Here is a 57,227-nt window from a genome sequence, read left to right on the forward strand (position 1 = left end):
GCGCCGAGGCCGGGGCGGGCAAGTCGGAGTTCCTGGCGGCGGGTGTCGAGCTGGCGTCCACCGAGGGCATGTGTGTGCTGCGCTGCGCGGGCAGCCGGGACGGCACCCCCTACGAACTCTCCGGCCTGCTGCAGATCCTCTGGCCCCTGTTGGGGGATGCGCGCGTCCCGCTGGGCAGCAAGGACCTGTCCGCCCTGGAGATGCTGCTCGTCGACGGCGCCCCGGCCCACACGGACCGGGCCAGGCTGCCCTTCACCGTGCTGCGCGTGCTGGAGTCGGTCAGCGCCGAGCGACCCCTGCTGATCGCCGTCGACGACTGGGACACGCTGGACGCGCCCAGCGCGGAGGTGCTCGCGTTCGTCGCCCGCAGGACGGCAGGGCACCCGCTGGGCCTGCTGCTGACCACGCGGCCGCACCCCCGCCGTACGGCCCTGGCGGGGCTCCCCGAACTGCCGCTGCGCCCGCTGACACCGGCCGAGTCCGCCACGTTGCTGGCGATGCGGCGCCCAGGCCATGACGCGCACACCCTGCACGACTTGATGGCGACCGCGGCGGGCAACCCCCTCGCGCTGCTGGAGCTGCCCACCTGGACCGGGGACCGCGTCCCCTACCTGCCTGCGTCCTCCGACCGGCTGGCGGCTGCCCTTGCCCCCGGAGCCTCCCGGCTGCCCGCCGCGACCCGGAACCTGCTGCTCGTGGCGGCGCTGCATCCCACGGCGGATCTGCCGCTGCTGCTCGCGGCGGCCTCCCGGCTCGGGGAGCGCGCGACGAACTTCGCCGCCATGGAGCCCGCGGAACGCCAGGGCCTCGTCGTCTTCGACGGCGTACGCATGGTCTTCGGTCACCCCGCCATGGCCGGCGCCGTGGTCCGCGAGACCGGCCCCCGGCGCTGCCGCGCCGCACACGCGGCGCTCGCCGCGGAGCTGACCGAGGGCTCCGTCCGGCAGCTGTGGCACCTCTCCCAGGCGGCGGAGGAGGCCGACGCGGAGCTCGCCGGCCGCGTGGAGGACGCCCACCGCCTGGCCCTGCGGCAGGACGACCCGGCGCTGGCCCTGCGCCTGCTGCGGCGCGCGGCCGACCTCTACAGCGGGTCCGGGGACCGGGGACGGTGCCTGCTGCGGGCGGCCCAGCTCGCCGGGGACGCGGGCTGGGTCCGCACGGCGCGGGCTCTGTGCCGCAGGGCGCTGGCGCATCCCCTGGGACCGCTCGGCGCCCTGTACGCGCGGACGGTGACGGGGGGCGACAACCCGGCCGCCCGGCTGCTGACGGAGCCCGGCGGCTGGCCTCTGCCGGCCGACGCCGCCGAGGTCGACAGCGCCCTGGAACTGGCGGAGCTGACGGCACCGGCCGTCACCGCCGACACGGCGCGCGCAGACGCGCTCCTCACCTATCTCGACGCCCTGCCGTCGGACGCCTCGCACGACCCGCGGCTGTTGCACGCCGTGGCCACGGCGGCGCCGGTCCGCCGGGCCGCCACCGTCATCACCCGGCTGGCCGCGGCCGGCCGACGCGACAACGTTGCTCTGCGCGATCTCGAACGCCTCGGTGAGGCGGCCCTGCGCGGCGGCGCCCCGCTGCGGGCGCTGGAACTGCACCGGCAGGCGGAACGCCGCTGCCGCTTCCACGACCTTCCCGACCGGCTGCCCCTCATCCTGCTCCGACAGGGGCTGGCCCATCTGGTCACCGGCGACTGGGGGCAGGCCGAGACCACGTTCCGGCGCTGCGGCGAGCAGGCCGGGGAACGTGGGCTCACGAGCGAGTCAACGGCAGCGGATCTGCTCGAACGGCTCACGCGTGGCCTGCGGACCGGCACGGTGCCGGCGCCGGCCGACGCACATGACGTCGAGACCGCACGGCGGTCGGTGAGCGCGATGGACGAGATCCTTGCCGTGGGCACGGGCTGGGCCCAGGTGGAGAGCGGCGACGTCGCCGCGGGCTACGCCACCCTCGCGCGGCTGCTGGCCGATCCCGGGCGCTGCACTGCGGTCCTGTTCGCCCTGGTCCCCTTCGCGGAAGCGGCCGCGGCCGTGCAGGCGTCGGAGTCGGCGCGCGCCCGGCTGCGGCTGCTGGAGCGGGAGCTGGGCCCCGAGCGGGCCCCGCTCGTCGCGGTCGCCCTCGCCGTGGCCGAGGCCGTCCTGGCGGACGACCGGGACGCGGGTGCCCTCTACGAGCGGGCCCTGGCCATGGATGTGTCCCAGAGCCCGTTCCTGGAGGCGTCGTTGCGCCTCGCGCACGGGCGGCGGCTGCGCCGGTGGCACGAGTCCACCGACTCGCGCGTCACGCTGCGCCAGGCCGCGGCCACCTTCACCATGGTGGGCGCCGACGCCCGCGTCACACGGATCACCGAGGAGCTGCGGGCCTCCGGCGAACGGGCCGACACCGTCACCTCGGGCGCACCCCGGGCCGCCGGCGCTGCCGACGTGCTCAGCTCGCAGGAGCTGCGGATCGCCCGGCTGGCCGCGCGCGGCCTGTCCAACCGGCAGATCGGCGCGGAGCTGGGACTCTCCCCCCGCACGATCGGCGCCTATCTGTACCGGATCTTTCCCCGGCTGGGTGTGACGGCACGGGCGCAGCTGGCCTGTGTGCTGAGAACGGACGGCCAGGCTCTCGTCTGACGTACGTGTGACGGGCGCCCCCATCTGTCACACGTACGTCACCGCAGGTCCTTGCGCGCGGCGAGCTGTGCCCTGGAGGTGACGTCGAGCTTGGGGAAGATCTGGTAGAGGTGCGAGGCCACCGTGCGGGCCGACAGATGGAGCTGCTCGCCGATGGCCCGGTTCGTCAGGCCCCGGGCGGCGAGACGGGCGATGGTGAACTGCTGGGGGGAGAGCAGACGGGCCGCGGTGTTCCCGGCGGGCTCGGCCTCCTCGGCGTCCGGCCGGCCGGCCGCCCGCAGCTCCGAGGCCGCCAGTTCCGCGCGGGAGGCGGCCCCGAGGGCCAGGAAGAGCGCCTCGGCCGTGGCGAGCGGAGCACGGGACTCGACGACGCGGCGGCGGCGCCGGAGCCGGACCCCGTAGTTCAGGTGGGTCATCGCGTGCAGCAGCGGCCAGCGTACGGCGTCGTCACCGATGGCCTCGTGGTAGCGGGCCTCGGCCTCGTCGTCGGGGGCGAGCACCGCGTCGGCGTAGGCCAGGATGCGCCGGAGCATCGGCGCCCGGCCCGGGTGGGTGCGGCGCGCGACCTCCTCGACGACGGCCCGGGCGTCGTCCGTCTCACCCGCGGGCAGGGCGGCCTCGACGAGGAAGGCGAGACCCCAGAACTGCTGGAACGAGTACGGGGTCAGCAGTTCGGTGAACGATGAACGCAGCTGTGTGTACGCCTCCGCGTACCGCCCCGTGCCGGAGGCCGTCAGCACACGTGTGAGGGTGGCGAGGTTCAGGTGCTGGCCCTGGCCGAGGTGGCGGGATGCCTCCTCGATCGCCGCGGCGCGCTCCAGGGCCTTGTCGTGCCGGCCCTGGAGCGCCTCGATGACACCGAGGGCACCGACCGCCCGGGCCGCGTAGTCGGCGTGGCCGAGCTCGGCGGCGATCATCCTCGCCTCCGTCGCCCTCGCCTGCGCGGTCTGCCACTCGGTGCCCAGCCAGATCTCGCCCAGGGCTCTGGCCTCCAGGATCTGCGGCAGCCGGCCGGTGCGCCGACCCGCGCGCGCGAGCGCCTCGGCGCCGTCGAGGAAGTGCGCGGCCTGTTCGAGGTCGCCGGTGAGGTGGGCGGCCTGGCCGAGGAAGAGCCGCTCGTCCGGGGCGGGCGACTCGCGCAGCCGCAACAGTTCATGGCTGATCGACAGGGCGTCGGTCAGCGCCAGGGTGACGAGGTCGCGCGCGCTCCACGGCGGGCTCCGCAGCTCGTGCACGGTACGGACGACCAGCGCCCGTTCGGCGTCGTCGGTCTGCTGCCACCAGCACCGGCCCGCGGCGGTGTGCAGCAGTTTCTGCGCGAGTACGGGATGGGTGGCGGCGACGGACCGGGCCGCCGAGCAGAGCTGGGCGATGCGCTCGTGGCCGGTCGGGGAGCCGCCGGGCAGGAGGTCGTGCAGCCACAGGAGCATGGCGCGGCCGAGCTCGCCGAGTTCGGCGGGGTCGATGCCGCGGGCGTGCCGGCGGGCCTGGGCGTCCAGGCCGTGGTGGCAGGCCAGTTCGGCGGCGCGCAGCAGCCTGGCGGCCCGGCGCCGCGGGTCAGGGGAGAGGTGCGCGGCCCCTTCGAGCGCCGCGAGGGCGACCAGCAGCGTGGTGCCCGGCCAGGGGCCTTCGGCCAGCGTCTCCAGGCGCTGCGCGAGGTCCTCGTCGCTGCCCGCGGCGCACTGGGCCGCGTGCCAGGCCGCGTGCGTGGGGTCCGCGGCGCGGTCGCCGAGTGCCGCGTGCGCGGCCATGCGGCGGGCGGCCGGCTCCCGGTGCAGGACCGCCACGCGGATCAGCTGCTGGGGGAAGTGGGCACAGTGCTCGTGCGCGACGACGAGCCCGCGGGCGACGACCTCGTCAAGGCCGGCCCGCGCGTCCTGCTCACTGCCCAGCAGGCGCGTACCGGCGTCCAGGATCTCCTGGAGGACCGAGGAGACACTCAGGGCGGCGGTGAGCAGCACACCGGCGCCGTGGGCCGACAGTGCCTCCAGGTCCTCCTCGTACGCCTCGGCGAGCCGGGGGGAGGCGGGGAGCAGGCCGAGGCCGGCCGCCTCGCCGAAGCCGCGGCCGCTGCCGTTCGGTGACAGTTCCGTGAGCGCGAGCGGGTTGCCCCGGGCCACGGCGAGGACGAGCTCCTCCTCCGTGGGCGCCGCCGGGCGGCCGTCGCGCCGCAGGAGTGCGCGGGCCTCGGCGGTGGGGAGCGGTGAAAGGACGCTGGTGAACGCGGACGGCGGCAGCCAGTCGGCGGCGGCCCGTTCGGCGACGATCATGCGTACCTGGGTGTCGCCGCACAGGTGGGCCATCGCGCGCAGGACGACGCGGCTCTCACCGTCGAGACGGTCGAGGTCGTCGACGCGGAGGAGGACGGGGTCCGCGGGCATCCGCAGCAGGTGCAGCGCGGCCCGGGCGAGGCCGGCGGGCGCCGCTGCCGTGCGGTCCCCGCCGAAGGCCGATGCCAGCAACTCCCGTTCTTGGTGCGGCAGGTCGCCGAGGCGGGACAGGCGGGGGCGGAGCAGCCCGTGCAGGGCAGCGTGCGGCAGGTCCCTCTCGGCCGGGGCCCAGGACGTCGACAGGACGGGGATGTCCGCTTGGGCCGCGGTGAGTGCGGCGTACCGCAGGACGGCGCTCTTCCCGGCCCCCGGGCCGCCGCCGACGTGCAGGACCCGGCTTCCGCCGGGCGGGTCGGCGAGGAGGGCGGCCACCAGCTCGCGTTCGTGCGCGCGGCCGATCAGCGCACGGTCGTCGGACCGCATGTGCGCACTCATGTCGTTCTCCCCCGCTAGGCCCGGCACGTCTTCACGGGCCACATGTGCGCCCAGGCCGGTCGACCGTCCGGACCGGGCCCGGAAACAGGTACTTTAACATTCAGGTTTCTCCGCCACGCTCTGTCGCTGTCGCCGGGCTCCGTTGGGGGCCCGGGACCCGCCCGCCGGCGTGCCCAACCTGCGCGTACAGGGCGCTGATGCTGACGGCGGAGCCGTGTTCGAGCCGACGGAACACCCAGTCGATCGGCGAACACCGCCCGGCGCCCGGCATCTCCACGACCAGGGGCACGGCCCCGTGCGCGGCCGGAGCGTGGCACCAGACCCCTCCGCCATGCCGGATCAGGACCTCCCCGACGTAACACCCAAAGGAAACGAGCGACTCGGCCACCTCGCCGCCGGTGACCCCGTCGCTGCGGAACCCGTCGACGATGTCCTCCACGAGGCCGATGCTGCCCGGGCTGTAGTCCAGCTCCGCGTCGCTGATGTCGGATGCGGCCGCGACGACATCGGCCGCGAGCCAGGGCGCACTGGCCGGCTCCAGCAGATATTTCATGTGCAGCTGCATGATCGTCCTCGGACCGCTCGTGCCATCGACGCTGTCGAGGCTAGCCGCAGAACCCCGGCCGCACAGGCTCTCGAACATAAGCATTTGGTCACTGCCCGCGCGGCACACGCGCCTGCCGGCCGGATCCCACGCTTCGGGGGCCCTGCTCCCGCGGTCGACCGTGCAGTCGATCGACTCATGCCTGCGGCCCGCGGGCCTGCGACAGTCTCCACACGTGCGAACCCCAGAAAGGGACATACCCATGGCGCGCCCTCGGGCATTCAACACGGACGTGGCAGTGGAGCGGGCCACCCGCCTGTTCGCCAAGCAGGGGTACGGCGCCACACCGATGCCCCAGCTGACGGCTCGGCTGAACATCGGCAGCGGCAGCCTGTACGCGGCGTTCGGCTCCAAGGAGGGCCTCTACGCCCGCGCTCTCGGCCACTACTGTGAAGAACTGGTACACACCCTCGGAGAACGGATGGCTGCCACCACCGATGTGCGGGCCGCGCTGCGGAAACTGCTGCTCGCCCTGGCCGCGGCCGATGTCGCGGACCCGGAACGGGGCTGCCTGCTGGTCAACGCGGCGACCGAGCGCGCCGCCCACACGGCCACGGTCGAGCGGGTGAAGGCGACCATGGCGGCGGTGGAGTCGGTGCTCGTCGACGCGTTGGAGCGGGCCCGGGCCAGCGGTGAACTGCGGCCCGGACACGAACCGGTGGAGCTGGCCCGCTTCCTCACCACGTTCATCCAGGGGCTGCACGTCATGGGCAACGCGCGGGCGGACCGCGTCTTTCTGGAGGCCGCCGTGTCCGGCGCGCTCCGCGTGCTGGACTGACGGTTCCGGCCATGCCGGGGCGAGGTGTGCGCACTCCGGCGAACTCCGCGACCACCCCCTGTCGTTCACCAGGAGCGGCACAATCTCGCACACGCGACGACCTGAGGAGTTCTGATGCATGCGCTCGCCGACTCGATCGAATCGATGGAACAACTCTCCGTGGTCTGGCGCGCCATGGTGCTCGACCGTGACCCGGACGCCGACGTCCGCGACCTGCCCGGCATCGCCGTCCGGTGGGCCGACTGCCGTTTCCCCTTCTGGAACTGCCTCACGCTGACCGAGGTGGGAGCGGACACCGCGCTGGTGAGCCGCCGTCTCGACGAGGCCGCGGAGATCATGCGGTCGAAGAGGCAGCCCGGTTTCCTGTGGGTCTTCGACGACCTCCTCCAGGAGGACGCGGCCGCCGCGCTGGACGCGGCGGCCGGGCGCGCCGGGCTCGTGTTCGCCTTTCCCGGCACGGGGATGGCGGGAGACTTCCTGCCTCTACCCGAGCCATCCCACGCCGAGTTGACGTTCGTCCGGGTGACGACCGACGCACACCTGCTGGCGTACGCGGACATCAACTCCCGTGCCTACGGATTCCAGGTGGAGGACGGGCGCGACGGCATCGCCGGCTCCACGATGTGGCGCGACCAGGTGCATGCCTATCTCGGCGTGCGGGACGGCGTGCCGGTGACCTGCGCCGCCACCGTAGAGGCCGAGGGGCGCCTGTTCGTCGCGCTCGTCGCCACCGATCCGGCCTGGGAGCGCCGCGGTTACGGCGAGGCGGTCACCCGCAAGGCGCTGTACGAAGGGGCGCGGGCCACCGGAGCGCGCCGGGCGACCTTGCACGCGACGGTCGCCGGGGCGCCGGTCTACCCGCGGATCGGTTTCGAGCCGAACTCGCCGATGCGCTTCTACGCCCTGCAGGACTGAGCGGGCCCTGCCCCGTCGCCCCGGTTGCGCCGGGCTCAGCCCATGTCGTGGACCTCCTGGATCGCGGAGACGAAGGCGTCCGGACGCTCCTGGGGCAGGTTGTGGCCCGCCCCGGGGACCACGTGGTGGGCGAAGGGCCCGGTGTAGTGCGGCTTGTAGGTACTGCCGTCGGTCCAGGGCGTCACGCCGTCGGCCTTGCCGTCCAGCGTGACGGTGGGGGCGGGGATCGTCGGCTGTTCGAGCAGGCGGCGCTCCAGCTTCTCGTAGCGGGGCGCGCCCGGGGCGGCGGCGAGGCGGTGGCGGTAGCTGTGCAGCGTGACCGCGACGTAGTCGGGGTTGGTCCACAACGACGCGGTCTGCGCGAACTCCGCCTCCGTGAACTGCCATTCGGGCGAGTTGCGCTGCCAGACGACGCGGCCCAGGTCCTCCCTGTCGCGCTCCAGCCCCTTGGCCCCGCGCTCGGTGAGGAAGTAGAAGAAGTACCAGAAGCCCAGTTCGAGGGCGGGTGCCAGTGGCTCCTGGGCGCGGGCGATGTTCTGGATGAGGTAGCCGTTGACGGAGACCAGGCCGGTGCAGCGGTGGGGCCACAGGGCCGCGGCCACGTTGGCGGCGCGCCCGCCCCAGTCGTACCCGGCGTACAGGGCCCGCCGGATGCCGAGCGCATCCATGAACTCGATCAGGTCGGCGCCGATGGCAGCCTGCTGTCCGGAGCGGAAGGTGTCCCGATGGCGGAACCTGGTCTCACCGTGGCCGCGCAGATAGGGGATGTAGCACCGGAAACCGCGGTCGGCGAGGGGCGGTGCCACCTCCGCGTAGGAACCGACCGGGCTGAACGGCCAGCCGTGCAGCAGGATGACCGGTACGCCATCCGCCGGGCCGACAGCGTGGTAGGCGATGTCCAGGGCGTCGGTGCGCACGTGCCGCAGTGGGCCGAGCCCTTGGTATGCCCCGGACGCGGCGGAGGCCGTCCTCTGCGCGGCGGCGACGGCCTGGCCCGCTCCGGGGAGCCCGACCGTGCCGGCCGCCGTCGCCACCGCCTGGGACACCCTGCGTCTGCTGATCACGTCGTTCCTCTCGTCACCCGGCGGAACATACGTGTCGCACACCCGCCGCACTCAAAGTCACCATATTGACTGGTGATAAGACTCCTCCCCCCTTGCATACATGTCAAGGAGGAAAAGTGTGGATCGGACACGCCAAGGTGTGCGACCTGAGACCGCTACGGCTACGGTGTCCGTTCCAGCGCCCGGTGGCCGCGGATTCCGGGCGGGGCCTCCGGGCCGCTCTGCCGCAGGTCACAGAGGCGCAGGAACGCGTTGGCGTACGGGGAGGGCGGTCAGTTGTCGCCCTGGAGAATCGACAGGAACTGGAGCGCCTGGAGGTAGATCCACACCAGGGTGGTGGTGAGGCCAAAGGCCACGAACCAGGCCTCGTTCCGCGGGGCGCCGTACGTGATGCCGTCCTCGACCTGCTTGAAGTCAAGGGCCAGGAAGGCCGCGCCGAGCGCGATGCCGACGATGCCGAACACGATGCCGAGGGCACCGCTCCGGAAGCCCAGGCCGTTGCCCGCGCCGAACGCGGAGAACAGCAGGTCCGCCACGAGCAGCAGCAGGAATCCGGTCGCCGCGGCGAGGACGAAACCCTGGAAGCGCCGGTCGACACATATCCAGCGGCGCTGGTAGGCGATCAGCACACCCGCGGACACCGCCATGGTACCCAGCACCGCCTGGACGACGACGCCGGGCGCGATCCACACCGAGGTGGCGCTGGAGACCGTGCCGAGGAAAACACCTTCGAAGGCCGCGTAGCCGAGAATCAGCGCCGGAAAGGGTGTGCGCTTGAAGCTCTGCACCATGGACAGGGCGAACGCGACGAGGGCGGCGGCGAAGGCGATGCCGTAGGACCGACCGATCCCGGTGCTGTCGACGGGGAGCAGGATCCAGGAGAGGGCGGCGGTGAGCACGACCGTGCCGAGCGTGGCGGCGGTGCGCACGACAACGTCATCGATGGTCATCGCCGTCCCGGCGGTGCTCCGGGTGCCCTGCGCGGTGGACGGGCCGGCGGTTGCGCCATAGGGGTTGGTCAGGGCCGGGACGGCCGGGTCCGCCCCGGCCGCCGCGCCGACGGGCACGGGTTCGAGCCGCTGGATCGTGCGGTCGACGCAGCCGTCGCCACTGCCGCGGCCCCACCGGGAGAAGACCGGATTACTACTGCGCATGACGTTCCCTCCGGGGCCGCGGTGGTGCGCGGCCGCAGCCTCCCTGGCAATCGGCGCGACGCGCAGGCGCCCACGGCATGGATAGACCCATACATGAGGTGTTTGGTGTGCCCAAACGCCCACTCACGTGCCACTTCACGGGGGTATATTCACAAGATTCGATTACACTGACGTCTATGAGGGCCGACGCCGCACGCAATCTCGAAGCCGTCCTGACCACGGGTGCACGCATGCTCGCCGCCGATCCGGGCGCGAGCATCGCGAGCATCGCCGCGGAGGCCGGTGTGGACCGCAGGACCGTCTACCGGCGGTTCGACACTCGTGAGGAACTACTCGCGGCGATCTACGTGTCCCGGCTGGAAGCCATCGAGCGGGCGATCGCCGACGCGCGCCTGCGCGAGGCCCCCGTGGCGGTGGCCCTGCACCGCTACGTGGAGAACATCATCGCGGTGAACCGCACCTGGCCGGTCGATCTCACCCGCATGCTCGCCGACGACGCGATCCGCGAGCGGCGGGACGCCTCGGTCCGGGAGGTCGACGCGTTCGTGCAACGCGCCGTCGAGGAGGGGACGTTCAGGGCCGGGGTGCCGGACGGCTGGGCGCAGGCGCTGCTGCCCGAGCTGATGCATCTCGTGGTCCGGCGCCTGCCCGAGCTGACCGACGGGCAGGCGGCGGACCTCGTCGTCGACACCTTGCTGAAGGGCCTCGGACCTGCCTGACCGGCCGGGTGCGGCACAGGTCTTGCGCAACGCCCTCGAATCACTGGTGGCCAAGGGAAAGAGCCGACGCCGAGTCCGTCAACACCCGTCCCTCATCCGTCAGCCGCGGCACCCCTTCGGCCGCCCTCTTTCGTGTCCTCGTCGGCCCGACGGAGAGACGGCACCTGCGCACCATGTCGGTGTCGGCGCAGTCTCACACCACACGCGGAGGCCGCCATGGCCCTCTCCTCCGGCACCCACTCCTTCATCCTCAGCGGCGTCCGACGTCCGGCGGCCTGGCTGACCGCACGGCGCACGTGTGCGGTCGGCCCGGTGTTCAGTCGCGCAGTGACCTGAAGGCGGTGCGCAGCTCCTGGGCCAGCAACTGGGGCTGCTCCCAGGCGGCGAAGTGGCCTCCCTTGTCGACCTCGTTCCAGTGGATGAGGTTGCCGTAGGCCCGCTCGCCCCAGCTCCGCGGCGCGGGATAGATCTCGCGGGGGAACACGGTGACCGCCACCGGGACATCGGGGATGTCGACCGCGTTGAACGGCCCGCCTCCGGTCTGCGTGCCCTCCCAGTAGAGGCGGGAGGAGGACGCCCCGGTGTTGGTAAGCCAGTACAGCGAGATGGCGTCGAGGATCTCGTCGTAGGTGAGGACCTTCTCGGGTTCGCCGCCGGAGTCGGTCCACTCCGCGATCTTGTCGTAGTAGTACGCCGCCATCGCCAGGGGCGAGTCGGCGAGGGCGTAACCGATGGTCTGCGGGCTCTCGTTCATCATCGCCGCGTAACCGAAACCGTCACGGTAGAAGTGCAGCAGCCGGTGGTAGGCGAGCTTCTCGCGGGCGGAGAGGGTCGAGGGCGCAGCGTCGAAGTTGCGCAGGTGGCGCAGGACGTCCGGGGGCACGGTGCCCGGCATGTTGACGTGGATGCCGAGCAGACCCTCCATCCGCTGCGTGGCCTGGATCTGCGCGATGATCGAACCGTGGTCGCCGCCCTGGGAGACGTACCGCTGATAGCCGAGGCGGTGCATGAGCCGGTGGAGCGCGGTCGCCATGCGGGCGGGGTTCCACCCGGTCGTCCTCGGCTTTCCGGACCAGCCGTGGCCGGGCAACGTCGGCAACACGAGGTGGAAGGCGTCCTCGGCGCGCCCGCCGTGTGCCGTCGGGTTGGTCAACGGGTCGATGATTTTCAGGAGTTCGATGATCGAGCCCGGCCAGCCGTGTGTCATGAGCATCGGCAGGGCGTCGGGGTGCGGTGAGCGGATGTGGGCGAACTGGATGTCCACGCCGTCGATCTCGGTGATGAACTGCGGCAGCGCGTTGAGTCTTGCCTCGACCTTGCGCCAGTCGTACCCGCTCTCCCAGTACTCGACCAACGGACGGACCTTCGCCAACTGGGCGCCCTGGGATCGGTCGCGGACGAGCTCACGGTCCGGCCAGCGGATCGCCCGCAGGCGCTGGCGCAGGTCACGGAGGTCCTGCTGCGGAACCCCGATGCGGAACGGGCGGACTCCGGGGGGCAGGTCTGCGGTGCCGGGGGCAGACACCGTGGCAGGGGTGGCCGGACCCGCTGTCGCGGCCTGCGCCCCGCCGGCCAGCCCCAGTTGCGTGGCGGCGACGGCGCCCGCGGCGAGCCCCATGAAGCGGCGGCGGCCCGTGGTGCTGCCCGCGTCTGCGGTCGTATCCATGTGGGGGCTCCTTGGATCGGGGGTGCTGAGCCGGCCCATGCAGATACCGGTTCAGGCGGTGACCTATTCACACATGGTGATCATACGTATCTCAAAGTGCCAGTCAAGTTGCTTACGCTTCATACGTGTGAGCAGCCGTTCGGCCGGATGGAAGGCAACATGCGCGGAACGACGAATGGGCCCTACAGGCATGGCAGCCTGAGGGCCCATCGGACGGGGCGGGCGTCAGCCCTGGGTGCTGTTCTGGCGGGCCCGGTAGGTGGCGGCCTTGACCCGGTTGCCGCAGGTCCGCATCGCGCACCATTCCCGGCGATGGCCGCGGGAGCGGTCGAGGTAGGTCTGGGTGCACTCGGGGCGGGCACACTCACGCAGCAGGTCCCCGTCCGGACCGCCGAGGATCTCGACCGCCTCCCGGGCGAGGGCCGCGAGCCCCTGCGAGACCGAACCGGTGCGGGTCGTACCGTCGGGACCGAGCCGCAGTGTGACGGGCATGCCCGACGCGTGGAGGTTCAGCTCGGCGACCGCGTCGGCGGGCAGCGGCTTGCCGTCCATCCGTGCGACGGCCAGATCGTAGATGGATTCACGCAGGTCGATGGCGATGGCGAGGTCCACCTCGCTCGCGCCCGGCGCCAGATCGAGCATCCCGGACTCCACGAACCAGTCGTCGAGCAGCTCGGGGGTGGCGAGCTTCTCCGTCGGCAGGTCGTTGCGTCGTGCGCGCAGCGTGCCCACGAAGTCGAGAGGGAGCGTCCCACAGGGAAAGGCATGATTCACGTAACCATTCTGAACAGTTAGCGGCCGGAATGCAACCCCATGAAACGGTGACTTCCTCCGGCATCACGCGTCCCCTTCGCCGCCAGGGCCGTCGGCCGGGCGTTCCCCGTCGCCGAACAGCCCCGCCAGGAAGGTGTCCAAATCCAGGGCGTCCACCTCGGCCTCCGCCGGGACCAGCCGGTACGTGGCCTGGATCCAGTCGGCCAGGGGCGGGACCGGCAGTTCGAAGACGGCGCTGCGACGCTCGGAGTCGAGTATCAGCCACACCATCCCCTCGTCGTACTGCGTCGGCCAGAGCTGCACATCGCCGTCACCGACGTCCTCGGACAGGCCGCGGTGGAGCAGTTCCCGGCCGATGCGCCAGGTGACGGACGACCAGCCGTGGGTGAACGTGGCGGACACGATCAGGGGCATGCCCGGGTCGAAGCGGAACTCCGCGCACACCGGCACACGTAGGTCCTCGTCCAGGACCCGCTCTATGACCAGAGGCAGCACGGGCAGGGCCTCGGCCTGGATGGGGCGGTCCCGCCGGCCGGATTGTTCGCCGTTCATGATGACGGGTTCTCCCCTTCATGGTGGGTGGTTGGGGTCGTCGACTCCCCCATGGTGACCGTGTCCGGCTGCCGGGCCATCAGTCACTTGACGGTGAATGACTCACACTCCCTTGACTTGGACTCTGTCTAATATAGGGTGTTTTCCAGATATCCCGCAGGGACGCACACTCGTACTGCGGACACTCATAAGGAGCGCGCCTTGCCCGAGAACAACCAGAAGCCGCTGACCACGGTCGCCGGCGCACCGGTGCCCGACAACCAGAACTCCGTAACCGCCGGAGCGCGCGGGCCGATGCTCCTGCAGGATGTGTGGTTTCTCGAGAAGCTCGCCCACTTCGACCGTGAGGTCATCCCGGAGCGCCGGATGCACGCCAAGGGCTCCGGCGCGTTCGGCACCTTCACGGTGACCCACGACATCTCGCGGTACACCAGCGCGAAGATCTTCTCCGAGATCGGCAAGCAGACCGAGATGTTCGCCCGCTTCTCCACCGTGGCGGGCGAGCGCGGTGCCGCCGACGCGGAGCGGGACATCCGCGGCTTCGCCCTCAAGTTCTACACGGACGAGGGCAACTGGGACCTGGTCGGGAACAACACGCCGGTGTTCTTCTTCCGCGACCCGCTGAAGTTCCCGGACCTCAACCACGCGGTGAAGCGCGACCCGCGCACCAACCTGCGCGACCCCGAGAACAACTGGGACTTCTGGACCAACCTCCCCGAGGCGCTGCACCAGGTCACGATCGTGATGTCCGAGCGCGGCATCCCGGCCTCCTACCGGCACATGCACGGCTTCGGCTCGCACACCTACAGCCTCATCAACGCCGAGGGCGAGCGGTTCTGGGTCAAGTTCCACCACCGCACCCAGCAGGGTATCAAGAACCTCACCGACGCCGAGGCCGAGGCGCTCGTCGGCAAGGACCGCGAGTCCCACCAGCGTGACCTCTTCGACGCGATCGAGACCGGTGACTTCCCGAAGTGGAAGCTGTTCATCCAGGTCATGCCGGAGGCCGACGCGAACCACTACCGCTTCCACCCCTTCGACCTCACCAAGGTGTGGTCGAAGAAGGACTACCCGCTGATCGAGGTCGGCGAGTGGGAGCTGAACCGCAACCCCGCCAACTACTTCGCCGACGTGGAGCAGGCCGCGTTCACCCCTGCCAACGTGGTCCCGGGCATCAGCTACTCCCCCGACCGAATGCTGCAGGGCCGACTCTTCTCCTACGGTGACGCCCAGCGCTACCGCCTCGGTGTGAACCACCACCAGATACCGGTCAACGCCCCGAAGAACCCGGTGAACTCCTACCACCGCGACGGCGCCATGCGCGTGGACGGCAACCAGGGCGCGACCCCGGGCATCGAGCCGAACTCGTACGGCCGCTGGCAGGAGCAGCCGGCCTACCGCGAGCCGAGCCAGGCCGTGGGCGCCGTCGCCGACCGGTTCGACTTCCGCGAGGACGACGACAACTACTTCGAGCAGCCCGGCAATCTGTTCCGGCTGATGAGCCCCGAGCAGCAGCAAGTGCTCTTCGAGAACACCGCCCGCGCGATCGACGGCGCGTCCCCGCAGACCATCGAACGTCACATCGGCAACTGCACGCAGGCCGACCCGGCCTACGGTGAGGGCGTCCGCAAGGCGATCGAGGCGCTGGCCGCCGGCCGGCTCTGACCGCAGGAAGCCCCGCGGACGGGTGCGCCCCGCACACTCCACGGGTGTGCGGGGCGCACCCCGCGAGCCATATGTACGGATGCCGAGGAGAGAGAGTATGACCCCGCTGACCGCCGAGCAGACGGAGCGCGTCGTCGCCGTCGCCATGGAGCTGGCCCGCGCCGGGGAGACCGCGCAGCTGACGGAGTTCGTGGCGCACGGGCTGCCTGTGGACACGGCCGACGCGCAGTCCAACACGTTGCTGATGCTTGCCGCCTACCACGGTCACGCGGAGACGGTACGGGCCCTGCTGCGGCTCGGCGCCGACCCGGATCTGCCCAACGCCCGCGGTCAGGTCGCCCTGGCCGGCGCGCTGTTCAAGGGTGCGGACGACGTCAGCACCGTCCTGGTCGAGGCGGGCGCGGACCTCGACACGGGGACGCCGACGGCCCGCGCGGCGGCTGCCCTGTTCGGCCGCGGCCACCTGCTGCACGGCCGTTAGGCCCGGCTCCGGCGCACCTGCGCTCAATAGGTCGTCACCAGCGGCTCGTCGGCGTCGACCACGCAAGGGGGCTGTTTCGTCACATGTATGTCTCAGCAGGCATCGTCGCCCTCCCGGACGAGTGTGAGCAGCCGGACCGTCTCCACGTAGAGCCACACCAGCGTCAGTACGAGGCCGAAAGCCGCCGTCCAGGCCTGCTCGGCGGGGACGCGGGCGGCGACGGCGCCCTCGACCTGCCGCAGGTGCAGGGAGAGGAACGCGGCCGCCAAGCCGACACCGAGGACGCCGAGGACGATGCCGAGCATGCCGCTGCGGAAGCCGACCCCCGCGCCCTCGGTGAGGAGGGTGAGCGGCACGTCCACCACCTCGAGCAGGACCAGTCCGGCCACGGCCGCCCCCGCGAAGGCCCGGACGCGGTGCGTCGCGCGCAACAGGCCGCGCCGTGACGCCGACAGGACGACGGCGAAGACCGCGAGGGTGCCCAGGACCGTCTGGCTCAGCACACCGGGCGAGAAGTGCGTGGAGACGGTGGTGGCGAGGGTGCCGAGGAGGAAGCCCTGGAAGGCCGCGAAGGCGAGGATCAGTGCTGGTGAAGGCCGGCGCCGGAGGTACTGGGCCGTCCCCAGGGCGAGGGCGGTCAGGCCGGCCCCGCCGGCCAGGGCGTACGAGGCCCCGAGGTCACCGGGGTCGACCGGTGGGGCCGCCAGGGCCCAGACGGCGGCGAGCGCGGCGGCGCCGAACGCGGCGGCCGTCCGGCCGAGGACGGCGTTCACCGTCAGGACGGAGCCGGATCTCTCGTATGCGGGGGCGGCTTCGGCGCCGCCGCGCCTCGGGGGCAGGCGCCGCGACAGCACCGGGTTGCTGCTGGTGAAGGAACGCTCCTCCATGAGCCACGCCCGGTGAGCCTCCGCTGCCTCGTTCGCGGCGGCCTGGCTCTCCTGGGCCGGCCCCTCGTGGTCCTGCTTCCGCCCGATCTGCTTCTTGTAGGTCTGCACGCGTTCGCCCGCTTCGGTGTGGTTGTTCCTGGTGGGAGTCTCAGCTTCACACGAGGCCAGTAACCCGTCAAGGCAGTTACTAAAGGTAGGTAACCATCTTGACGGGTTACGCACGCAAGAGCATGCTGAAGCAGCCACCCCGGAACGGAACACACCCACCAGACAGGCAGGCGTCACCATGTCTTCCCCACTCACCACGGAGTCCGACCGGGCGACCGAGCCCCTTCTCCGTCCCGGTGCGGCGCAGAGCGGTCTGCCGCCGCAGCCGACCGCCGGAGCATGGCCCGACACCGCCCACGTGTGGTCGTGGTCCCAGTCCGTGGCCCTGTTCGGGTACGGCCCCGCGAGCAGCGCTTTCCTCTGAGATCACGCATCGGCCTACGCAGACGTGGTTCGCGCACCGCCCCCGCCCTACGGGCCGTCCCGTCAGGAAGCGGCCGCGTCCTCTTCGAGCTCCGGACGACGGTCGTGCTCGCCGTGTGCCGTCTCCAGGAGAGGGCGCCAGGAGGGGACGGCCGAGCGACGGGCGCAGCAGGGCGCGGCGCTCGCTCGGTCATGCCGCCCCACACGCCGTGCTCGATCCGCTGGTCCAGGACATGGGAGAGGCACTCAGCCCTCACCGCGCACACGGCGCCGATCCCCCTTTCATACGGGAGACTCTCACCACCCGGTACGCCGCGGCGTAAGGTGCCGCCGGAACCGGGTCGTATCCCGTGAGAAACGCGGCCCTTTCTCTGCGCGCACTCGGAGCGTGGCTTGCGCGGCCGCGCCCCGCGAGGAAGTGCCCCAGTCCAGGGCGCCAGTCTTCGCCGCGGCCGCCGCATTTCGGTAGGCGGTCCCACCGCGCCCCCGACCATTGGGACGGAAAGTTCGAAGACCGCGCTCGTGACCCCCGACCGCGGACAGCGCGCGGGCCCGACAGCGATCCTCGTTCGGTCAGGTGCAGCTCAGGAGGCTGCCGGTAGCGGCCATCCCGGTCGGTCACTGTCCCGAGGGCGGCCACCACCGCCGCCTGGCCAGGAAGAGCAGCCCGTGCAGGGAGCCGTGGCGTCAGGGCACTGGTCCTCCACTTGGCGAGGCGTCAGTTCTGCCGCGCGGACTCGGTCCCGCGCCACGCATCGCTGCGTACGAGCGCGGTGAGTTGGGTGAGGCTCAGTACCGGCGTGCGACGTGTTCCGGGGAGTTGGTAGGCGCGGGCGTTGACTTCGGTGGCCAGTACGCGGAGCCCGTCGGAGCTCAGGGAGTCGGCCCGCCATTCGATCGCGCCCTTGCCGCCGTTCGTCGCCGGGCCGGTGCCGGTCGTGACAAGTGTGCCGTCGGCGAGTCTGCGCGCCTTGCCGAAGATCTTGCCGATGGTCGGGTCGGCCGGTTTCCAGCGCTGCACCGTGACGGCTATGAGGCACTTGCCGTGTCCGTCGTCGACGGTGAGGTGGCCGTAACCGGGCTGCCCACTCTGGTCGGCCACCCGCACTTCCCGGGGCAGCGTGTCGACGATGACACGTGTGATGTGGTCGGCCGGTACGGACTGGTCGATGCTCGGTGCGGGCCTGTGTACCGGCGCGGGCAGCATGGCCAGGATCGGCTTCCATGTGGGCGATCCGGCGATGTCGGCGAGTTCTTGCTGTGTCAGCGGCAGAGACGGACTTCGGTGAGGCAAGTTCGGCTCTGACGGGGTCGGCAGGGCCGCCGGGGCGTTCGACACCGAGATCACGAGCTGACGGCCGTTCTGGTACGTGAGAACGGCGGTGAGTCGTCGGGCGGCAGCGGGGCGGGATTCATCGACCGGAGAATTTTCGGAAACCAGTGTCCCCCCGCGATAACTCACCGTCGTGCATGCGCTGTGCGGGTGCAGCGCACTGTCCGGGCAGCTCAGGGCCGCCGGGTCGACGGGAGTCGGGAGGCGGCTCGCCGATACGACTACGCGCCCCTCGGCCCCGTTTCTCTTGAGAGCCAGAGAGGCAGCATTCGAGGGAATTCTCTGGCGGTCCTGCGTTTCTGATACGTGGAATTTCCCTCCCTTCGGAAGAAGCGTTTTCAAGGTTTGCGCGAGGGGGGTCCGGGCTCCTTGGGTGGCTGGCTCTTTCGGAGCTCCGCAACCTGACGCGAATACGGCGCCGGCCACCAGTACGGGCATTGCCAGTACCACGCGATCACGGATCGTCTTCACCGTTCCTGACTCAGCGGGGAGAGTTGTGGGCGGGCCGCCGTCCGTGCCGGATCGTCGGCCCGCCGTGGACAGCTCTGGGTCAGCAGGGGCGACCGGAGGAGATGGAGTCGTTGTAGGGGTAACTGAGCGTGTTCCACGTGTAGTTGTTCTGGAACACGCCCTGGATCCCGCCGTAGTTGTTATCCGTGAAGAGGCACCATGTCCGCCCCGAGTAGTTACTGATGTAGGAGACGCTGTCCTGGAAGTTTCCGTCGCTGCCGTTGCTCAGGTTCGAGAAGGCGTCGTACTCGTAGTCGCAGCGGTTCGTGGAATTGTAGGAGTCCTGGCACAGCTTGATGGCGCTTGCCGCGGGGGCGGCCGACGCGGGGGCCGTTGTCACGGATGCGATCAGGGCACCCGCCGTCATCGCGATACCGGCACTCGCCATGGCCTTTTTCGACAGCTTCATGATAACTCCTCCACCCGAAAGGGTTTCGTTGGATTTCAGGGGACCGGTCAAACCGGATATGCAGTACGACCTCGACGTGGTCGAGGTGGGTCCACAACTGTGCGGTCTGCGCGAACTCGGCGTCGGTGAACTGCCATTCGGGCGAGTTGCGCTGTCAGACGACCCAGGCCAGGTCGTCCCTGTTGCGGCTGTTCTACGTGCCTTGCCGCAGGGCGACGGCACGGCGTTCCGGAGCTCTGGCTACGGAGCCTCGCTGAGCACACGGTAGCTACGGAATCCTGAGGCGATCTCGGTGCCGCTCTGCCTGAGGCCGTCCAGCCGGAGCACGGCGTCGGTGTAGGGGGAGTCGGGCACGCCCGGCGTGCAGTCGGCTTTGTAGTACACGTCCACGTACTGGGTGAGAGAGAAGTTCTGCACCGAGTACATGGCCTGCGACAGGTTGTGGCACTCGTAGTTCGCGAGGTCGGCACGCACTTCCGTACCGCTGAAGTCGTGGGTCGAGTAGAAGGCGATTCCTCCGACCTCGACGGCCGAAGCGGGTGCGGACAGACCGGCGCCCGCGAGCACCGCCCCTCCGCATATAACGGCTGACGTTCCTACGAGACGGCGTTTCCACACTCTGCTCATGTGCACTCCTGGTATGTGTCGCTCGGGCTCGCTGCCTGCAGCGGAGTCGAGGTGTGCGCTACACATTTGCGGGTTCAACGAACACGCGTAAGTACTGATTCGGACATCGACGTCGCCACGAAGATGATCGCTGCCAGCGCTTCATGGTCACCAGACCACCGCCGGCCACCGCCCTGCGCACGCATGACCGCCGTCGGCGCCACCACTCGTCTGAACAACGCCCACCATCATGTCCTAGTACGTCGTCACCAGCGGCTCGTCCTCGTCGACGACATAAGTGGAGAGCATCATCGTCGTCACCTTGCCGACGTTGACGGCGTTGTGGATGACCCCGGAAGGGATGAAGAAGGGATCTCCCGTACGCAGCCGGATCGAAGGCCTGTCGTCGAACTTCATGAGGACGTCACCACGGATGATGTAGCCGACCTCCACTCCGGGGTGACTGTGCCGACCCGACTCCTTGTGCCGAGGGATCTGCACCAGCGTCTGCACCGTCTCCCAGCCCTCGGCCGGGGATGGGTGCTCCTGCAGCAAGGTCCTGGTCACACCGTCGGTCGAACCGGGGTCGGCCGGGTGCGGGCCGTGGGCCAGGTCGGCGGCCCGAGCGGTCGAGGAGAGAGCGGCGGCACCGAGGGCGCCGGCGGCCGCGACACCGCTGGTACGGAGAAGGGAGCGTCGATCGATCGTCACAGGTTCTCCCTGTAGGTGGCAGTAGCCAAACTGGACAGGATGGCTGTTCCTTCGGCCCTGCCAACATATCGACCGTCAGCGAGACACACAAGGTGCACACTCAGCCACATGTGTGTGCGTTGACCGACCGCAATGTGTGGCAACAGGTTTGACAGGGACAGACAGGCAGGCAGAACATGTCCATCCGGAACGACGTTGACGAGTCCCTCAAGTTGCTCCATCCTCTGTGCGGCGAACTCGCCCGGCGGCAGGGGCGTTGCAGGTCGTGGTACGGATCCGGTCCCATTCGCAAGCCGTGTACATGTTCGGTCTGCATACGGGCGGCAGCGCCTTTTTCCCTGCGCCATTCCTCGAAACGATTGGGTGACCATGCTTCTGCGAACCATCACCACACTGGCTGTCGGCGCGGCAGGGGCGTTGGCCTTCTGCATCACACCTGCGACCGCGGCCCCCTCCGCTTCTTGCGACGGTGCGCTCGTGCTCTGGGACAACGTCAACTACAGCGGCAAGAACGGCTGCCTGGGCTATTGGCAGGACACCGAGAACCTGTCGGGCTTCGATCTCCAAGACAAGGTGTCGTCCATACAGAACTTCACCGGCACCCCGTTCTGCCTGTACGTGGACAACGGTTTCGGCGGTGACAGATTCGAGATCGCCCCTCACACGTCGATCGCCGACATGAGGAACCCCGACCCCTACTGGAACGACAGGATCAGTTCGGTCAAACACAACGGCTGCTGACCACGAGCCCGGCGCAGAGGCGCGAGCTGAACTTCGGCCGGGCCGCCGAGCGGCTCAGGATTGCCGGCCCCTCACTCTCCCAGCAGATCAAGGCCCTCGAACGGGATCTGGGCGCCCGACTGTTCGACCGGGACCGCCGCTCGGTCTCCCTCACCCCGGCCGGCGCGGCCCTGCTCCCGGACACTCGTGCCCTGCCGGGCCGGGCCGATGACCTCAAGCGCCGGGCCGGCCGACTGTCGGGCTCGGAATCGGTACGGCTCGGCTACGTCAGTTGGCTCCCGCCGGACCTGACGTCGCGGACGGCAGCAGTGGCTCAGGTGCACGTCGATGCGTGGATCGCGCCCTCGCACACACAGGCTGCCCGGGTTGCTGACGGCAGTCTGGACCTGGCCGTCTGCTGGGTGCGGACCACGGACCTCGACCGGCTCGGGGTGCGGGCCCGGCTGCTCGGGGCCGACCGGCTGCACGCCGTCGCAAAGGGACGGCGACAGCGACGACGTACCGGTCGTGGCGGCCCGGGACACCGATGTCCTGATCGATGACGACTTCACCTCCTGGGCCTCCTGGAACGTGTACGCCGAGGAGCTGTCGCAAGCCACCGGGGCCCGCACCGTACGCATCTCCGACGGCGCCATCACCGGCCCCGCCTTCTTCGACCACGTCCGCCGGTGCCACCGTCCGGTCCTCAACTCCCCCAAGGGCCGGCAGACTCCGCTCCCCCAGGATCTGGTCCGCCGCGAGATCGTCACACCGAAGCCGTACTGGACCTGGTCGCTTGTCTGGCGGGAGAACGAAGAGCGGGCCGGGGTCCTCGCCACCGTCGACGCGCTGTGCGACGGCGTCGGAGACCTCGGGATCCATGCCCCGGACGCCTGGCTGCCGGCCGACGATCCCCACGCCCTGCGCGGCTGACCTGTGCTGCGAGCCTGAGCCTCGCAGACAGGAGGAAACGGGTCACGCCAAATCCCCTTACGGCCTTTGACGTTGCTGTCGCGTCGATCTGCCGTCCAATTAACCGACCGGTCGTCTAGTGATCGGTCATCTTCTTCGGAACGGGTCATCATGAGCACTCGGAGTCAGAAGGTCGCAGTCATCACCGGAGCGTCGCAGGGCATCGGCGCCGCCCTCGTCGACGCCTACCGCAAGCTCGGGTACGCCGTCGTCGCCACCTCGCGCACCATTGCCCCGGCCGACGACGCCGATGTCCTCACCGTGCAGGGCGACCTCGCCGATCCGGGCACCGCGGAGCGAGTGGTCGCCGCCGCCGTCGAACGGTTCGGCCGGATCGACACCCTGGTCAACAACGCGGGCATCTTCGTCGCCAAGCCGTTCACCGACTACACGGCTGAGGACTACGCGACGGTGACGGGTATCAATGTCGCCGGCTTTTTCCACATCACCCAGAAAGCCGTCCCGCACCTCCTCGCCCAGGGTGGCGGACACATCATCAACATCACGACCAGTCTCGTAGACAACGCGGACGCCAACGTCCCCTCGGTCCTGGCCTCGTTGACGAAGGGCGGCCTGCAGTCCGCCACCAAGTCCCTCGCCATCGAGTACGCGACCCGGGGTGTCCGTGTCAACGCCGTCTCGCCCGGCACCATCAAGACCCCGATGCACGGCGAGGAGGCCCATGAGTTCCTCGCCGCACTGCACCCGGTGGGGCGGATGGGCGAAGTGAGCGACATCGTGGATGCGGTGCTCTACCTGGAGACAGCTCCGTTCGTCACCGGCGAGATCCTGCACGTCGACGGTGGTATGAGCGCCAGACACTGACAAGCACACAGAGCACGGCCCGAGGAGCACGCCATGAACACCACACCGGACGACAAGGCCGTCCTGAGCTCGGTCCTCGACAAGTGGAAGGCCGCCGTCGACGCCCATCAGCCCGAGCACGTCGCCTCCCTCTTCACCGAGGACGCCGTCTTCCAGGGGCTGCAGCCCTACAGCGTCGGACGGCAGGGCGTCGCCGCGTACTACGGCTCCCAGCCCCCCGGGCTGAAGGCGGAGTACCGCATCCTGGAGACCAGGCGCCTTGCCGACGGCGTCCTCCTCGGTTACCTGGACGTCGAGTTCTCCTTCACCGACCGGCCCACGCTGGACGCCAGACTCTCGGTCCTCGCATCTCGCGTGGGCGACGCCTGGTACCTCAGTCACTACCAGGTCTCCCGCCTCACCTGAGGCCCGGCGCCTCGTCGTCGTACAGCATGCCTGTGGGCCCGCGATGATGATCAACCGTTACCGCGATTCGAAGGACCGGCTGTTCGCCCAGGCCGTGAACCAGGCCTTCGGGCCGCGAACCGTGGTGGTGACGAGCGCCGTGATCTGTCGGGCGCGATGGCACGATCCTCCGCCGAGCGGGGCGGGGTCGCTGGAGGGTCTCGAGGCGCAGGCACGCGCTCACCTCGGGCCGGCCCTGGCCGCTGGGACCTTGCAGTTGCGGACCCTCGCCGGCACCACCGCACTCGCCGAGGCCGGCAGCGATGGCCTCGCGGGTCCGCTGACAGCCATGCTCCCGCCTCTTACCCGAGAAGCAGGTCACGGAGGCGGACCTGTCGCCGGCGCGGAGGGCACCAGCGAATAGTTCAGAAGGCGGAGCGGATGAGCCCGCCGTCGACACGAATGGTGGCGCCGCTGATGTACGGGGCGTAGTCGCTGCACAGGTAGGCCACGGCCCCGGCGATCTCCTCCGGCTCGCCGAAGCGTTCCTGGTCGTTGGGGATGAGAGCCTCGACGGCATTGGGCCGGATCTCCTCCCAGGTGTCGCCCCAGCCGCGGGCGGGACCGATGTGGCTAACGAGCTCCCTGGTGGCCTCGACAAGGACGGCCCCGGGCGAGACCACGTTGGAGGTGACGCCGGTGCCCTTCAGGTCACGGGCCAGCGACACGGCGAGATTGTGCCGGGCCGCCAGGGTGGCGTTGTACTGCGGGTGGGTGTTCATCGGCTGGGAGGCGAGGCCGCCGCCGATGGTGATCACCCGGCCCCAGCCGCGTTCGCGCATCGCAGGGACCAGGTGCCGGATCATCCGCACCCCCGACACCACGTTGACGTTGTAGGTGTCACGCCATTCGTCGGGGGTCGCCTCCGCCCATGACAGATGCCGGTAGAAGCCGGCGTTGTTGACGAGGATGTCGACAGGACCGTCCGCGGTGGCCGCCCGGGCGACCTCGGCCGCGGCCCCGTCGTCGGCCAGGTCACCCAGGACCGTGGTGGCGCTCCCGCCCGCCGCCCGGACCTCACGGGCGACCTTCTCCGTACGCTCCTTGTCCCGACCGTGGACCACGATCGCGGCACCCTCGGCCGCCAGCAGCTTCACCGTGGCCTCGCCGAGTCCCCCGCTCGATCCCGTGACAAGCGCGCGCTTTCCGGTCAGATGCAGGTCCATGTCTACGTCCTTCGCTTGAGCTTCCAGCCCGGGCCGTTGCGGCCGAAAGAGTGTGCCATCTCCAACAAGTATACGTCTGTAGACTTCTTGCACTGAACAGTGAGCCCGCGACTGCACCGGAGAGTCACAGATGGGGGCGTGTGACCTTGGGTTCACAGCCCCAGATCCAGGGCCGGGCGCGAGTAGTAGTTCCACGCACCCGCCCTACGTCACCGTCTTGACTGGTGACGCCATGGTGTGTCAAAGTCGACGGCACCGGACACGCCAATCGCCCTGACGTGGACGTACACCTATCCCGCGGAGAACGACGTACGGAAGGTCTCACATGATCGACAGGCGCACTTCCGGCAAGGCGATGGGCCTGGCCACAGGCGCCTCCGCACTCGGCCCTACGACATCCATAGCTGCGTCGACGTCGGCTCGACCTCGCGGAGGGCGAACGCCGCTACCGACCCCCGCGCCGTGTCAGCGCGGCAGCTTCCGCACGCCCCCACCCAGCGCCTCACACCCCACGGAGATCGCCATGAGCACCCTCGCTCACCCGGACGCCGGCCCGCTCTCCCCCGGCACCCACACCTTCAGGATCGGCGGTGTCGCCCAGCGCTACCACGTGTACGGCGACGGCCCCGTCTGCGTGGCGCACTCCGGCGGTCCTGGCATCTTCTGGGAGTACATGCGCATGCCGCTTCTGGAACGACACCTGACCATGGTCTACGTGGAGCCTGTCGGCACGGGGGACTCAGGGCGGCTGCCGTCCCATCCGCACGGCTACACCCGGGACCGCTACAGCCGCTTCCTGGAAGTGCTGATCAACCGTCTGGAGGTGCCGACGGTGCATCTACTGGGCCACTCCCACGGCGCCCTCGTCGCGGCCTACCACGCCCTGTACCGCGCCGACCGGCTGTCGGGCGTCATCCTGTACGGGGGTGCGCCGGTGACCGGACCGGAGCACGGCGAGGAAGCGAGCGTCAGGGTACGGGCGTTCGCCGCCGCGCACGCCGGTCACCCCGGGCTGCCCGCCGTGCTCGACGCGTTCGGCGCGATGGGCGACATCACCGACGACGCCTCGACCCTGGCCGTCGCCCGGGGTGTTCTGCCGTCGTACTTTGCGGACTACTGGGGTGATGAGGAGCGTTACTCACCGGTCCGTGACGCGCTGCGGGCCACGTACGTCTCAGGATTCGACGAGAACCTCTCCCCCGACCTCATCGACGACCGTGCCGCCCTCAAGGAACTGGCGGTGCCGGCGCTGGTGATGGTGGGCCGGCACGACGTGATCTGCGGACCGCGCTGGTCCCGGGAGCTCGATGAACTGATCCCCGATTCCCGGCTGGTGGTGCTGGAGCACAGCGGTCATCTGGGCCACATCGAAGAGCCCGAGACCTTCAGTGCCGAGGTTCTCGGGTTCGTACGGGATACCACCACCGGAGCGGGCGGCACCGGAGCGTAGGGGAAGGGAACGGGAGGGCAGGCGGGCGGACCGAGGAGGCGGCCCGCCTGCCTCGGTGAGCGGAAGTCGACGGCCCGGCCGGCGCGCGGCGTGCTCTTCCGGGGTGTCGGTGCTCGGGATCGGCGTGCGCTGCCGTACGGATCGGAGGACAAGGCCAGCCCTTCCGGGCAGGCAGGGCCGACCGGTTGCACGGCCCACCAGGCGAACAGGCACAGGCCCGCGGCCGCGCCCATGGTGGCGAACTGGCGGCGCGGGGTACATATGGCCGTCGACCCGGTCGGCGCCGGTTGGCATGACCCGGTCCACTTCCTGTGCCGACAGGGTAGGGCCGAGCACCTGGCGGACCCGCAGCTGCCAGTTCGCGGCGCGCTCGGACGGGCAGCTGTGCACGACCCGCGCGACCAGCCGGGCGCCCTCCGCAGTCGGCCTGTCGGCCGACGGGCCACCGGTCGTCAACCCTGAGCCGAGTCAGCCGTCCCCGAGTCGTTCCAGCACCCGCCGCATCGCCTCCCGCACGGCCCTGCGCGCGTGGTCGGTGTGGTCGAGGCCTTCGAAGCCGTGGTGTCCGTCGGGCACATCCAGCACGTCGAGCGGGGCGCCGCCCGTCTCGGCCGCCGCGACGAACTCGGCCACGGTCGCCGCGATCGCGGAGGTTTCCAGACCCGCCCGGACCAGGATGAACGGCAGTTCGCCGCCGCGCGCCACGATCTCCGCGGGCCGGAATCGGGGGTCGTCCACGCCCCAGCCCGGGAGCGGCGACATGATCGGGTAACAGGCGGCCAGGCAGCGCAGCCACGGTTGCGGCTCGCTCAGCCACGGGGCCGTCATCGGCCCGCTGCCGGAGAAGAACCACAGCGCGATCCGTTCCGCGTCGACGCGGGGGTCGGCGCGCACCTGGGCCACCGCGGCGGCCAGGTCCCCGGCGGCCGTCGGATAGGCGCCGACGTCGTGCAGCCTGTGGTCGAGCGTCACCCCGATCACGCCCTGCTCCGCCGCGTAGCGCCCGTACGAGACGAACGTCGTCCAGTCCCGGGGAGTGGGCTCGACCGCGGCCGGCACCGGGCCGCCGTGCACGAACACGATCGCGGGCCGCGGCCCCGTCGCCATGCCCTCAGGTACGTACAGATCGATCGTGCCGCGGCGTTCGCGCGGAATCCGCGGCACGTCGAAGAGGAAGGGGCGCAGATAGCCGGGCGTCTCCGGTTCCTCCTGCGGTGTCATGAGGCCGGTCCCTTCTCCCGCGGCGGCCGCGAGCAGCACATCGGCGAGGTCCCCGGAGCACGACAGCATCGGCCAATGTCCGGTGGGCAGTTCGAAGAAGGTGACATCGGGCCTGGCCAGGGCCTTGAGCACGGGATCGCCGAACTGCGTCAGCATGCGGACGGTGGCGATGGTCGCGCCGCTCTCCGTGCAGAGCACACCGGTGCTCGGAAGGGAATCCGATGCGCCGGACAGCCGCAACGGCTGGGTCAGCGTGCCGAGCGGCTGGGCCGCGGCGGAGGCGGTCAGCAGGTCGAGGTCGTCGTCGGACAGGCCCGCCGTGCTTCCCCAGTGCTGCCACTCCTCCCGTGTGGGCGGCGGCAGTTCACCTGTCGTGTCCTCGGTGGCGGCGAGCCGCTCGCGGACCTCGTGGTGGGAGAGGGCCGTCAGCGCCGGCGTCCCGTCCTGTGCGGGAGCCGTGTCGACGTAGACGGTCCGCATGACCCGGTCCGCGCGCCGGTCTGCCGCGCCCACCGCCGGGTACATGCCGTAGTCGTGCCCCACCAGGACGATGTCCCGCGCACCGCCTGCCCCACCGATCGCGTCGACGGTCTCGACCACACGGGCGATATGTGTCTCCAGATCGGCGGCCGGGCCGAGGTCCACGAGGTGTGTCTTCGCTCCTCGGGCGATGAGATGCTCAGCCGTGGCCCGCCACACCCGCGGGCCGGTGAACGGCCCGGGAACCAGCACGAATTCCGTCATTACCCACACTCCTCGGGACTCCGTCGTCGGCGGCTGGTCCAGCCGCCCGCCGCGGTGGCGCTAGATTAGGAACTCCCCCTGAGGGAGATTCAATTGCCGCTGCCACCCGAGCCCCGTTCCGAGCCCGATTCCGACCCCGGGTCCGGCTCCGCGTCGACGACCGACGATCTATGGACCATCGGCGAGCTCGCCGAGCGGGCGGGCACCACCGTGAAGACCGTCCGCTTCTACTCCGACAACGGTCTGCTGCCACAGCACGGGCGCAGCGCCGGCGGGCACCGCCGCTACGCCCCCCAAGCCCTTGAGCGGCTCGCGTTCATCCGCTCCCTGCGCAACCTGGGCCTATCCGTCCCGGAGGTAGGCCGCATCGTCGACGAACGGGCCGGTTCGCACGGGGTACTGGAGGACGCCGTGGCGGGACAGCTGCGCACGCTCGGCTCGCGGATGAGCGCGCTGCGCTGGCAGGAGTCCGCATTGCGGCTGGTCCAGGAGTCCGCCCCGACCGAGCGCGCGGAGCGGCTGCGGCTCGTGGGCGCGCTGGGCACGCCGCCGAACACGGCGCCGCTGGCCGGCTTCTGGCGGGCCTGGCTGCCCCCGCGGATGCCACGGAAGGCGCGGGCCGCCTTCCTCGACGCCGCTGTCCCGCAGCCCCCCGACGCCCCGTCACCGGCGCAGGTGCTCGCCTTCGCCCAGCTGTGCGCCCTGGTCACGCGCCCCTGCCCGCCCGGCCCGGCGGCACGCCCCACCCAGCCCGCCGCGCACCGGGCCGCGGGCGCGCGGGAGTCCGCACTGCTCTACGCCGGGCTCGCAGAGGCCTACGACCTGGCCGCCCCGAGGATGCGCGCGGGCGCGGACCCCGAGGCGGGCGACGCACTGGACTGTTTCGTGACGACGTACGCGAGGGTGCACGGCAGCCGCGACACGCCGTCGTTCCGCCGCGAACTGGCCCGGCAACTGTCGGCCGACCCACGGCTCGACGGCTACTGGGAGCTGGTGGCGGTCCTGCACACCCCGCAGGGCGGCCGCCCGGAACCGACCCCTGGCACCGCGCACGACTGGCTGCTCGCGGCACTGAACCCGCGACTCGCGGCCTGAGCTCGAGTTCTCACCCTCAGCTTGTCGTTTAACCTCGGCTCTCGATGAGACGGGCGAGTGATTCTGTGGGCCAGCAGAGCCACTGCAGAACTGGGTTGATGACCACGAAGTAGTGGGCGCTGACCCGACCTCGCTCCTTGTCCAGGATCTGCGGGGCCTCATCGCGGTAGACGTAGCGGAGATAGCGGCGGCGGAACGGTGCTCCTGCTATCAGCAGCACTGGTGAGGCGACAAGGACGGCCAGCGGGACCAGGACTTTCACGACTGTGAGCTTGGCTCTCTCCTCATAGCGCATGCGCTCAGTGTGCTGGCCCTCTGTGTCACTCGTCAGCCTGTTCTGCGAGGTTTGGTGCCCACCTTGTGGTGGGCGGGACGGCTGTATGCCTCGCCGGTGGCGAGGACGCGTCCCACGTCATGACGGATAGCCGGATAGCGGTTCTTCGAGCCGGGCGGTCGGCCTGGGCCGGGACGGGAGGGTTTCGGTGCGCCGACGGGTGAGCCGGTCTTCGCGTGCAGGTTTCTGAACCCTCTGCGGACGCGGCCGGGTGTCATTTTGTTCGGCTCGGTCGGCTTTTCCCAGGGCCTGCGAAGGTCGGTGGCCAGCGGGCGGGCGATCCGGAGCTGGGCATAGGCGGCGATGACGAGCCAGGTCCACCGGTCGGCCGCTTCCGAGCTGCGGAGCCGGGGCTTGGTCCACCCGAGGGTCTGCTTGAACAGGCGGAATGTGTGCTCGATGTCGAAGCGGCGGAGGAAGGACTGCCAGCAGCGGTCGACGTCCGCTTCGGTGGCGCCGATTCGCGACCACCACAGCCAGACCGGCCTGTTGACTCCGCCGCTGGGCAGCTTCTCCACGGCCAGGCGGATGACGGTGCCCTCGATGATGGGCAGCGGCCCGTTGTGGTCGAGCCATGCGGCCCGGTGGGTAAGCCGCGGGTGCAGCCGGTCCCATGCCTGCGCGGTCGCCTTCCCGTAGAGCCGGGTTTCCGTGGCCGTCACGGCCTGCTCGGTGTTCCAGGTCGTGGGGTCGCCGAAGACGAACTCGCCGCCGTGCTTGGGCGGCCGGCCGCCCTTGGGGTTGGCCAGGTGGAACTCTTCGCGGGAGGGTGTCGGACGCCGCATCACCCGGTCTGAACGGAGTCGGCCGAGGATCTCGACGGGCAGGTCACTCAGCAGGTGGGCGATGCGCGGGGCGTCGTATCCGGCGTCCAGCACGACCAGGACCTCCGGGTCACCCGGTCGCCACTGGCCGGCGGTGACTAGCCGCTCGACGACCTCGCGGATCTGCACCGTGGTCACGGCGGCGACGTCGGCGCCGGGCTCCAGGCGGACAGCGTCCAGCACCGCCGTCCAGGACGTGCGGCCGGTCTCCAGCGCAGCCACCACCGAGTACGGCCAGCCCGGCACCATCTGATGCTTGCCCTCGCCCCGGCCGAAGGTGTGGCAAAAGGCACGGTTGGCAGAGGTGTTGGCGTCCGGTCGCAGCCACGGCGAGACATCGACGGCTAGTACGAGCCGACCGTCCGCCGCCCTCGGCAGCGGCACCTCGGTCACGGCACGACGCAGCCGTGCGACGTCGATCCGGCCCTGGTTGAGTCCGCCGTACAGAGCCCCGTGACCTCGGCGGTGTTCGGGCGCGAGCGCGAGATCAACCAGCGTCCGCACCGGCCCGTCCGTGCACAGCAGCGCGTCGCACAACTCGAACAACGCGTCGCCCCGCGCGGTCAGACACGCATACAACTCCGACCGGAAGCGTGACACTTCCGCGAGCGCATCCCGCAGGACGCCCTGATGCACCAAACTCACGACCACGGCCTTCGCGCTGATCCACTCTGTGACGGAGCACAGGATCAGACGAAGGCCGCTTACACGTCCGCCGAACTGCGAGAACGCTGATCAAGTTCGAGCCGCGTTCGACGCTGGACGTTAAACGACAAGCTCAGAGCCTGTCTTTGAACCCCCGTCTGCGCCCCGACGCCCGGCACGCACGCTCACCGCACGGCGTCCCAGGACAGGTGGCTCCGCCACATGACCTGGGACGCCGCACGCCGATCGCACGCACCGACCGCCGCTGCGCCCGCGCTACGCGCGGACGACGGGGGTTCAAAGACAGGCTCTCAGTCCGTGCGGATCCCGCCATGGCATCGTGAGGTTGTGCAGCCATCGAGGGACGAGTGAGCCGTGCGAGGGCGAGCGCAGCGATGAGGTACTGCAGTGGTGTACCGCTCTGAGCAGCCAGTACGGCCAGGCGCAGGCGTACTGCTTCGGTGCGCAGGGCGACGGTTCAGCCTGGCTCTTCGCTGAACACGGTTCCGTTGCACGCCGGTACTGCGAAACGGTCGGGGCGACATCACTTCGTCGAGTTCAGAATGCGGTCGAGTGTCCGGCGCCCCAGTTTGCTCATCGTTGGATTGCTCTCGACGTAGTACCAGACAAGACCCATCGCCTGTTCGAACGCCCAGGCTTTGCCGCGTTCCCACTCCAGATCGTCGCAGGCCAACGCCCGTCGGAGCACTTCTCGCGGGCCTGGCTGCAACAGATGCCAGGCGCTGACCAGATCCAGCGCGGGGTCAGCCGGGCCGAAGCCGCCGGTGTCGAGTACGCCGCTGAGCCGGTCCCCCGAGACCAGTACATTGCCGGGAATCAAGTCACCATGGCTCATGACGTCGGCGCCCGTGCGCGGCAACTCCCGAAGGTGGCTCCATATCTGGCGCAGCCGGGGCACATCGAGCAACTCATGGCTCTCCTCGAAGCACTTCTCCATCCAGTCGTCGTGGTGAGCGAGAACGCCGCCACGGTTTTCACCGCTGAAATGCCGCCCCCGCGTCTCGGCGTCCCGCAGGGCCGCGATGAAGGTCGCAAGGTCCTCGGCAAAAGCGTCGGATGCACTCGGGTCGGCCTCAGAGGCGGCCGTTCCCGGCAGCCAGGTCTGGACCGACCACGGCATGGGGTAACTCGCTCCAGGCTTTCCCAGGGCGACGGGTTCCGGGGCGGGGAACCGAGACACCTGCGCCAGCTCCGCGCTTGCCCGGGCTTCCTGTTCCAGAACCGCCAGCGCCTCGGCGGCATCGGCCAGACGCAGTGGGAAACGCGCGGAGAGGTCGTTCCCGATGCGGAAGATGGCGTTGACCGTCCCGGTGGACGACACGAGTCGGATCGCCTTGCCGCTCCACTGCGGGAACTGTTCTTGGATCAAGGTCGCAACGATTTCGGTGGTCACGACCACTTGGTCCTCGTGCATGGTCATTCTCGCCGGTCCTTCCACCAGTCCAATGCGCAACGCCCGAGACCGTATTCCAGATCTACTGCGATGCCAGCCACGCGGTGTACCAGTCGTGGAAGTCCGGTCCTGGGGTCAGGCCGCCCCAGGACCGGTCGTCGAACCAGACCTGTCCGGCGTTTGTGCCCGTGATGACGAGGCGGGAGAAGGTGCCGCAGCCGATCTCGCTGAGGACCAGAGTCCCCGCGACCGAGTAGTCGGCGTCGCCTCCCCTGCCCGGTCCCGGCCGGTCCGTGGTGTGCGGGAACGGGGTGGCCAGGAAGCCGGCTCGTAGGCACTCGGTCCGAAGGTCGTGCAGGGTCTCTTCGTCATCCACTTCCTCTGCCAGGCCCAGCAGTCCGTAATGAGGTCCCGCTCCACCTCCGGCGACCGTGCCCAGGAAGCGCCGGTAGGACGCGGGGAGGGTGACGCCGTGCAGTTGCTCGAAGGAGCGGATCGTTTCCTCCGACAGGAGCGGTTGAAGCCGGTATTCGTGGTGCGAGGCACCGAAGCGGCGACGCTCGGGATCCTCCAGGGCCATCGCGGCAACACGAGAGCGCACCGAGGAGCCGTTCCAGGCCCCGCTCGGGGCGGCAGCATCAGCGGTCACGCCCGAACCGTACCCTCGTCCGGTCCCACCTGGAGGATGACCTAGTTCGGGTCGTTCGGGCTGCTCTGCGCCCACCTGCCCGGCCTGATAAAGGTCTTTCGTGCCCGGATTCCCGCTGGCACTGGCTGAGCTGCCCGGCGGGGCCGCCCCGGTGCTGTACAGGAGGGCGGCTCGGACGGTACGCACCGTACGGCGGCCCCGGCCAAGGGCACCGGTACCGCGCAGGCGGGCACCCAGTCCTGGCCGGAGCCGACTCGGTATCGACCAGCCACCCACGTCGTCGAATCACGCAGCCCGGACAGCCGCACCGCCCGCCTGACGTTGGACCTGTGCTCAGGAGCCACAGAACTCGGCGTCGACGACCCGCTGTTCGTGGACGTTCCAGTCGCCGTTGAAGTTGAGCGACAGCACGTGCCCACCGTCGGCCGTGGCCATGGACTGCGAAATGGAGCCCTGGATACCGCCGTTGTGCCCCCATATCTCGGTGCCGCACGACAGCGTCATCTTCATCAGCCCCAGGCCGTAGGAGAAGTTCGGCAGGTCCTTGGGCGAGACGGTCGTCATCATCTCCTTCAGCTGAGGCGCCTTCAGGAGCCGGCCGGAGAACAGGGCCCGATAGAACCGGTTGAGGTCGTGGTTGTCGGAGATCATCTCTCCGGCGGCGCCCGCGAAGGAGGGGTTGAGTTCGGTGACGTCGTAGGTCACGCCGTTCGGCTCCCCCGGTCCGGCCAGTTCCCCGGTCAGCTTGGAGTAGGCGCGTCCGCTGGGTCCCGCGACGCGAGCGCGGGTGCCCGGCACCGTGGTGGAGTCCAGGTGCAGGGGGCGCAGGATCCGCTGCTCGATCTCATGGGCGTACGACTGTCCGGTGGCCTTCTGGATCACCATGGAGGCGATGACGTAATTGGTGTCGCTGTAGCTCCACTTGTCGCCGTCGCCGGTGGGGGCGAAGACGGGCTCGTGCTTCATGGCCAGTTGGACGATCTGGCGGGGCGTCCAGGTGTCGTACCGGTGCTTGAGGAAGTCGGTGCCGAACTCCTTGCGCTTGAAGTCCCCGTCGTCGGTGTAGCTGTAGATCCCGCTGGTGTGATTGAGGAGCTGCCGTATCTTGATCTTGCTGCCGTCGTGCCCGTTGCCCCGCACCAGGCCCGGCAACCAGTGGTCCACCGTGTCGTCCAGGCTCAGCCTCCCCTCCTCCGCCAGCTGGAGCATCACCGTCGCCACGAACGTCTTGGTGATCGAGCCGATCCGGAAGCGGTCGTCGGCCCGCGGCTTGCGGCCGGTCGTCAGATCCGCGGTTCCCGCACGTCCCGCCCAGGTGTCGTTCCCCAGCTCGGCAAGCACGATCCCCCCGGGCACCCCGTCCTGGACCACCGACTCCAGGGCCGCCCGGGTGGCCTCGTGCCCGTCCCGCGCCGCCGAGGCGTCCGCGGTACCGGCAGCCGTGGCCGGCAGGGTGAGACCGGCGCTCAGCACGACCGTGGCGACCATCCCGACGGCAGCGGCCCGCAGCCTGCGCTCCCCTCGCGGGCGGCCACTCTCCGCGGACGTACGTGAACCGTTGGCAGCGTGCGGGAACTCGTACACGAGAGATTCCTGTCTCTGGTTGGTGACGTCCTGATGTGAGCCCAGTATTTTCGATCAAGGTCCGGGCCCGGGATACCGCCAACCACCCGCTTGAAGGTGGGGCTACCCCCCGGCCCGGCCGTGGGCGACGGGAAGCTTCAGGCTGCCGGGTCACTGCTATACGGGTACAGCCGCAGCTCCCGGGGCACGACGGCTCCGGGGGCTGCGGCTGCTGGGTTCGGGGGCGCCGACCGACCGGCGCCGGTTTCAGCTCAGGGGTACGTCGAGGCGGGCGCGGCGGTGGCTGAACGTGGCGATCGAGTGGGGGCCGTGGTAATTGCCCATGCCGCTTTCGCCGACGCCGCCGAACGGCAGCTCGGGTACGCGGAGATGGGCCATCGGGAGGCCGAAGCCGAGGCCGCCCGACGAGGTCTCCGAGGCGAGGCGCTGACGGGTGGTCTCGTTCTCGGTGAAACCGTAAAGGGCCAGCGGCTTGTCACGGCCGTTGATGAAGGTGATGGCTTCGTCCAGGTCCGCGACCTCCACGATGGGCAGGATCGGGCCGAAGATCTCCTCCTGCATCACGGGGTCGTCGCCCTTGACCCCGGTCAGGACGGTCGGCGCGATGTATACGTCGTCGCGGTCGCTCTGCCCGCCGAACGCCGTGGTTCCGGAGTCGAGCAGCGCGGCCACGCGGTCGAAGTGCCGTTGGTTCACCATGCGCCCGTACGCGGCCGAGGACTGGGGGTCCGGGCCGAACAGGTTCCGCACCGCCTCGGCGAGGGCGCTTTCCAGGGCGCGGGCGGTGGCCGGGTCGGTGAGGACGTAGTCGGGCGCCACGCAGGTCTGCCCGGAGTTGCGGAACTTGGCGTCCGCGAGGCGGGCGGCCACCGCGGTGACGTCCGTGTCCCGGTCCACGAAGACGGGCGACTTGCCGCCCAGTTCCAGCGTGACGGGGGTGAGGTGTTCGGCGGCGGCCCGCATCACGATGCGGCCGACCGTGCCGTTGCCGGTGTAGAAGATGTGGTCGAAGCGCTGGGCGAGCAGCTCGGTGGTGCGGGGCACGTCGCCCTCGACGACGGCGACCGCCTCCTGGTCGAGGTACTGCGGCAGCAACCGGGCCATCAGCGTCGATGTGGCCGGGGCGACCTCGCTCGGCTTGAGGACGACGGCGTTGCCAGCCGCGAGCGCGCCCGCGACCGGCACCAGGGAGAGCTGGACCGGGTAGTTCCAGGGGGCGATGACCAGGACGGTGCCCAGCGGTTCGTACAGGGTGGCGGCCGTGGTCCCTTCGGGCAGTCCGGCCAGCGCGGCCCGGTCCAGGGGCTGCGGCTCCAGCCACGCCTTGAGGTGGGCCAGCGTGTGGTCGATCTCCCGCACGGGGAAGTCGACCTCGGCGGCGGATGCCTCGGGGCGGGGCTTGCGCAGGTCGCTGTAGAGCGCGTCGGTAACGGCATCGCGGTTCTCGGTGAGCAGCGCGCGCAGCCGGGTGAGCTGCTTCTCGCGCCAGGCCAGCGGCCGGGTGCGGCCGGTGGCGAACGTGGCGCGGAGTCGGGCGACGAGGGCCGGGATGTCCTCGGTGGTGGTACCAGTGGTGCCGGTGGTGCTCATGGCGCTGTTCCTTCGGTGGTGGGGGGTTGGGGGGTGGTACGGCCGGTGCCGAGCAGACCCGCGGCAAGGGCGGTGGTCGCCGGGCGCAGCAGTTCGCGGGCGCCGGGCACGGACTCCAGACCGACGACGAGTGCGACGCAGATGTCCGCGGCCTCCTGCGGCGCTACGCCCTGGGCGGTGCCCGCCTCGTCGAACAGGGCCTTCAGGAGGTCTCGCAGGTCGGTGGTGAACGACGTACAGATGGTGCCGAACAGGCGGGCTCTGTCGTCGAGGAGTTCAGCGGCGTGCGGGGAGTCCTGGCTGAGGCGCAGGACCAGGTCGAGCTTGGCGGCCAGAATGCCGTGCAGCCGTTCTTCGGCGGGCGCGTCGGCCGCGGCTGCCGCTCCGGCCCGGCGGAGCGCCTGCTCATGGAGGCGTCCGGCGAGCCGGCGGAACGCGTCGTCCTTGTTGCGGACGTACTGGTAGACCGCTGACCGGGACACGCCCATGGACGCGGCGATGTCGTCCATCGTGGTGCGACGTACGCCGTACCGCCTCAGGCAGTCGTAGGCGGCGTCGAGGACCTCGTCGAGCCGGTCGGTGGCCACGGCTCAGGCCAGCTTCTTCAGGAGCTCGGCGGCGAGCGGGCCGGAGGACGCGGGGTTCTGGCCGGTGACGAGGTTGCGGTCGACGACCACCTTCGGCGCCCACGGCTCGCCCTCCTGGAAGTCGGCGCCGATCTCGACGAGGCGGTCCTGGAGCAGCCACCTGGCCTTGTCGGCGAGGCCGGCCTGCGTCTCTTCGGCGTTGGTGAAGCCGGTCAGGCGGTACCCGGCGAAGGCGTTGGAGCCGTCGTCCTTGGTGGCGGCGAGCAGGGCGGCCGGGGCGTGGCAGACGACACCGAGTGGCATGCCGCTCTCCAGGGCCGTGGTGAGGAGCCTGCCGGAGTCGGCGTCGACGGCGAGGTCCTCCATCGGGCCGTGTCCGCCGGGGTAGAAGACGGCGGCGTAGTCGGCGAGGTCCACGTCGGCGAGGTCGCGGGGGTGCTCGAGCTCGGTGAAAGCGGCGAGTGAGGCGGCCACCTCGTCGGCGGCTTCCTGACCGCCGTTCGCCTCGGGGGCGAGCGAGCCGCGGTCGACGGTGGGCACCACGGCGCCGGGGGTGGCGACGACGACCTCGTGACCTGCGGCTTTGAACGCCTCGTACGGGGCGACGGCCTCCTCGGCCCAGAAGCCGGTCGGGTGTTTGCTGCCGTCCGCCAGCGTCCACTGGTCGGCGCCGGTGACTACGAAAAGGATCTTCGACATGTGCGTTCTCCGATGGGACCGCTAGGTGGGATGACGGCGAGAGAGGTGTTCCGGTCCCCTCTCCCCAGCTTCCTGTTCTCCGGCTTTCTGACATTCCATGCACAGATTGTCAGTGCGTAGATATCCCGAGTGTAGACCCTTCGGACATAGGTATCCAATGCGGCCAGGGAGGGAGGTACCCACCTCAGGCGTCCAGGAAGAGCAGCGCGTCTACCCCGATCCGAATCGAACACCAGGGGGCGCCGGAGCTGATCCTCCCCGTCTCACTCCGTGCCGTATCCATCCGTCTTCGGGGGGTGGGAGGTTGCGCGTCGACGGGCCGTCACGTCGTGTGCGGTCGCTGCCGCTCGTGGGACGTGACGGCCCGCCGGGCGCCGAGATCAGCGCGGGGGGATCGTGGTGCAGGATTTGCCGTTCAGGCGGAAGACGCGGGGGTCGGTGACGAGTCCGGTGGACTGTCCGTTGAAGCCGAAGCGGACGGTGGCGCCGGGCGCCAGGGTCGTGTTCCAGCTCAGGGCCTTCGCGGTGACCCGCGGACCGATCTGCTCGACGTCCGCTCCCCAGGGGTCGGCCACCTTCTGCCGGTCGGCGAACGTCCAGTCGAGCGTCCAGGGCTTGATCGCGGCCGTCCCGGTGTTCTTCACCACGGCCTGGGTGGTGAAGCCGCCGCCCCAGCGCACCGAGGTGTAGGTGACCTCGCAGGCCGGATCGGTGGCGCGGCCGCCGCCGAGGTCGTCGACGTAGGACGCCGCCCAGGCGAGCGGGGCGTTCCAGTTGACGGTGACCTCGTTCGTGGACCAGGACTCGATGTCGTCGAGGTAGCACATCGCCGGCGCGCAGCCCTTGAGTTTGGCCTGGGCGACTGGGTCCTCGATGCCGGCGTTCGGTCCGCCGGCCAGCGAGCCGGGGGCGGGGTTCGGCAGCGTCGGGTCGAGTTGGTGGGCCCAGAAGCGGTGGTGCTGGTTGTGCGAGTCGCGTTCACCGTAGCCGGTGACGTAGGACTGGTTGAGGGGGTTGCGGCCCAGCAGGTAGTCGAGGCCGCGCAGGACGGCGTCGCGGTAGACGGTCCTGCCGGTGAGGTCGTGCGCCGTGCCCAGGACGACCATGTTGTTGGCGACCTGGCTGTTGGAGCCCCAGGTGTAGTGGCCGCCGTCGGGGGCGTAGGGCAGGCCGTAGGCGGCCTTCGCCGAGTCGGCCGCGTATCCGTCGGCCGCGCCCGTCACCATGGCGCGTACGGCGGTGAGTTCGGCGGCGGTGAGCTTGCTCGGAACGGTCGCGAGGTCCAGGGCGCCCAGTCCGGCGGTGCTCCCCCAGGACAAGCCGCCGCGCGGGAAGACCGCGTCGGTGACGCCGTGCAGGGGTGAGCGCAGGACGTCCTGGCGGTAGCCGTCCTCGCCGGTGGTGAGGAAGAGTTCGGCGGCGGCCCAGTAGAACTCGTCGCGCACGTCGTCGTCGGTGTAGGTGCCGCCGCCGGTGCCGTCGGCCGGGTCGGCCAGGATGGCGGGGTGGGCCTTGGCCGCGGCATACGCGGACCGGGCGGCTGTGCGGCAGCGGTCGGCGAACGCCGTGTCGTAGACCTGGAACAGCCGGGCGCACTGGGCGGCGGTGGCCGCCAGGTTGAGGGTGGCCGCGGTGGTCGGCGGGTGCAGCTCGCGCGGCTGCGGGTCGCGGTCGGGGCGGGTGGGCAGTCCCGTCCACGCCTGGTCGTGCAGCTTGTGGTGCGCCATCCCGGCCAGCGGCTGCCCGGCGGGCACCTGCATCCGCATGAGGAACTCCAGCTCCCAGCGGGCCTCGTCGAGGATGTCGGGGGTGGCGTTGCCGTGTTCGGGCACGCGCAGCCGGCCGTCGCCGAGCGGGTTCGCGTCGGCGTTCTCCTCGTACAGGGTCCGCTCGAAGGAGGACATCAACTGGGCGACGGATATGCCGCCGTTGACGACGTACTTGCCGTGGTCGCCGGCGTCGTACCAGCCGCCCGCCGCGTCCAGGCGGTAGTCGCACACGCCCGGTTGGCAGGGGACGTCGTTGTCGCCCTGGTTGGGGCCGACGTTGACGTGGCCCGCGGGGCGCGCGTACTCCTCGCCGACCAGGTCGGCGTCGATCTCGATGCCGCTGCGGTTGTGGTAGAAGTACGCGAGCGCGTCCGTGCGCAGCGAGCCGTACAGGTCGTCGCCGATGGCGAAGGGTTCGCTGCGCTGTCCGGCGACCGTGACGGTGTAGTCCGTGCCCGGTGCGGTCACCGCGCCGAAGTCGAAGGTGTGGGTGCGCTGTCCGGAGGAGGCGTCCAGGCCCGCGGGGACGGTGGTGCCGCCGGCCACGCGCGTGCCGTCCGCCGCGTTCAGCGTCCAGGGCTGCGGGTCGGTCTCGTCAGTGACGAAGGTGCCGCTCTTGGGGCCGTTGGTGAGGTAGCCGACCTGGTTGACGCGCACGGGTGAGCCGGTGTCCGGCTCGTAGGGCGGCGGCGGGGTCCCGCCGGCCAGGGAGACGTCGTCGAGGCAGAAAGTGAGGGCCTGGGCGTTGCCGCCGATCTGGAAGGCGAGTTGCGCGGCGTCGTGGTCGGCGCCCGCGGTGAAGGTCTGGGTGACGCGCTCAGGGGTTTCGGTGACGTGCTGGACGGTGCCGAGTTCGGTGGTCCACGGGTCCGTCGCCATCTGCACGTTGGTGCGGATGGTGGTCGGCACGGTGGACGTCGCCGTGTAGGCGAGCACGTAGGTCTCACCGGCGGTGAGGGCGAGGTCGTTCTGGCCGATGATGGCGTCCCAGGCGTTGGCGGTGCCGGCGGGGACGTCGGCGCACAGGCGGCCGTCGACGACGGCGGCGGGGCTGTTGGCGGTGGACCACCAGGGCGCGGTGCCGGCGGAGAAGTCGCCGTTGACGACGAGTTCGGGGACGTCGGCGGCGGGCGGCGGGTCCGCGGGCACGCCCGCCGTGGCGGGCCACACCGACGCGGCGGCCAGGACGCAGGCGGTGGTCATGCCGCCCAGGAACGCCCCGACGCGTCCGGACCGGGCCGTGCGGCGCGGTCTCGGCGCGTGCGGGGAGCAGGTGGGATCGGGGGACAGGTGTCGCGGCACGCTGAAGTCCTTCGAACGGAGGGAGGGTGCTCGGAAACGGGGGACGCGCGGCAAACGGAGTGCTTCATGCGACATGGGAGCGCTCCCAATTTCGGGGTCGGACGGCATGTCGTCAAGGTGTCGAACGGATTTCGGGCAAGACGCAGGAGCGCTCCTGTGTCTCTTGCGCACGGGCCGGCCCGGCGCACGGGGTGCGGGACCATCGCCGACGACTTCGGTCAACACGGTGAGAAGCGGGCGAGCGCGGTGCTTCGATGGGAGCGTCCTCGGGCCGACGAGCGGCCCGGGAGCGGATTCTTCCTGGAGGTCGGCCGCGATCCTGCGTGCGTCTGCACGCGCACGTCGCCAGCGACCACCTCACCGGCAGTCTCGACCCGCACGACAGCGCCTGAAAGCCCGGCTCACCGGTGGGGCCGCGTGATGAACGCCCCTTCGTTCAGCTGGACTCGCGGACCACGAGTTCGTTCGGCATGATCACCGGCTTCCTGGGGCCGCCCTCGATGAGCGCCAGCAGCAGACGCACCGTCGCGGTGGCCTGGTCTGCCATGGAACTGCGGACCGAGGTGAGCGCGGGAGTGGTGTAGGCGGCGGCCTCGATGTCGTCGAACCCGACCACGGCCACGTCGTCGGGGACCCGGCGGCCCGCCTGGTGCAGGGTGCGCAGCGCCCCGATGGCCATGAGGTCGTTGGCCGCGAACACCGCGTCGACGTCCGGGTCGTCCTCGATGAGTTGCCGCATGGCCTCAGCGCCCGACACCCGCGTGAAGTCGCCCAGCGCGACGATCGAGCGGCGGCCGGTGTCCCGCAGGGTCGCGCGGTACCCCTCGAGCCGTTCGCGGGACTCGTACAGGTCCAGCGGCCCGGTGATCGTGGCGATCCGGCGTCTGCCCCGCTCCAGGAGGTGCCGTACGGCCAGCTCCGCACCGCCCGCGTTGTCCAGCGCCACGTACGGGACGTCCGTCGCGGCGGTGCGGTTGAAGGACGCGACGGGCAGGCCCATGCGGGCGAGCGCGGCCGGCAGGGGATCGGCGCCGTGCAGGGCGACGAGCATCACGCCGTCCACGTGGCCCCCCGCCACGTAGCGCTCCACCCGGGTCCGGCTCTCGTCGGACTCGGCGAGGATCAGCACCACGCGTCTGCCGACCGCCTCCAGCTCCCGGCTGACGGTGCGCACCACGGTGGAGAACAGCGGGTCGTCGGAGACCACACCCTTGGGCGGATCGGACACGACCACGGCCACGGCGTCCGTGCGACGGGTGACCAGGTTGCGGGCGGCGGCGTTCGGCACGTAGCCGAGTTCCCGCACCGCCTGCATGACGACGTCCCGGATCTCCGGCGCGACGGTGGTCTCTCCGTTGACGACCCGGGAGACGCTCGACTTGGACACGCCGGCCCGGGCGGCGACCACCGCGAGCGTGGGTCGTTTCATCGTCTTCCGATCACCGGTGCTCCGGTCGTCGAGTCCAGGGAGCGTTTTCCTTCCAGAATGACCTTGGCCCGATCCGCCTGTCAACGGCTCCTCTCATGCATCTGGTTGCCGTTTCCTCGCCTCAACTGCCCGATCTCCGGCGCCGGTCGGCGGTGTCGCGCGCACCGCCGCAGTGGATCTCAGGAACCGTTCCCTGACACGCAGCACGTACGTCGAGGGTGTTACGGACCTGTTGCCGAAAGCCTTGACAGGTCACTGACACCGGCCCATTCTCACCCCCCAGGGAGCGCTCCCTCACCCTTCCCCCAATGAGGAGTCGCCCGTGCATCCCCTGCTCCGCCGCTTCGGCCTATCCGCTCTGGTCGCGGCCGTCCTGCTCACCCTCGTCAGCCTGCCCGCGCCCCGCGCCCACGCCGCCGAGACCCTGCTGTCGCAGGGCCGGCCCGTCGTCGCGTCGAGCACCGAGGACCCGTTCACCGCGCAGGGAGCCGTCGACGGCAACCCCGCGACGCGCTGGTCCAGCGCCTTCTCCGACCCGCAGTGGATCAGGGTCGACCTCGGGGCCCCGGCCCACATCAGCCGTGTCACCCTCCAGTGGGAGGCCGCCTACGGCAGAACCTTCCGCATCCAGGTCTCGGACGACGCCGAGACCTGGTCCACCGTCCACGAGACGGCCGTCGGCACCGGCGGCACCCAGAACCTGACCCTCACAGCCACGGGCCGCTACGTCCGCATGTACGGAACCCAGCGCGGCACTCAATACGGCTTCTCCCTCTGGGAGTTCCAGGTGTACGGCACAGCCGGCACCGGCGGGGACACCCTGCTGTCGTACGGGAAGACCGGCGCGGCCTCCTCGTCGCAGACCGACGGCAACTGCTGGGAGTGCACACCGGCCCGGGCCTTCGACCGCGACCCGGCCTCCCGATGGGCGACCAGTCCCACCACCGGCTGGACCGACCCCGGCTGGATCTCCGTCGACCTGGGCGCGACCGCGCAGATCACCAGGGTCGTCCTGCAGTGGGACCCCGCCTACGCCAAGTCCTTCCAGATCCAGGTCTCGCCCAACGGCACCGAATGGACGCCGGTCTACTCGACCACGTCCGGCACCGGCTTCAAACAGACCCTGGCCGTCTCCGGCACGGGGCGCTACGTCCGCATGTACGGCACCGAACGCGCCACCCCTTACGGCTACTCCCTCTGGGAGTTCCAGGTGTACGGCACCGGAGGCGCCCCCGTCCCGGCGCCGCCGCTGCCGCCGGACCCGGCGCAGCCACCGCGGCTGGTCTGGAGCGACGACTTCGACGGAGCCGCCGGCGGCAAGCCCGACCCGGCGAAGTGGCGCGCCGATCCCGGCACCGGCCAGAACGGCGAGCTGCAGTACTACACCGACCACCAGAACGCGGCGCTCGACGGCGGTGGCCACCTCGCCATGGAGGCCCGCAAGGAAGCCAGCCCCGGCCGAGCCTGCCCGCCCGACCCGCTGACCGGCAGCACCACCTGCCAGTACACCTCGGCCCGCATGAACACCGGCGCCACCTTCCAGTTCACCTACGGACGCGTCGAGGCCCGTATCAAGGTGCCCAAGGGCAACGGACTGTGGCCCGCCTTCTGGATGATGGGCGGCGACTTCCTCACCGGCCGTCCGTGGCCGTACAACGGCGAGGTCGACATCATGGAGATCCTCGGCAAGGACGTGAAGACCGCCTACTCCACCGTGCACGCCCCCGCCTACAACGGTGGCAACGGGATCGGCTCGCCGTACCGGCTGTCCTCGGGCGCCGACTTCTCGGACGACTTCCACACCTGGGCCGCCGACTGGAACAGCAAGGGCATCGTCTTCAGCGTCGACGGGCGCACCGTGTTCACCCTGGACAAGGACCAGGTGGAGCGCACGCGCGGACCCTGGATCTTCGACCACCCGCACTACATGATCCTCAACCTCGCGGTCGGCGGCGACTGGCCCGGCCCGACCGACGCGTCGACGCCGTTCCCGTCCCGACTGCTCGTCGACTACGTGCGCGTCTACCAGTAGCGCAGCCGGCACCGGCCCCCTTGCCGGATCCGGCCCGGACACCTCGGTTCCGGGCCGGACCGCAGCCGCACCACGCCCCTCCCCCACCGATGAGGAAGTGACATGCACAGACACCCCTTGCACCTCCATCCCTTACTGATCGTCGCCCTGGTGATCGCCCTGGCTGCCGCCCTCGGCATCACCCTCGGCGCCCCCGCAGCGCGGGCCGCCACCGTCACCGTCCAGGCCGAGTCCTACGCGGCGCAGTCCGGCGTCACCCTGGAGACGACCGCCGACACGGGCGGCGGGCAGAACGCCGCCTACCTCGCCGACGGCGACTGGATGCGCTTCGACCAGGTCGACCTCGGGCCCGCCGGCCGCCTGGCGGTGTCGGCGCGCATCGCCACCGCCACGGGCAGCGGGTCCGTCGAATTGCGCACCGGTTCCCTGACCGGCCCCCTGCTCGCCGTGATCCAGACCGGCCCCACCGGGGGCTGGCAGACCTGGGCGACGCGCAGCGCCGACGTCACCACCCATCCGACCGGCGCCCAGAGCGTGTTCGCGGTGCTGCGCAGCACCACACCCGGCGACTTCGTCAACATCAACTGGTTCTCGTTCGTCAGCGGCGGCGACGAGCCCGCACCGGGCTGGGTCGACGTCGACCAGACCAAGTGGCAGGCCCAGCTGAACCAGTTCCGGGCGATGACCCCGACGCCGGTGCCCGCCAACGCCGTGCGCGTCCCCGAGTTCAACGCCACCTGCACCTACAGCCACTCCAAGCCGGACGACCCGATCGTCGCCCCGGGCCTGCCGGGCGCGTCCCACATGCACAGCTTCTTCGGCAACAAGAGCACCGACGCGTTCACCACCACCCAGAGCCTGCAGGGCAACACGGGCACGACCTGCACACCCGCCAAGGATCTCTCGGCGTACTGGATCCCCACGCTCTACGAGCGCGGCAAGGCGGTCGAACCCGACGGGATGATCGTCTACTACGGGTCGCGGCTGCCCGACCCCACGGCGACCGTGCCCTTCCCGCAAGGCTTCCGCATGATCGCGGGCAACGCCAAGTTGCAGGTGGCCACCCCGGCCGGCTCGCCCGCCCAGTTCTGGTGCGCCGGACCTGGCGGCGAGACCGGCCGCAGCGCCGACGGCAACTGGCCGCTGTGCGCCCCCACCGCCAAGCTGACGTACCAGCTGGTCTTCCCGGACTGCTGGGACGGCAAGCATCTCGACAGCCCTGATCACAAGTCGCACGTCGCCTTCACCTACGACGGCAAGTGCAGCGGCGCCTACCCGGTCGCCATCCCCTCGGTGTCGTTCGTCATCAGCTACCCGACCAGCGGCAGCGCCGACGGGTTCAGCCTCGCGTCGGGCATGGCCTCGTCCATCCACGGTGACTTCTTCAACGCCTGGGACACCGCGGCCCTCGGGCAGCGCGTGAAGGACTGCATCGTGCAGAGCGCCAAGTGCAACTCCGCCGGAACGTTCTGACCCGGCGGACGGCGGTCGCCCTGCTCCTGGGCCTGACGGTCGCCGGCTGCACTTCGCAGCCGGCGGCCGACGGGCCCGCGCCCGCCGCCTTCAACGACACCGACACGGCATGGATCCAGTTGATGATCCCCATGGACGAACGGGCCTCGCTGCTCATCGACTTGACGCCCGCCCGCGCCGACCGTCCGGCCCTGGCCGACTGGGCCGAGGAGGCGGGAAGGAGATTGAAGGACGAGCTCGTCGGTCTGCGTGAGCTGTTGGAGGCCTCGGGTGTTCCCGACACCCGCCCCCACGAGGGGCACAACATGCCGGGCATGGTCACACCCGACACGGTGCGCAGAGCGAGGACGGTGACGGGGGAAAGCTTCGATCGCCTCTTCACCGAGAGTCTGCGGGCCCATCTGGTCCAGGCCCGCATGCTGTGCGCGAGCGAACGCACGTCAGGAAGCGCCCAGCGGGCGAAGGAGCTCGCCGCCGTCATCGAAAGGAGCGTGGCTCAGCAGATCACCCGGCTCGACACCCTGACGGTGACGGCCGCCGGTGCCGACCGCCACCGTCAAGGAGGAAACAGTCCCGTCCCGCGCCGTCCCGCACGGACATGAAGAACTCGGTCATCCGCTCCAGCCCCTTCTCGCCGAACATCGTCTTCAGGTTGGCGGCGGACTGAGCGGCGGACGCCTCGCTGCGGGGAAGGGGGACTTCTCGTACGCCGCGAGGGCCGCCTCCCTGCTCGCCCGGGTGGGCGGCGACGACCCGGGCGAGTTGGGCACCGTTTCGACGTCCCGGCGCGTCCTCGTCCAGCCGGCCGCGCTCCACCAGCCGCTTCGGCTATACGCGGACCGGGGCTACGACTTCGACAAGTACCGCCGCCTGCTGTGGAAGCGCGGCATCAAACCCCTGATCGCCCGGCGCGGCGCCACCCACGGCTCCGGACTGGGCAAGGTGCGCCGGAGCGATCAGCTGGCTACGCTGAACCACCCCGGCCGCACCTCGGTCAGAAGCGGCTGCAGCGACCACACGGCGGACCGCAGCTCCTCATCCGTGACATCAAGAGGCTCCGGCAGGCTCAACCCGTAGCAGCGCAGCCGCCAGAGATCAAAGACTTCCCTCCCGTCGGCAGCGAAGTCCACATCGACCTCAATACCGTTGTCACTCATGAAGCGGCACCCTGCCCCATGAACCGTGTAGGAGTAGGTGTCGATGTGCCCGCTCCGGCTGATGATCCGGCGCGAACGGACCAGACCGAGGACATCTGCCAGTCGCGCAAGCGAGGGGACAGCTACCCTCATGGCCTCGTCAATCGTGTTCAGAGCGCGGACGTAACCGAGCACGAGCTCTCGTGCAGCCCCAACCCGTTCCATGCGTCGCCCCCCTGAGCCTGTGGCCGAAGGGATTGTTCCATGGGCCGCCAACGTCTCCGCCGCTCGGCGTTCGGCAGCCCGAGGTCCACCGAGGAGATCTGGCACGTTCTTGCGGCCGGGCCCGTCTACGCCGACGCCCGTTGCCTGATCGGCTACGCCGACCGGGACAACGCGGTGGCCGCGGCGACGGTCTGGCCTGCCGGGCCCGGCAGGCCCGGCCTGCCGGAGCCGGTGGGCGTGCACGCCGACGACCGCGGTCGCGGCTACGGGACGGCGATCAGCGTCGCCGCCGCGGCGGCGCTGCGTGAACTGGGCGCGTCAAGCGCACTCGTCAGCACCCCGAGCTCGAACGCTGCCACCGTCGCCCCCTACCGGGCGGCTGGATACGAGGCGTCGCCCGAACACGCTGTCACGTCGGCGTGATCGCTGCGCCCCGGGGTACGCGGCAGTGCACTGTCTGTGCGTGGAGGAGGCTGTCGATGCCCATAGGACCTGGCGGTAGGGACGCAGCCGCGGACGCGCGGGAGACCTTGCTCGGCGGCGGCCGATACCGGATGCGGCGCCGGCTGGGGTCAGGAGGAACGGCCGACGTGTTCGCCGCTGTCGATACGGTTCTGGGCCGAGAGGTGGCGGTGAAAGTCTTCCGTTCCACTGCGGACACGGTCACCGCAGACCGCTTCTGCGACGAGGCGCTGACGCTGGCCCGCCTCTCCCACCCGGCTCTTGTCACCGTCTACGACGCCGGCCGGCACGGCGAGGGCGCCTACATGGTGACCGAACTGGTGCGCGGCACCACGTTACGGGACCGTCTCACCGCGGGCCCCCTGACCACCGCGCAGACCCTCCGCCTGGGAACGACCCTGACCTCGGCCCTTGATCATGTGCACGGCTGCGACATCATCCACCGTGACATCAAGCCGTCCAACATCCTTCTCGACGAACGCGGTGCGCCCCGACTCGCCGACTTCGGGCTCTCCCGCTCCATCGGCGAGCCCACCCACAGCGAAGAGGGAACCCTGGTCGGTTCCCTGGCGTACATGGCCCCCGAACAGCTGCTCGGTGGTGGCGCGAGCAAGGCCAGTGACGTCTACGCCCTGGGCCTGGTCCTTCTTGAAGCCCTCACCGGCGACACCTCACGCCGCACCACGCCCCTCGAAGCGGGCATCAGCCACCTGTTGCGAGCCCCCCGGATCCCCGACGAGGTCCCCGACAGTCTGGCCCGCGCACTCTCCCTGATCACCGCCCAAGAACCGCAGCACCGCCCCACCACCGCCCACATGCTGCGCCTGCTCGATGAGGCCGCATCCGCTCCCGCGCAGGATCGGCACCCAGTGATCCTCGCGCCGGGAACGCCCACGACGACGGCCACGCACCGCGCCCCCGCTCCTCGACCGACGAACCCCGCATCAACGCCGGCAGAAGCCGGAGCGGCAGCAGCACACCTCGCACAACCAGCTTCCGCCAAGGCCCGTGAACAGACCCGCCGGGCGTGGCTGCGGCCGATGACCGTCGCAGCGGCGGGGGCGCTGGCACTAGCGATCACCGGGACCGTCCAGAGCGATCTCGCCTCGCCCCCCGGCGCCGACGCGCGAGACCATCCACGCCCTTCGCGGTCCACGCCCTCGAGGACGACCGAGCCTCAGCCGGATCAGGCGGACAGCACCTCCAGGACCACGCCGCCACACACCTCCGCCCCAACAGGACAACCTGTTCAAGCGTCTGACCGCGCCGTCGGCGACGACCCCGCACCCGGCCCCACTCCAGCCCGCGCCCACCCTGCCGACGACACACCGGACGAGCGCGCCAGCGACAAAGCAACATCATCCAGTACTACGACACTTCCCCCGGCCACTCAGGAAACGAGGCAGCAAAAACCTAAGGGCCCAAAGAAGCCCAAACACAAGAAACCTGAGGGAGCGAAGGCCGCAAGCAAGAAGCAATGACTCGCGATCGAAGACCTCTCCCCCAGCCCCGCCTACCGGCGGGACGTGCCCCTGCAGGGCCGGCCAGGTGTGGACCAGGACGAGGTAGGGCCAGGCGGTGGTCAGCGGCTGACCGGCGAGGGCGGGCTGCCGCAGCAGCTGCCCGAGCGGCTGCTGGAGTCCGCCCTGGAGCGAGACCACCGGCCACCTCGACTACGGCCGGAAAATGCCTTGCAGATCCACGGGAAGTGGATTTCACATTCGGTCATCGATGCTCCGCTTTTCGTGCGAACGCGCACTGTGCAGGGACCGCAGCCCATCCTACGATGAGGCGCGGCGGAGGGAATGCGACAGAGAGCGAGCATGAGACATGTCCGAGTACATGGATTTCTTCGCACGTCTTGCGCAGGAAACGTCCGAGCGGAAAAGGGAGTTCCTGGAGCTCGGCCGCATCGCGGGCCGCTTCCCGGCGGCCGACACGGCACACCATGGCGAGATCTCGATCTGGTGCAGCAACGACTATTTAGGTATGGGCCAGCACCCGGACGTTCTGGCGGCGATGAAACGTGCCGTCGACGAATGCGGGGCCGGCTCCGGCGGTTCGCGCAACATTGGTGGGACGAATCGCTACCACGTCGCGTTGGAGGCGGAGGTCGCCGCGCTGCACGGAAAGGCGGACGCGGTCCTGTTCACCTCCGGGTATTCCGCGAACGAGGGCGCCCTCTCCGTGCTCGCCGGTCACATCGACGACTGTGCCGTGTTCTCCGACCAGTTGAACCACGCGTCCATCATCGACGGTTTACGGCACAGCGGAGCCCAGAAGTTCATCTTCCGGCACAACGACTGCGCGCATCTCGAAGAACTGCTGTCCGGTGTGGATCCACAGCGGCCCAAACTCGTCGTGACGGAGTCCGTGCACTCGATGCGCGGCGACATCGCGCCACTCGCGGAGATCGCCGACATCGCCAAGCGGTACGGGGCGGTGACGTTCCTGGACGAGGTGCACGCCGTCGGTATGTACGGCCCCGGGGGAGCCGGCATCGCGGCGCAGGAGGGCCTCGCGCCCGCGTTCACCGTGGTCATGGGAACGCTGGCCAAGGGCTTCGGGATGACCGGCGGCTATGTCGCCGGGCCCACCGTTCTGATGGACGCGGTCCGGGCCTTCGCCCGCTCGTTCATCTTCACCACGGCACTGCCGCCCGCCGTGGCGGCGGGCGCGCTCGCCGCCGTGAGGCATCTGCGTGGCTCCCAGTCCGAACGTGAGCGGCTCGCGGCCAACGCCGCCCTGCTGCATGGTCTGTTGCGGGACGCGGGCATCCCCTTCCTGTCCGATCAGACCCATATCGTGTCGGTCCTCGTCGGCGAGGACCGCCTGTGCAAGACGATGTCGGCGTTGCTGCTGGAGCGGCACGGCGTCTACGTACAGGCCATCAACGCGCCGAGTGTGCCCGCGGGCGAGGAGATCCTCCGGGTGGCGCCCTCCGCCGTGCACGAGGCCGCCGACGTCCGCCGGTTCGTCGAGGCGCTGGACGGGATCTGGACCGAGCTGGGCGCGCCGCGCGGCTGAGTCACACCGCCACCGTCCCGAGCTCACGCCACCCCCTGTCCCGGGTTCACCGTGCTTCTGTCCCGGGTTCACCGTGTCTCTGTCCCGGGCTCGCCCTGCCGCTGTGCCGGGTTCGCCTGGATCCGGCGCATCTCGGCGGACTCGGCCAGTACTTCTTCCCAGGTCCCCACCGCGTCCACGCGCCCGTCCTTCAACACCACGACCCGGGCTGCCGCGCGCAGCAGAGCGGGCCGGTGCGACACCGCGAGGACGGTGACCGAGCCGTCCAGCAGTCGCGTCCACAGGAGTCGCTCCGTCGCGGGGTCCAGGGCGCTGGAGACATCGTCCAGGACCAGGAGCTGGGGGCGCCGGGCCAGCATCCGGGCGATCGCCGTCCGCTGGAGCTGGCCGCCGGACAACCGCAGGCCCCGCGGACCGACGACGGTACCGGCGCCGTCCTGCATGGCCGCCAGGTCGGGGGCGAGGACGGCGAGGTGCGCCACGTCCTCGAAGATCCTTTCGCCACCGCCACCCTGGTCACCGTCGTCGCCCAGGCCCAGCAGTACGTTGTCGCGCAGCGTTCCGCTGAACAGGCGCGGATCCTGGGGCGTGTAACCGCAGCGCGGGGGGACCAGGAAACTCGCGGGATCGGCGACCGGTTCCCCGTTCCACAGCACAGCGCCCCGCTCGAGCGGCAGCAGTCCCAGGACGGCCCGTATCAGCGTCGACTTGCCCGAGCCGACGCCGCCGGTGACCACTGTGACGGAGTGACGTACGACGGTCAGGTCGACGTCCTCGACACCGCGCTCCGCACCGGGATGTCGTGCGGTCAGCCCACTGACGGTCAACTCCCGCAGCTCGGGCCCCTCTTCGGGGACGGGCCCCGGTTCCTCAGTCGGCGTCCGTGGCCGCTCTCGGAGGTAGTCCGCGATTCGGTCCAGCGCCACCGAGACCCGCTGCAGTCGTACCGAAAGGATCCCGATCGAGGCCAGCGCCTCGGCGAGGATCTGCAGATAGAAGGTGAACAGCGCCAGGTCCCCGACGCTGAAGGTCCCGCTGTTCGCCCGGCCCGCCGTCAGCAGCAGTACGACGCCGACGCCGAGGGGGGCCGCGTTGCCGATCACGGTCCGCTGCACGCCCGCGAACAGTTCCTCGCGCACCGCCGCCTTGGCCCGCGCGGCGTTCAACCGGTCGATGTGAGCGGCCACATGATCCTCGGCGGCCGCCGCCTGGACCGCCTTCACGGCCCCGACCGCCTCCCGCAGGGCGCCCGCGACCTCGGCCGACGCGGCACGGGTGGTGCGCCGGTAGCGGAGGAACCGGCCGTGGACCGCCGCTGTGACCACCGTGATCAGGCCCAGCAGCGCCAGCAGCGCGCTCGTGACCACCGCGTCGATCCGCATCATGACGGTGACGGAGGCGACGACGAACAGCCAGTGCGCGAGGTTGGTGGGCGCCCAGGCCACGAAGAAGCCCGTCTCGTCGACATCCTCGCCCACCACCCGCAGCCCCTCCCCCGGAGCGGTACGGGCCGCGGCTGTCCGCCCGCTCAGGGCGGAGCCGAGCAGTTCCCGCCGCAGCCGGGCCGTGGTGCCGTACTGGACCCGGGGCTCCAGCCGGTTGATCATCACGCCGAACTGGAGGCACAGCCGCGCCCCCTCGATCGCGGCCACCCAGGCGATGAGCAGCCAGACCCCGCCGCCGGCGCCCATGGCGTCGAACAGCCGCTGGAACAGCAGCCCCACCGCCAGGGTCCCGGCCCGCAGCAGCACCCACAGCCCGGTCAGCGTCCAGTACGCGCCCGCCGAACCGCGCAGCACAGCCCCGAGCCGCCCGAACGTGCCCCGTCCGTCGATGTCGGCCACCCTTCCGCCCCGTCAGCCGGCGCGCAGCAGTTCGTAAAAACGCGAGGTGGGGTCCGCCGCGAGCGCGGTCTGCTCCCCGTGTTCGACCACCGACCCCGCGTCCAGGACGAGGACGCGGTCCACATCGCGCAGCGCGTGCGGCCGGTGCTGGACCACGACGGCGGTCCGCCCCTTGAGCAGCCGCTCCACCGCGGGCATGAGCAGTCGCTCGGTGTGCGGGTCGAGCCGGGCCGTCGGCTCGTCCATCAGGACCACGGCCGGGTCCCGAAGGAACACCCTGGCCAGCGCGAGGAGTTGCTCCTGCCCTGCGGACATCCCCCGCGCTCCCGCGCCCAGCACGGTGTCCAGACCGTCGGGCAGCTCGCGCACCCAGTCCGTGAGCCCGGCCTCGTCCAGCGCGGCGCTCACCCGGTGGTCGCCGACGGAATGGTCGAAGAAGGTGAGGTTGTCACGGAGTGTGGCATGGAAGATCTGCACCTCCTGGGTGACCAGGGCGACCCGGCTGCGCAGCACCCGGGGATCGAGTCCGGCCACGTCCCGGCCGCCGACCTCGACCGTGCCGCTCACCGGGTGGTGCAGCCCGAACAACAGCCGGACGACGGTCGACTTGCCGCTGCCGGTACGGCCGACGATGCCGAGCCGTTCGCCGGGGCGCAGCCGGAAGGAGACGTCACGCAGTACCGGTTCACCGGCGTCGTACCAGAAGGACACCCGGTCGAGTCGGGCGCCCAGCGGTCCCGCGGGCAGCCGGCGGGTGCCGGTGCGCACGACGTCGTCGTCCTGGCGCAGCAGCTCCTGGAGGCGCCGCACACCGACCGCCGCCTCCTCCAGGTCGTGGAAGCGGGTGGTGACGGCCAGCAGCGGGCGGCGCAGCAGCATGGCGTACGACAGGCAGGCGAAGGTGGTCCCGGTGGAGATCTGCCCGCGGTCGTGCAGCCACACGCTGACGGCCAGGGCGAGGACCACGCTGACGGTGGACAGGCCCTGGACCGTGGCGGGCCAGCGCACGGAGACCTGAGCTGCGCGGCGGGCCCGCCGGTACAGCTCGGCCTGTCGGGTCTCCAGGGCTCGCAGGGTGTGGGCGCAGGCTCCGTTGGTTCGCAGGTCGTCGGCGCCGGTGAGGCGTTCCTCCAGGAAGCCGAGGAGTTCCGCGGAGGAGGTCTGCCGGGCGGCGACGAAGGGCATCGCCCTGCCCACGAGCCGGCGCAGCAGCAGGAGGGTGCCCCCGGCGAACGGCACGAAGACCAGGGCCAGTCGCCAGTCGAGCTGGAAGAGGGCGGCGAGGATCCCGAGGACGAGCAGCATCTGGGCGAGTACTTCCAGGACCAGCGCGGACATCACCGCGGCGAGTCTGGTGACGTCGCCGTCGACGCGGTCGACGAGTTCGCCCGGCGGGTGTTGCTGGTAGAAGCGGGAGGGTCGGCGCAGACAGTGGGCCACCAGGTCGGCACGCAGCCGGTTGGTGGTGCGCCAGGCGAGCCGCGCGGCCACGGCGTCGCAGCCGATGGTCACCACGAGCAGCCCGAGAGCCGCCGCCAGGTACCAGGCGGCGACCGCGAACAGGATGCCGGGGGGGCTGTGGGACAGCGTGTGGTCGATGAACCGGCGGAGCATCTGGGGTGCCACCAGCTGGAGCCCGATGCCCAGCGGGACGAGCACCGCGAGGAGGAGGACGGACGGCCGTTCCCCGCGCAGATAACGGAACAGTACGGAGAGCTGCCGTAACGGACTGCCGGCCAACGCGTTCCCTCCCCGGGCGGCGGAAGGCCTCAGCTTAAAGTCCGTTCCCGCTGTTGGGAATGACACGTGCACCGGCGGGCTGGTCAATTCGATCTCTGTGCCGGGAACCCGGGAATGGCGCGCTCGCATGCGGAATACGACCTGCCACTTGTCGGCGGATCGATTCGGGCCGGAACGCCATTGCTGCCGATTCCTCGCGCTGTTAGACTCCACGGGTCTTCTGGGCAATTCGCCTTGCACGTGGTCGCTGCGCACCAAGCAATCTCGTCCGTATTCTGCCGGAACTCCGTACGTTGGAACCGGCCGAGTTCCCGTGTCCGCAGTGGATCGACGCCCGGAGACAGCACCAGCACGGAGCACCGCCTTGAATGACCGGATGCCAACGGAACCAAGGGGGATTCGCCATGTCGGGTGACGCGCACGACGGGGCTCAGGCCGCGGGACAAGCAGTGGTCACCGGTGCCGCGGGTTTCATCGGCTCCCATCTTGTCGAGGCGTTGCGGCGCAGCGGCACAAACGTGGTGGGTATCGACCGAAAAGCGAGCTGGGCCACCGGTGAGATTTCGCCGTCCGTGGAGCTGGGATCTCTCCAGGCGATCCGCGCCGACCTCGTCTCCGCGGATCTTTCGGCTTGTCTGGAAAATGCCGCCACGGTCTTCCACTTAGCCGCATTACCGGGTGTGCGTCCGTCCTGGACACAATTCCCGGAGTATCTCAACTGCAACGTGCTGGCCACCCAACGCCTCATGGACGCCTGCGTCCGTGCCGGAGTGCCCCGCGTGGTCATGGCCTCGTCCTCCAGCGTGTACGGCGGTTCGGAGGGCGCCATGAGCGAGGACGATCTCCCTCGCCCGCTCTCCCCCTACGGGGTCAGCAAACTCGCCGCGGAACGGCTCGCCCTCGCCTTCGCGGCCCGCCGCGACGCCGCTCTGGCGGTGAGCGCCCTGCGGTTCTTCACCGTCTACGGCCCCGGCCAGCGCCCCGACATGTTCATCGGCCGGGTCATCCGCGCCACCCTGGAGAACAAGCCGATCGAGATCTACGGCGACGGCACCCAGATCCGCGACTTCGTCCACGTGTCGGACATCGTGCGCGCGCTGATGCTCGCCGCGACAGGAGCGGAGCAGGGCAGCTGCGTCCTGAACATCGGCACAGGAAGTGCCGTGTCGATGAACGAGGTCCTGGCGCTGACCGGCGAGTTGACGGGCAGGACGCCCGACGCACGGTACGGTCCGGCGCGCATCGGCGACGTACGCTCCACGACGGCCGACATCGCACGGGCTCGGCACCACTTCGGCTTCACCGCGCGCACGGACCTGCGGACCGGGCTGGCCACGCAGATCGAGTGGGCCAGGCAGTCGCTCGCCCCCACGCCACCGCACGAGAGCGCCTCGTCGGCCCGGATGGCGCCCACCCAGCGGTTGTAGCCGGTATGTGCGGCTTCGTGGGATTCAGTGATATCAGCGGTGGCCAGGAGGCCGCCCGCTCCACGGCCGAACGGATGCTGGACGCGGTGGCGCACCGCGGCCCCGACGGCAGCAGCTGGTGCCACCACCGCGGCGTGACCTTCGCGCACTGTGCCCTGACCTTCGTCGATCCCGAACGGGGCCGGCAGCCGTTCGTCTCCGCGAGCGGCGCCACCGCGCTCGTCCTCAACGGGGAGATCTACAACCACGAGGAGCTGCGCCGCGAACTGCGGGCCACCGGAGCCAGGTTGCGCACGGCCGGCGACACCGAGGTGCTGGTGGAGCTGTACGAGCGGTACGGCCTGAAGGTACTGGAGCGGCTGCGCGGCATGTACGCCTTCGTGCTGCACGACGCCCGCACCGCGACGACCGTGCTGGCCCGTGATCCGATGGGCAAGAAGCCGCTCTACTACACGCGGGTCCCCGGCGGGATCGCCTTCGCCTCCGAGCTCACCGCGCTGCTGCGCCATCCCCACGCCCCGCGCACCCCGGACGTGCGGGCCCTCGCCGGCTATCTGACGCTCCAGGCGTTCTGCGCGCCCGGCTCGGCCGTGGCCGGCGTGCACAAGGTCCGCCCCGGCAGTTACCTGGAGCACTCCGAGGGCCGGCTGCGCGAGGGGGAGTTCTGGCGGCCCCGATTGACGACGGGCGCGCGGACGCCGGGCCGACGGGAGGCCGCCGCACGCTTCGAGGAGCTGTTCCGGGCCGCGGTCGCCCGCCGGGTCAGCAGCACGGAGCGCCGGCTCGGAGTGTTGCTGAGCGGGGGCCTCGACTCCAGCGCGGTGGCCGCCGTCGCTCAGCAACTGTCGCCGCGGCAGCCGGTGTTGACCTTCAGCGCGGGGTTCGAGCAGCCCGACTTCGACGAGAGCGCGTACGCCCGCTCGGTCGCCCGGCACCTGGGCACCGAGCACCACGTCGTCCGCATCGGCGGACGTGATCTCGCCGACGTGGTGGAGTCGGAGTACGCCCGGGCCGACGAGCCCCTCGCCGACCCCTCTCTGCTGCCCACCCGCATCGTCTGCCGGGCGGCACGGCAGCACGTCCGCGGGGTACTCACCGGGGACGGTGCCGACGAACTGCTTCTCGGCTACCGGTACTTCCAGGCCGAGCGGGCGATCGAGCTGCTGCTGCGGCTGATGCCGGCCCCCCGCCTGGAAGTCCTGGTCCGGGCCCTCGTGCGCAGACTGCCCGCGCGGTCCGGCAATCTGCCCGCCGCCGCGGCCCTCGGCCTGCTGGCACGCGGGCTGCGCGCGGCGCCCGAGCACCGCTTCTACCTGTCCACAGCCCCCTTCGGCCCGGCGGAACTACCCGGTCTGCTCCGCCCGGAGGCCCGCGCGGAGCTGGCCGGGCACGACCCCTTCGCCGAGGTCTCCCGGCTCCTGGACGGCCAGCCGGGCCTGACGGACGTGCAGCGCAGCCAACTCGGCGTCTTCGCCCACTTCCTGCGCGACGTGATTCTCACCAAGACCGACCGCGGCGGCATGCGCAGCGCCCTCGAACTGCGCTCCCCCTTCCTCGACCTGGACCTCGTCGAGTACGCCAACGCGCTGCCCACCGCTTTGAAACTGCACCGCTTCACCGGCAAGTACCTGTTGCGCCGAGTCGCCGACGACTGGCTACCGACGGACATCGTGCGGCGCACCAAGCTCGGCTTCCGCGCCCCGCTGGCCGCCCTGCTGC

At 70.5% G+C, this 57,227-nt stretch carries 47 protein-coding genes and 4 pseudogenes (2 of these 51 only partly in view); 22 read left to right on the plus strand and 29 right to left on the minus strand.

The genetic code is table 11. The features are described 5' to 3' along the window. Positions 1-2,615, plus strand: partial view of a helix-turn-helix transcriptional regulator gene (locus tag ACZ45E_RS22145; RefSeq protein ID WP_468222927.1) — the 3' portion only. Its footprint begins 187 nt before the window's first position; only the last 2,615 of its 2,802 coding nucleotides appear in the window; its start codon lies off the left edge, out of view; the stop codon is at positions 2,613-2,615. 38 nt (positions 2,616-2,653) lie between these two features. On the opposite strand, the gene ACZ45E_RS22150 is transcribed toward ACZ45E_RS22145, so the two are convergent. Together ACZ45E_RS22150 and ACZ45E_RS22155 are read right to left on the minus strand one after the other, a co-directional pair. Then, on the minus strand, positions 2,654-5,380 hold the full coding sequence (locus tag ACZ45E_RS22150) for a helix-turn-helix transcriptional regulator (RefSeq protein WP_468222930.1): 2,727 nt from the start codon (positions 5,378-5,380) through the stop codon (positions 2,654-2,656). A 100-nt stretch (positions 5,381-5,480) separates the two neighbouring features. Further along, a complete protein-coding gene (locus ACZ45E_RS22155) occupies positions 5,481-5,945 on the minus strand; it encodes a hypothetical protein (protein ID WP_468222932.1) in 465 nt (154 codons plus the stop codon). Between the two features lie 241 nt (positions 5,946-6,186). On the opposite strand from ACZ45E_RS22155, the gene ACZ45E_RS22160 reads away from it, so the two are divergent. Next, positions 6,187-6,762: a TetR/AcrR family transcriptional regulator gene (locus ACZ45E_RS22160; RefSeq protein WP_468222934.1), complete on the plus strand. Its 576-nt coding sequence runs from the start codon at positions 6,187-6,189 to the stop codon at positions 6,760-6,762. Between the two features lie 114 nt (positions 6,763-6,876). Then, a complete protein-coding gene (locus ACZ45E_RS22165) occupies positions 6,877-7,677 on the plus strand; it encodes a GNAT family N-acetyltransferase (protein WP_468222936.1) in 801 nt (266 codons plus the stop codon). Between the two features lie 35 nt (positions 7,678-7,712). Here the strand turns inward: ACZ45E_RS22165 and ACZ45E_RS22170 are convergent, their stop codons facing one another. Continuing rightward, complete coding sequence (locus ACZ45E_RS22170; protein WP_468222938.1) at positions 7,713-8,741, minus strand: alpha/beta fold hydrolase; 1,029 nt, start codon at positions 8,739-8,741, stop codon at positions 7,713-7,715. A gap of 272 nt (positions 8,742-9,013) precedes the next feature. Then, the gene (locus ACZ45E_RS22175; protein WP_468222940.1) at positions 9,014-9,895 is read right to left on the minus strand and encodes a Bax inhibitor-1/YccA family protein; all 882 of its coding nucleotides are present in this window, start codon (positions 9,893-9,895) and stop codon (positions 9,014-9,016) included. A gap of 230 nt (positions 9,896-10,125) precedes the next feature. On the opposite strand from ACZ45E_RS22175, the gene ACZ45E_RS22180 reads away from it, so the two are divergent. Continuing rightward, the gene (locus ACZ45E_RS22180) at positions 10,126-10,614 is read left to right on the plus strand and encodes a TetR/AcrR family transcriptional regulator (RefSeq protein WP_468223107.1); all 489 of its coding nucleotides are present in this window, start codon (positions 10,126-10,128) and stop codon (positions 10,612-10,614) included. Positions 10,615-10,930: 316 nt separating this feature from the next. On the opposite strand, the gene ACZ45E_RS22185 is transcribed toward ACZ45E_RS22180, so the two are convergent. From ACZ45E_RS22185 to ACZ45E_RS22195, 3 genes are all read right to left on the minus strand, one after another. Then, entirely contained in the window at positions 10,931-12,280 is a 1,350-nt protein-coding gene (locus ACZ45E_RS22185) for an epoxide hydrolase family protein (protein ID WP_468222942.1), read from the minus strand. A gap of 225 nt (positions 12,281-12,505) precedes the next feature. Continuing rightward, positions 12,506-13,054, minus strand: a complete 549-nt coding sequence (locus ACZ45E_RS22190; RefSeq protein ID WP_468222944.1) for a CGNR zinc finger domain-containing protein — start codon at positions 13,052-13,054, stop codon at positions 12,506-12,508. Between the two features lie 63 nt (positions 13,055-13,117). After that, complete coding sequence (locus tag ACZ45E_RS22195) at positions 13,118-13,606, minus strand: SsgA family sporulation/cell division regulator (RefSeq protein WP_468222945.1); 489 nt, start codon at positions 13,604-13,606, stop codon at positions 13,118-13,120. 201 nt (positions 13,607-13,807) lie between these two features. Between ACZ45E_RS22195 and ACZ45E_RS22200 the strand changes: the two genes are divergently transcribed. Together ACZ45E_RS22200 and ACZ45E_RS22205 are read left to right on the plus strand one after the other, a co-directional pair. Further along, positions 13,808-15,271, plus strand: a complete 1,464-nt coding sequence (locus ACZ45E_RS22200; protein WP_468222946.1) for a catalase — start codon at positions 13,808-13,810, stop codon at positions 15,269-15,271. 97 nt (positions 15,272-15,368) lie between these two features. Beyond that, positions 15,369-15,752 (plus strand): ankyrin repeat domain-containing protein, encoded by a 384-nt coding sequence (locus ACZ45E_RS22205; RefSeq protein WP_468222949.1) that lies wholly within the window; start codon positions 15,369-15,371, stop codon positions 15,750-15,752. 92 nt (positions 15,753-15,844) lie between these two features. On the opposite strand, the gene ACZ45E_RS22210 is transcribed toward ACZ45E_RS22205, so the two are convergent. Then, the gene (locus ACZ45E_RS22210; RefSeq protein WP_468222952.1) at positions 15,845-16,747 is read right to left on the minus strand and encodes a Bax inhibitor-1/YccA family membrane protein; all 903 of its coding nucleotides are present in this window, start codon (positions 16,745-16,747) and stop codon (positions 15,845-15,847) included. Between the two features lie 178 nt (positions 16,748-16,925). On the opposite strand from ACZ45E_RS22210, the gene ACZ45E_RS22215 reads away from it, so the two are divergent. Next, positions 16,926-17,111, plus strand: a complete 186-nt coding sequence (locus ACZ45E_RS22215) for a hypothetical protein (RefSeq protein ID WP_468223116.1) — start codon at positions 16,926-16,928, stop codon at positions 17,109-17,111. Between the two features lie 223 nt (positions 17,112-17,334). On the opposite strand, the pseudogene ACZ45E_RS22220 reads toward ACZ45E_RS22215, so the two are convergent. The 6 genes and pseudogenes from ACZ45E_RS22220 to ACZ45E_RS22245 form a co-directional block, all read right to left on the minus strand. Continuing rightward, positions 17,335-17,604, minus strand: a pseudogene (locus ACZ45E_RS22220) (hypothetical protein); the annotation flags it as partial. Between the two features lie 224 nt (positions 17,605-17,828). Continuing rightward, a complete protein-coding gene (locus tag ACZ45E_RS22225) occupies positions 17,829-18,404 on the minus strand; it encodes a hypothetical protein (RefSeq protein WP_468222954.1) in 576 nt (191 codons plus the stop codon). 589 nt (positions 18,405-18,993) lie between these two features. After that, positions 18,994-19,362 carry a hypothetical protein gene (locus tag ACZ45E_RS22230; RefSeq protein ID WP_468222956.1) on the minus strand — a complete coding sequence of 123 codons (369 nt, stop codon included), beginning with the start codon at positions 19,360-19,362 and terminating at the stop codon, positions 18,994-18,996. Positions 19,363-19,602: 240 nt separating this feature from the next. Next, a complete protein-coding gene (locus ACZ45E_RS22235; protein ID WP_468222958.1) occupies positions 19,603-19,989 on the minus strand; it encodes a hypothetical protein in 387 nt (128 codons plus the stop codon). 107 nt (positions 19,990-20,096) lie between these two features. Further along, a pseudogene (locus ACZ45E_RS22240) lies at positions 20,097-20,207 on the minus strand (IS5/IS1182 family transposase); the annotation flags it as partial. A gap of 16 nt (positions 20,208-20,223) precedes the next feature. Continuing rightward, the gene (locus tag ACZ45E_RS22245; protein ID WP_468222960.1) at positions 20,224-20,679 is read right to left on the minus strand and encodes a cupin domain-containing protein; all 456 of its coding nucleotides are present in this window, start codon (positions 20,677-20,679) and stop codon (positions 20,224-20,226) included. A gap of 363 nt (positions 20,680-21,042) precedes the next feature. Here ACZ45E_RS22245 and ACZ45E_RS22250 point away from each other — a divergent pair, with 363 nt between their 5' ends. The 4 genes and pseudogenes from ACZ45E_RS22250 (at position 21,043) to ACZ45E_RS22265 (ending at position 23,601) form a co-directional block, all read left to right on the plus strand. After that, positions 21,043-21,420: a peptidase inhibitor family I36 protein gene (locus tag ACZ45E_RS22250; protein WP_468222963.1), complete on the plus strand. Its 378-nt coding sequence runs from the start codon at positions 21,043-21,045 to the stop codon at positions 21,418-21,420. Continuing rightward, positions 21,417-22,332 (plus strand): annotated as a pseudogene (locus ACZ45E_RS22255) (LysR family transcriptional regulator). The gene ACZ45E_RS22250 and the pseudogene ACZ45E_RS22255 overlap by 4 nt, the downstream one beginning before the upstream one ends. A 150-nt stretch (positions 22,333-22,482) precedes the next feature. Next, positions 22,483-23,196, plus strand: a complete 714-nt coding sequence (locus tag ACZ45E_RS22260; protein WP_468222966.1) for an SDR family NAD(P)-dependent oxidoreductase — start codon at positions 22,483-22,485, stop codon at positions 23,194-23,196. Between the two features lie 33 nt (positions 23,197-23,229). After that, positions 23,230-23,601 (plus strand): SgcJ/EcaC family oxidoreductase, encoded by a 372-nt coding sequence (locus tag ACZ45E_RS22265; protein WP_468222968.1) that lies wholly within the window; start codon positions 23,230-23,232, stop codon positions 23,599-23,601. 404 nt (positions 23,602-24,005) lie between these two features. On the opposite strand, the gene ACZ45E_RS22270 is transcribed toward ACZ45E_RS22265, so the two are convergent. Next, the gene (locus tag ACZ45E_RS22270; protein WP_468222971.1) at positions 24,006-24,806 is read right to left on the minus strand and encodes an SDR family NAD(P)-dependent oxidoreductase; all 801 of its coding nucleotides are present in this window, start codon (positions 24,804-24,806) and stop codon (positions 24,006-24,008) included. A 523-nt stretch (positions 24,807-25,329) separates the two neighbouring features. Between ACZ45E_RS22270 and ACZ45E_RS22275 the strand changes: the two genes are divergently transcribed. Further along, positions 25,330-26,256: an alpha/beta fold hydrolase gene (locus ACZ45E_RS22275; RefSeq protein WP_468222973.1), complete on the plus strand. Its 927-nt coding sequence runs from the start codon at positions 25,330-25,332 to the stop codon at positions 26,254-26,256. Positions 26,257-26,724: 468 nt separating this feature from the next. On the opposite strand, the gene ACZ45E_RS22280 is transcribed toward ACZ45E_RS22275, so the two are convergent. Continuing rightward, entirely contained in the window at positions 26,725-28,221 is a 1,497-nt protein-coding gene (locus ACZ45E_RS22280) for an alpha/beta hydrolase (RefSeq protein ID WP_468222976.1), read from the minus strand. A gap of 93 nt (positions 28,222-28,314) precedes the next feature. Here ACZ45E_RS22280 and ACZ45E_RS22285 point away from each other — a divergent pair, with 93 nt between their 5' ends. Continuing rightward, positions 28,315-29,316 carry a helix-turn-helix domain-containing protein gene (locus tag ACZ45E_RS22285; RefSeq protein ID WP_468222979.1) on the plus strand — a complete coding sequence of 334 codons (1,002 nt, stop codon included), beginning with the start codon at positions 28,315-28,317 and terminating at the stop codon, positions 29,314-29,316. 28 nt (positions 29,317-29,344) lie between these two features. Here the strand turns inward: ACZ45E_RS22285 and ACZ45E_RS22290 are convergent, their stop codons facing one another. The 10 genes from ACZ45E_RS22290 to ACZ45E_RS22335 all read right to left on the minus strand — a co-directional run bounded on the left by ACZ45E_RS22290 (position 29,345) and on the right by ACZ45E_RS22335 (position 42,142). Continuing rightward, positions 29,345-29,578, minus strand: coding sequence for a hypothetical protein (locus tag ACZ45E_RS22290; RefSeq protein WP_468222981.1), 234 nt, complete (start codon positions 29,576-29,578; stop codon positions 29,345-29,347). A gap of 65 nt (positions 29,579-29,643) precedes the next feature. After that, positions 29,644-31,119: an NF041680 family putative transposase gene (locus ACZ45E_RS22295; protein ID WP_468222983.1), complete on the minus strand. Its 1,476-nt coding sequence runs from the start codon at positions 31,117-31,119 to the stop codon at positions 29,644-29,646. Between the two features lie 544 nt (positions 31,120-31,663). Continuing rightward, positions 31,664-32,560, minus strand: coding sequence for an aminoglycoside phosphotransferase family protein (locus tag ACZ45E_RS22300; protein ID WP_468222986.1), 897 nt, complete (start codon positions 32,558-32,560; stop codon positions 31,664-31,666). Between the two features lie 55 nt (positions 32,561-32,615). Further along, positions 32,616-33,182, minus strand: coding sequence for an SMI1/KNR4 family protein (locus ACZ45E_RS22305; RefSeq protein WP_468222987.1), 567 nt, complete (start codon positions 33,180-33,182; stop codon positions 32,616-32,618). Between the two features lie 333 nt (positions 33,183-33,515). Beyond that, positions 33,516-34,766 (minus strand): serine hydrolase domain-containing protein, encoded by a 1,251-nt coding sequence (locus ACZ45E_RS22310; protein ID WP_468222988.1) that lies wholly within the window; start codon positions 34,764-34,766, stop codon positions 33,516-33,518. Positions 34,767-35,012: 246 nt separating this feature from the next. After that, positions 35,013-36,356, minus strand: a complete 1,344-nt coding sequence (locus ACZ45E_RS22315) for an aldehyde dehydrogenase family protein (protein ID WP_468222990.1) — start codon at positions 36,354-36,356, stop codon at positions 35,013-35,015. After that, positions 36,353-36,943 carry a TetR/AcrR family transcriptional regulator gene (locus ACZ45E_RS22320; protein WP_468222991.1) on the minus strand — a complete coding sequence of 197 codons (591 nt, stop codon included), beginning with the start codon at positions 36,941-36,943 and terminating at the stop codon, positions 36,353-36,355. Before ACZ45E_RS22320 ends, ACZ45E_RS22315 begins: the two co-directional genes overlap by 4 nt. Before the next feature lie 3 nt (positions 36,944-36,946). Continuing rightward, complete coding sequence (locus ACZ45E_RS22325) at positions 36,947-37,642, minus strand: type 1 glutamine amidotransferase domain-containing protein (protein WP_468222992.1); 696 nt, start codon at positions 37,640-37,642, stop codon at positions 36,947-36,949. A 380-nt stretch (positions 37,643-38,022) separates the two neighbouring features. Further along, a complete protein-coding gene (locus ACZ45E_RS22330; protein WP_468223110.1) occupies positions 38,023-40,614 on the minus strand; it encodes a glycoside hydrolase family 9 protein in 2,592 nt (863 codons plus the stop codon). A gap of 535 nt (positions 40,615-41,149) precedes the next feature. Then, positions 41,150-42,142: a LacI family DNA-binding transcriptional regulator gene (locus tag ACZ45E_RS22335; RefSeq protein WP_468222995.1), complete on the minus strand. Its 993-nt coding sequence runs from the start codon at positions 42,140-42,142 to the stop codon at positions 41,150-41,152. 322 nt (positions 42,143-42,464) lie between these two features. Here ACZ45E_RS22335 and ACZ45E_RS22340 point away from each other — a divergent pair, with 322 nt between their 5' ends. The 4 genes and pseudogenes from ACZ45E_RS22340 to ACZ45E_RS22355 all read left to right on the plus strand — a co-directional run. Beyond that, a complete protein-coding gene (locus tag ACZ45E_RS22340; RefSeq protein ID WP_468222998.1) occupies positions 42,465-44,174 on the plus strand; it encodes a discoidin domain-containing protein in 1,710 nt (569 codons plus the stop codon). Between the two features lie 102 nt (positions 44,175-44,276). Beyond that, positions 44,277-45,647, plus strand: coding sequence for a DUF1996 domain-containing protein (locus ACZ45E_RS22345; protein WP_468223000.1), 1,371 nt, complete (start codon positions 44,277-44,279; stop codon positions 45,645-45,647). Then, positions 45,623-46,249, plus strand: coding sequence for a DUF305 domain-containing protein (locus ACZ45E_RS22350; protein WP_468223002.1), 627 nt, complete (start codon positions 45,623-45,625; stop codon positions 46,247-46,249). Before ACZ45E_RS22345 ends, ACZ45E_RS22350 begins: the two co-directional genes overlap by 25 nt. Before the next feature lie 214 nt (positions 46,250-46,463). Then, positions 46,464-46,595: pseudogene (locus ACZ45E_RS22355) on the plus strand (IS5/IS1182 family transposase); the annotation flags it as partial. A gap of 8 nt (positions 46,596-46,603) precedes the next feature. Here ACZ45E_RS22355 and ACZ45E_RS22360 read toward each other — a convergent pair. After that, the gene (locus tag ACZ45E_RS22360; RefSeq protein ID WP_468223005.1) at positions 46,604-47,008 is read right to left on the minus strand and encodes a DUF6896 domain-containing protein; all 405 of its coding nucleotides are present in this window, start codon (positions 47,006-47,008) and stop codon (positions 46,604-46,606) included. Positions 47,009-47,047: 39 nt separating this feature from the next. Here ACZ45E_RS22360 and ACZ45E_RS22365 point away from each other — a divergent pair, with 39 nt between their 5' ends. From ACZ45E_RS22365 to hemA, 3 genes are all read left to right on the plus strand, one after another. Continuing rightward, positions 47,048-47,431, plus strand: a complete 384-nt coding sequence (locus ACZ45E_RS22365; RefSeq protein WP_468223007.1) for a GNAT family N-acetyltransferase — start codon at positions 47,048-47,050, stop codon at positions 47,429-47,431. Positions 47,432-47,562: 131 nt separating this feature from the next. Further along, positions 47,563-48,951 carry a serine/threonine-protein kinase gene (locus tag ACZ45E_RS22370; RefSeq protein WP_468223112.1) on the plus strand — a complete coding sequence of 463 codons (1,389 nt, stop codon included), beginning with the start codon at positions 47,563-47,565 and terminating at the stop codon, positions 48,949-48,951. A 349-nt stretch (positions 48,952-49,300) separates the two neighbouring features. Beyond that, positions 49,301-50,497, plus strand: a complete 1,197-nt coding sequence (gene hemA / locus ACZ45E_RS22375; RefSeq protein WP_468223009.1) for a 5-aminolevulinate synthase — start codon at positions 49,301-49,303, stop codon at positions 50,495-50,497. A 68-nt stretch (positions 50,498-50,565) separates the two neighbouring features. Here hemA and ACZ45E_RS22380 read toward each other — a convergent pair whose 3' ends face one another. Beyond that, positions 50,566-52,341 (minus strand): ATP-binding cassette domain-containing protein, encoded by a 1,776-nt coding sequence (locus ACZ45E_RS22380; protein WP_468223012.1) that lies wholly within the window; start codon positions 52,339-52,341, stop codon positions 50,566-50,568. Positions 52,342-52,353: 12 nt separating this feature from the next. Then, positions 52,354-54,081, minus strand: coding sequence for an ABC transporter ATP-binding protein (locus tag ACZ45E_RS22385; RefSeq protein ID WP_468223014.1), 1,728 nt, complete (start codon positions 54,079-54,081; stop codon positions 52,354-52,356). Between the two features lie 404 nt (positions 54,082-54,485). Between ACZ45E_RS22385 and ACZ45E_RS22390 the strand changes: the two genes are divergently transcribed. Then, positions 54,486-55,508, plus strand: coding sequence for an NAD-dependent epimerase/dehydratase family protein (locus ACZ45E_RS22390; RefSeq protein WP_468223016.1), 1,023 nt, complete (start codon positions 54,486-54,488; stop codon positions 55,506-55,508). Between the two features lie 17 nt (positions 55,509-55,525). Further along, on the plus strand, positions 55,526-57,227 hold the 5' portion of the coding sequence (gene asnB, locus ACZ45E_RS22395; protein WP_468223017.1) for an asparagine synthase (glutamine-hydrolyzing). The gene runs 239 nt beyond the window's last position; the window shows 1,702 of its 1,941 coding nt (coding positions 1-1,702); it begins with the start codon at positions 55,526-55,528; the stop codon falls past the right edge of the window.

It is taken from the genome of Streptomyces sp. NPDC030991, from assembly GCF_055571235.1.

What these genes read in the sequence shown, in the direction of transcription:
- ACZ45E_RS22180 (WP_468223107.1), top strand. Translation starts at nt 10,126, where the DNA reads ATGCTCGCCGCCGATCCGGGCGCGAGCATCGCGAGCATCGCCGCGGAG.
- ACZ45E_RS22215 (WP_468223116.1), top strand. Translation starts at nt 16,926, where the DNA reads ATGTCTTCCCCACTCACCACGGAGTCCGACCGGGCGACCGAGCCCCTT.
- ACZ45E_RS22370 (WP_468223112.1), top strand. Translation starts at nt 47,563, where the DNA reads ATGCGGCGCCGGCTGGGGTCAGGAGGAACGGCCGACGTGTTCGCCGCT.
- ACZ45E_RS22270 (WP_468222971.1), bottom strand. Translation starts at nt 24,806, where the DNA reads ATGGACCTGCATCTGACCGGAAAGCGCGCGCTTGTCACGGGATCGAGC.
- ACZ45E_RS22235 (WP_468222958.1), bottom strand. Translation starts at nt 19,989, where the DNA reads ATGAGCAGAGTGTGGAAACGCCGTCTCGTAGGAACGTCAGCCGTTATA.
- ACZ45E_RS22205 (WP_468222949.1), top strand. Translation starts at nt 15,369, where the DNA reads ATGACCCCGCTGACCGCCGAGCAGACGGAGCGCGTCGTCGCCGTCGCC.
- ACZ45E_RS22345 (WP_468223000.1), top strand. Translation starts at nt 44,277, where the DNA reads ATGCACAGACACCCCTTGCACCTCCATCCCTTACTGATCGTCGCCCTG.
- ACZ45E_RS22325 (WP_468222992.1), bottom strand. Translation starts at nt 37,642, where the DNA reads ATGTCGAAGATCCTTTTCGTAGTCACCGGCGCCGACCAGTGGACGCTG.
- ACZ45E_RS22160 (WP_468222934.1), top strand. Translation starts at nt 6,187, where the DNA reads ATGGCGCGCCCTCGGGCATTCAACACGGACGTGGCAGTGGAGCGGGCC.
- ACZ45E_RS22260 (WP_468222966.1), top strand. Translation starts at nt 22,483, where the DNA reads ATGAGCACTCGGAGTCAGAAGGTCGCAGTCATCACCGGAGCGTCGCAG.
- ACZ45E_RS22230 (WP_468222956.1), bottom strand. Translation starts at nt 19,362, where the DNA reads ATGAAGCTGTCGAAAAAGGCCATGGCGAGTGCCGGTATCGCGATGACG.
- ACZ45E_RS22315 (WP_468222990.1), bottom strand. Translation starts at nt 36,356, where the DNA reads ATGAGCACCACCGGCACCACTGGTACCACCACCGAGGACATCCCGGCC.
- ACZ45E_RS22165 (WP_468222936.1), top strand. Translation starts at nt 6,877, where the DNA reads ATGCATGCGCTCGCCGACTCGATCGAATCGATGGAACAACTCTCCGTG.
- ACZ45E_RS22365 (WP_468223007.1), top strand. Translation starts at nt 47,048, where the DNA reads ATGGGCCGCCAACGTCTCCGCCGCTCGGCGTTCGGCAGCCCGAGGTCC.
- ACZ45E_RS22390 (WP_468223016.1), top strand. Translation starts at nt 54,486, where the DNA reads ATGTCGGGTGACGCGCACGACGGGGCTCAGGCCGCGGGACAAGCAGTG.
- ACZ45E_RS22155 (WP_468222932.1), bottom strand. Translation starts at nt 5,945, where the DNA reads ATGCAGCTGCACATGAAATATCTGCTGGAGCCGGCCAGTGCGCCCTGG.
- ACZ45E_RS22330 (WP_468223110.1), bottom strand. Translation starts at nt 40,614, where the DNA reads ATGACCACCGCCTGCGTCCTGGCCGCCGCGTCGGTGTGGCCCGCCACG.
- ACZ45E_RS22150 (WP_468222930.1), bottom strand. Translation starts at nt 5,380, where the DNA reads ATGAGTGCGCACATGCGGTCCGACGACCGTGCGCTGATCGGCCGCGCG.
- ACZ45E_RS22360 (WP_468223005.1), bottom strand. Translation starts at nt 47,008, where the DNA reads ATGGAACGGGTTGGGGCTGCACGAGAGCTCGTGCTCGGTTACGTCCGC.
- ACZ45E_RS22175 (WP_468222940.1), bottom strand. Translation starts at nt 9,895, where the DNA reads ATGCGCAGTAGTAATCCGGTCTTCTCCCGGTGGGGCCGCGGCAGTGGC.
- ACZ45E_RS22195 (WP_468222945.1), bottom strand. Translation starts at nt 13,606, where the DNA reads ATGAACGGCGAACAATCCGGCCGGCGGGACCGCCCCATCCAGGCCGAG.
- ACZ45E_RS22335 (WP_468222995.1), bottom strand. Translation starts at nt 42,142, where the DNA reads ATGAAACGACCCACGCTCGCGGTGGTCGCCGCCCGGGCCGGCGTGTCC.
- ACZ45E_RS22185 (WP_468222942.1), bottom strand. Translation starts at nt 12,280, where the DNA reads ATGGATACGACCGCAGACGCGGGCAGCACCACGGGCCGCCGCCGCTTC.
- ACZ45E_RS22300 (WP_468222986.1), bottom strand. Translation starts at nt 32,560, where the DNA reads ATGACCATGCACGAGGACCAAGTGGTCGTGACCACCGAAATCGTTGCG.
- hemA (WP_468223009.1), top strand. Translation starts at nt 49,301, where the DNA reads ATGTCCGAGTACATGGATTTCTTCGCACGTCTTGCGCAGGAAACGTCC.
- ACZ45E_RS22280 (WP_468222976.1), bottom strand. Translation starts at nt 28,221, where the DNA reads ATGACGGAATTCGTGCTGGTTCCCGGGCCGTTCACCGGCCCGCGGGTG.
- ACZ45E_RS22275 (WP_468222973.1), top strand. Translation starts at nt 25,330, where the DNA reads ATGAGCACCCTCGCTCACCCGGACGCCGGCCCGCTCTCCCCCGGCACC.
- ACZ45E_RS22265 (WP_468222968.1), top strand. Translation starts at nt 23,230, where the DNA reads ATGAACACCACACCGGACGACAAGGCCGTCCTGAGCTCGGTCCTCGAC.